The sequence below is a fragment of the Nocardia concava NBRC 100430 genome, from assembly GCF_000308815.1.
Classification (GTDB): Bacteria; Actinomycetota; Actinomycetes; order Mycobacteriales; family Mycobacteriaceae; genus Nocardia; species Nocardia concava.
Genome location: NZ_BAFX01000107.1, coordinates 1 through 57,671, shown reverse-complemented (window position 1 = coordinate 57,671; position 57,671 = coordinate 1). Strand labels below are relative to the sequence as shown.

Below are 57,671 nucleotides of genomic sequence, written 5' to 3'. Positions count from 1 at the left end.
GAAGCCTTCGTCGCCGCGCTGTCCACGGACTCGTCCGCGGACAGCAAGAAGAAATAGAGCCCAGCTCTGAATACTCCCGTGCCCCGCTGCCTGTCGGCAGCGGGGCACGGTGCTGGATGGGGTGGGTTGCTCGGGACGAGTGGGGTGGGTGCTCGCACGCGGGGCGCAGCAACGCTCCTCACCCCTGATCTCGTGCCCCGCTGTCTATCGACAGCGGGGCATGAGTGCATCTAGAGTTCGGAAATTGTCGTCGCGCCGGTCAGGCGTGAGGTTCGGTATGCAGGCGGAAAATGGGGCTTCCGTCCAGGTATGCAGGGTGACAAGCTATGTGACGCACCGCTGTGCACACCGCTGCCGACCTGGTGGATGTGACAGACCGGTTATCCGGAAATAGGGTGTGGAACGAGTTCGGTTCGGTGGTCCCCCGCGCGGCGGATCGCCGGAGCCCTGAGAGCGGAGCCCAGATGACGCGTGATCTGCCCTTCGACGACGCCTCCGACGCCGATGACAACGGCGGGGACGCCGCCTACAACATTGCCAACGGTGTCGCGCGCGTGGCCAGGGCAGGCGCCTACGTCACCGGCGGCGCGCTGATCGCCGCGGGCGGCAGCCGCGGCGGCACCCCGGCCATCGACCACGACTCCAAGAATGTGGGCTGGTCCGAGGTCAACGACCCGCAGCCCGAGCTGCCCAGCCCGACCATCACCTTCCCGGATCTGACTCCGGATTCGCTGCCCCCGCACCACGGCCCGGCCCCCGTCTCGCCGGTGCACGCGCCCTTCGCGCACCTCGACGAGGTTCATCGCGGCACCGACGCCGGGTTCTCGCCGATGTCGTTCGAGTCGATCCCGCAGCAGCCCGAGTCCTCGAACTCCGGTTTCCACGGCCTCGGTCTGCCCGAGGCCGGGACCGGTGTGAGCGGTCTGCCCACCTACGGCCCGCACCCCGGGTTCGGTCTGCCGCTGGAGGAGAACAACCGGCCCGCCGAGGAGACCCCGGCCGAGCCGCATCTGCCCGCCTCCGATCAGCAGCCGACCTTCGGCCTGCCCGGTCTCGGCGGCACCGACGGCTTCCACCTACCCGGCGCCGCCAACGGTTTTCAGCTACCCGGCGCGTCCAACGGTTTCCACCTGCCCGATATGACCGGCGCGCACATCGCGCCCGCCCCGGGCCCCGTGCCCGACCACCACGGCGGCGCCTTCGACGGCGTCGGCGGTGCGGGCGGGCAGGGCACCGGCCTGTTCATCGGCACCGATTGGTCCGTCGACGCGCACGTCGGCCTGGACGGCGCGTGGTTCCACTCGAATCTGAAGGTCGACGTCGGCGTCGGCCAGGTCGGGCATCAGCTCGACGCCTTCGGTCAGCAACTGGGACAGGGCATTTCGCACATTCCCACGAACACCTCGCTGCCCAACGGCGGCGGCCAGCCCAGTCTGCCGGGCGCCTCGACGCCCAACAACATGGGCACACCGTTCAAGGGACAGAACACTTCCGGCGCTCCCGCCGCCAGTCCGACTGTGCCGGGCGCGAATTCGCCGCTGGCCTCGTCCGTCGCGCCGAGTCCGGTTGCCGCGCAACCCGCTCCGCTGTCGCTCGGCACTCCCGCGCCGACGGCTCCGGCCGCACCCGCGGCCTTCACCCCCGCGCCGACGCCCGTTGCCGCACCCGCGCCGGTCGCCCCCGTGGCCCCGGTCGCCGTCGCCCCCGTGGCCCCGGTCGCGGTCGCGCCGGTGGCCGTCGCCCAGCCGGTGACGGTCACGCCGCTGCAGACCACCATTCAGCCCGATGCCGCCAGCCAGCCGATCGCGAATCTGCTCTCGACCCACGCCGGCCCGTCGCCGCTGACCGCGCCCGCCGCCGTCGCGCCCGCCCTGTTCGACCACGGCAAGCAGCCGGTGCTGGCCAGCGGTGAGCCGACCGCGCCCCACCATCCGACCACCGTGGTGGACAAGTCCGTGCCGGTCACCCCCGCGCCGACGCCCGCGCCGCACGTGAGCACCCCGGCCAAGATCGATCCGGTGCCCGGGCTCACCACCGCGCCCACCATCCCGACCAAGATCCCCGGCCTGGACACCGATATCACCAAGCCGGGCAGCACCGCGCTGACCACGCCCGCCACGCCGCCGTCCAACACCGGCAAGGACGACGTCACCACCAAGCCGGCCAAGCCGAGTGACGACACCGGAACCCACGGCGGCACAACGACTCCGGTCACCGTGCCGAGCGACGACGTGCTGCCGACCCATCAGCCGACCGTCACCACTCCGGCGCATCCGACCCCGGACGTGTCCGTCCCGACGACGGTGCCGACCGTTCCGGATGCGACCACGCACCAGCCCACCGTGTCGGTCGCGCCCGCGCCGACCACCACCCAGGCCCCGGCCCCGACCGTGCATCCGCTCACCACGCCGCCACACGTCGACGTGCAGACGCCGGTGAAACCCATAGCGGACCAATACGATTCGGGTGACCTCTACGCGCAGCCGGTCGTGGCCGACTCCGGTGCGCACGCGCTGGGCCTGCACGATTCGGGCCTGGTGCACGATTCGGGCCTGTACACCGGCCTGGTGCCCGATGCCACGTTCACCGACGCCGCCCTCGTCGACCACCACCACTCCCCGGCGCAGGATCCGGGCTATCCCATGCTGCTGCTGTGAGCGCCGCTGATCATCAGGTTGCGGTGAAGAATCCCGATGCGCTGGGCCCGCTGGTCGAGCTGGTCGATCGACTGCTCGAACTGACGCACGCCTCCGGCCGGGTGGATCTGTCCGGACGCCTCGGCATCGCCCGGGCGCGCCTGACCGATCCCCGGGTGCGGCTGGTCGTGGTCGGCGAGTCCAAGAGCGGCATGAGCACGCTGGTCAACAGCCTGGTCGGGGCCGAGGTGAGCGCCACCGAGGGCCGCCCGGGCGTGCCGGTGATCGCCGAGTACGGGCCGCAGGCCAGTGCCACGCTGGTATCGATGGGTCCGGGCGGCAGCGCCAAGCGCACCGCCGTGGATCCGCGTGCGGCACTGGCGGAATTGGCCTCCGGCGAGGTGATCCGCGCCGAGTTCTCGCAGCCCAGTCCCTTGCTGGCGGAGGGCTTCGTGGTGCTCGACGCGCCCGGCTCGCCCGCCGACACCCCGTCCACCTGGTCGCTCATCGCCGCCGCGGACGCGGTGCTCTACGTCGCCGACGCGCGGGCCCCGTTCACCCCGGCGCAGATCGAGCAGCTGCAGCGCATCCACCAGGTGTGCCCGACGGTGGTCTGCGTACTCAACAAGATCGACCAGTATCCGCAGTGGCCGGAGGTGCAGCAGCACGACCGCAAGCTGCTCGACGACGCCGGGCTGGCCTTCGCCGTCGCCCCGGCCTCGGCCCGGTTGCACGGGCACGCCGCACAGTCCGGGGATCAGCAGCTGGATCTGGAATCCGGTGTGCCGCAACTGCTCGACCACCTGCGCTCGCATGTGCTGGGCCGCGCCGACGCGGTGGCCGTGGAGGCCGCGGTGCGCGATATCCGGCTCATCACCGACCATCTCGCGCTGGCGCTGCGCAGTGAGGCCGAGACGCTGCGGGATCCGCGCCGCCTCACCGTCATCACCGAACAGCTGCGCCGCACCCGCGAGGAGGCCGAGCAGCTGCGCCAGCGCACCGCCAACTGGCAGGTGACCCTGGCCGACGGCGCGGGCGAACTGATGGCCGATACCGAACACGATCTGCGGCACCGGCTGCGCAGCCTCATCCGCGACGCCGAGACCGACATCATGAAGGGCGATCCGGCCAAGGGCTGGGCCGACTTCGGCGCGGACCTGGACGCCAAGATCTGCGAGGCGGTCGAGGAGAACTTCGTCATCGCGCACTACCGCTCGGTGGAACTGGCCGAGCAGGTGGCGGCGAAATTCCCCGAGAGCGGCATTCCCACACCGGATCTCAAGCTCGACAACCCCGGCGATGTCGGCGCGGTGCTGGAACCGGTGGCCGCGCTGGACAAGTTGGACAGCGCCAAACACGGTGTCACCCAGCAGATCCTGACCGCCCTGCGTGGCTCCTACGGCGGCCTGCTCATGGTCGGCTTGATCACCAGCCTGCTGCACATGTCGCTGGTGAACTGGTATTCCGGTGGTGCGGCCGTGCTGCTGGGTGTGAACGCACTGTGGGACGACCGCAAGGCCCGCCGCCAGCGCCGCCAGGCCGAGGCCAAGGTCGCCGTGGCCCGGCTCATGGACGATGTGATCTTCCAGGTGAGCAAGGAGTCCCGCTACCGCCTGCGCGCGGTGCAGCGCAGCCTGCGCGATCACTTCACCGAGATCGCCACGGCCACACTGCGTTCGGTGGACGCCTCGCTGCGGGCCGCCGAGGAGGCGGCGACCGTGCACTCGGGTGCGGGCCGCGAGGCGCGGCTCACCGAGATCGAGCGCTCGCTGGTGCGGTTGCGCGAGATCCGCGAGCACGCCGACGCGATCGGCGAAAACCCCTCGTACTGACCGCCCCCGTCATTCCGGCGCGTTTTTGGCCGGAATCCACGCTGTTGCTGTGGATCCCGGCCAAAAGCATGCCGGGATGACGGGGTTGGTGTGCGGGATGACGGGGTCAGCGTCCCGGGTGGGCCGGATGGAAGGTGCCGGTATTGCGCGATTCCTCGGCCCTGATCACGTGCATGACGGCATTGATCAACGCCAGGTGGGTGAACGCCTGCGGGAAGTTGCCCAGGTGCCGTCCGGTCCGCGAGTCGATCTCCTCCGCGTACAGCTTGAGCGGGCTGGCATATCCGAGCAGCCGCTCGCACAGCTGCCGGGCGCGTTGCAGCTCACCGATTTCCACCAGTGCCGACACCAGCCAGAACGAGCAGATGGTGAACGAGCCCTCCTCGCCCATCAGGCCGTCGTCGGTGGTGTCGGTGCGGTAGCGCAGGACCAGGCCGTTCTCGGTGAGGTCGTCGGCGATGGCCAGAACCGTGGCCCGCACCCGGTGATCGGTGGGCGGCAGGAAGCGGGTCAGCACCACCAGCAACAGTGAGGCATCCAGGGTGTCGCTGCCGTAGCTCTGCGTGAACACGCCCTCGGAGTTGACACCGTTGTCCAGGATGTCGGCGCGGATCTCGTCGGCGATGTCGTGCCACTTCTTGGCGTAGTCGAGTTCCCCGTGCAGCTCGGCCAATTTCGCGCCGCGATCCAGCGCCACCCAGCACATGACCTTGGACGAGGTGAAGTGCTGCGGCTCGCCGCGCACCTCCCAGATGCCGCGATCCGGGTTGCGCCAGTTCTCGATCGCCGCCTCCACCTGCCGTTCCAGCATGGGCCACAACGTCTCCGGCACCTGCTGACGCGACTTCACGTGCAGGTAAACCGAATCCAGGATGGTGCCCCAGATGTCGTGCTGCTCCTGGTTGTAAGCGCCGTTGCCGATGCGCACCGGCTGCGCGCCGTCGTAGCCGTAGAGGTGAGTGAGCTCGGATTCGGTGATCTCACGTTCGCCGCCGATGCCGTAGAGGACCTGCAGCGAAACGGGAGTCCCGTTGTCATCGGTGGCGACATCGTGCAGGAAGGCGAAGAAGTCGTCGGCCTCACGGTCCAGCCCGAGGGTATAGAGGCCCCACAGCGCGAAGCTGGAGTCGCGCACCCAGGTGTAGCGGTAGTCCCAGTTGCGTTCGCCGCCGGGGGTTTCCGGCAGTGAGGTGGTGGCCGCGGCCAGCAGCGCGCCGGTGGGCGCGTAGGTGAGGCCCTTCAACGTCAAGGCGCTGCGCTGCAGATACCCGCGCCACGGATGATCCGGGAAGCGCCCCAGCGTGACCCACTGCCGCCAGCACTCGGTGGTCTGCCACATCTTCTCCGCCGCCTCGTCGAAGGTGCGCGGCGGCGGCAGATCCGACCAGGACAGCGCGACGAAGACCTCGTCGCCCTCCTTCATGCGGGTGCGGGCGCGCGCCTCCCGGCCCTCCAGGCCCAGTCGCAGATTGGTGGTGAGGGTCAGCGGCGGGCAGCCCTCGATATCGCAAGTGGCACTGGCCTGTTCGTACACATCGCCGCTGTAGGTCCAGCTGGCCGGGCCGCGGTGGTAGTCGAAGGCGGGCTCGCAGCTCATCTCCAGCTCGACCACACCGTTCACGCACTTCACCGTGCGCAGCAGGATGTGCTCGGCGTCCCAGTCCATCGGGGTGCGCTTGTGGGTGCGGCTGCGGGATCGGTTGTTGTGCCACGGCCCCAGCACCAGGGCGTCGCGCACGATGAGCCACCCGGTCTCGGTCTGCCAGGTGGTCTCCACGATCAGCCCGCCGGGCAGATACCGGCGCGCGGCGGGCACATTGCGGCCGTAGGGGCCGATGCGGAAGTGCCCGGCGCTGCGGTCCAGCATGGCCCCGAAGATGCTGGCGGAGTCCGGGCGCGGGACGCACATCCACTCCACCGAGCCGTTGCGGGCGATGAGGCAGTTGGTCTCGCAGTCGGACAGGAAGGCGTAGTCGTCGATGGGGGGAAACACCGAGTGATGCATGCCACCCGTCGCGGAGGGCAGGAAGTTGTCGGCCATCGAGGGGTCCGAGGGCAACAGCGGGTCGCGCGGGGCGTCCACCTGGGAAGGATCATTGAAATCGGCGGCGGGCGTGACGCCGAGCTCACTGCCTAGCGGCCGGTCCGAGGATTCCGGTTCGTCGTACGACTCCATTCACACATGATCGGCCCGGATAGCCCGAATCGTCCACCACCGCTACGTCGGCATAGGCTGGGGGCGTGCATGCGATCGCAGGATGGTGGGACGGCGTCGAACTGTGGGTGGCGGGTCTGCCCTTCGTGCCCCAGTTCGCGGTGGTGCTGGCCGCGATGATCCCGGTCTGCCTGGCCATCGCCTATGTGCTCGACCGGGTGCTGCGGACGGTGCTGCGGGTCGCCGGCCGCGACCGCGTCGCCGCCCGCGAGGCCGCGATCCCCGCCACGTCGCCGCGACCCATGCGGAAGGAAGCCGCCTGAGATGCCCCGCTCCCGTGTCCAGCTTGCCCTGATCGCACTTCTTGTTCTCGTAGTCGTCGCCTGGTTGTTCACTCGCTGAGCGGCTTTCGGTACCGCTGCGGCGAATTCTCCGCGTACTGTGCAGACCCATGTCAACAACCGATGAAGGTCTGGAAGTGGAGACGCTGTTGTCCGACGAGGACTTCGACGACGAGCCCCGTCTGATCGCCACCCACTACTGCGGGCCCGACGAGGCCATCGAGATGGTGAAGGCCGCCCAGCTGCTGGGTCTGGGCGTCAAATTGAGCAACCGAATTCGCCCGGACGAGGAAGACGCCGAGAGCGCCACCGAAGAGTGGCTCCTCGACATCTTCGAGACCCCGCCCGTTGTGGAGGCGGACGAGTAACCCTTCGGGTTACAGAGAAGGGGATACGGGGGCTAAGCCCCCGGACCCCATTACCCCGCCTCCTCAGTCGTCGGATCCGCGAATTCGTTTGCCCAGCTTCGAGAGTGTTTCGCTGACTTCCTGGCCCACCGTGCCGACCGTTTCGCCGAAGTCTCGGCCCAGGTTGCGCACGGTGCGGATCAGGGGGTCTTCGGACTGTTCGAAGTTCTGCTTGTACGACCGCGCCGCGTGCTTGATCTCCTCGGAAATGCGGGCGTTCTTGTCCTGATCGCGGCGCGGGTACTGGCCGTCGAGCATGCGGTCGTAGTCGCCGCTGGCGATCCAGCGCCGCAGTTCCGCCGCCCGCAGCACCGAGAACGGGTGGGTCTGCAATTCCAGGTTCAGCAGTTTGAGCACGCCGTCGCGCAGGTCGCCCGCGCGGTCGTAGGCGTCGGCCTGTTCCAGGAACGACGCGTGGCTCATCTGGTCGACCCGGGACCCGCCCGCGAGTTTCATGTGGACCCGCACCGACGCCTCGACGTCCTGTCCGACCAGCAGTCCGGCCCGGTCGCCGGAGAGTTCGGACTTGCGACTCCACTCCATCAGCGCCGCGATGATGGCGCGAACGGCCCAGCCGCCCACCGGCATCCAGCCGATGCTGTCGGCGATCCGCATGAGATGCATGAGCATGGTCCGGTAGACCGCGTGCCCGGAGAGCGCGTGCCCGAGCTCGTGACCGACCACGAACCGCAGCTCCTCATGGTCGAGCAGATCCAGCAGCCCGGTGGTGAGCACGATGAAGGGCCGGTCCATGCCGATGGTGAAGGCATTGGCCTCGGGCTGCTGCAGCACGAACATCTCCGGCGTGCGATCCGCGTCCAGGATTCGCACCGCGTCCGCGCGCAGCTGGTGAATGTTCTTGAACTGCCGCTCGTCCACCCGCACCGCGGTCGCCAGGTACATGAGCCGGTGCTGGCGTTCCTGCAACAGCCCCGAGAGCGTGCGCAGCAGGGTGTCGAAGCCGCTGAGCTGCCGCAGCCCGACCAGTGCGGTGCGGTCGGCGGGATGCTCCCAGGCGCGGGTGGAAATACCGGGAAACTCCCGGCGGAGTCGAGCGGGTGTGGTCATGGAATTTTTCCCCCGTGTGGTTCGGCAGGCAGGCGCGGCGGTGGCCGCACGGACCAGTCTGCCGAATTCTCGCCGGAGTTGCGCCCGAGATTCCGGCCAGGGTTGCGCTCGAGCCGATTCCAAACCCCGCCGGGGATTAGCGGCCTGACGTGGAGCTCTGCTAAAGTCGCCGCGTGTCGTCGAGTGTTCTGCCCCGGGTCCGCCATGAATTGGCGTTGATCGCTGTGGGCTGCCTCGCGGTTGCCGACATTCACTGTCGCTGACGGCCGATAGGGCACTGCTGCACGTCTGAGTAGACTTGGCGCGCATTCTTTTCGCAGTTCGTGTCCGTCCCCGGCGGCCTTCGGGCCGAGCGCCACCGTCACGACTGTGTTCGCGACGGGTCTACGGCAGTACGTCATTCTCCGCCGGCAACAGAGTCCCCCGGCGGTTCGCTCGAAAGGTCCACGCCGATGTCCCGCAATATCCGTCTCTCCCGCCGATCTACCTTCGCCGTCGCACTCACCGCGGTCGCGGCCACCGTGCTCACCGCGTGCAGCGGCGGCGCGAGCGACACCAAGGACGCCGGCCCGGCCGCGAGCGGCGGCGGCACCGTCAACCTGTACGCCTACTCGGTGGCCAAGGCCGCCTACGACAAGGTGACCCCGGTCTTCAACAAGACCGATGCCGGTAAGGGCGTGCAGTTCCAGGCCTCCTACGGCGCCTCCGGCGACCAGTCCCGCAAGGTCAAGGACGGCGCGGAGGCCGACTTCGTGAGCTTCTCCGTCGAGCCCGACATCACCCGCCTGGTGGACTCCGGCCAGGTGGACGCGAGCTGGAACGCCGACGCCAACAAGGGTGTCCCGTTCGGCTCGGTGGTGGTCATCGCGGTCCGCAAGGGCAACCCGAAGGGCATCAAGAACTGGGACGACCTGCTCAAGCCGGGCATCGAGGTGGTCACCCCCAACCCGTTCAGCTCGGGCTCGGCCAAGTGGAACCTGTTGGCCCCCTACGCCGCCAAGAGCGAGGGCGGCAAGAACCCGCAGGCCGGTCTGGACTACCTGAGCCAGCTGATCGGTCACGTGCACGTGCAGCCCAAGTCGGGTCGCGAGGCCACCGACACCTTCCTGCAGGGCACCGGTGACGTGCTGCTCAGCTACGAGAACGAGGCCATCTTCTCCGAGTCCAAGGGCGATCCGATCGAGCACGTCGTGCCCGACACCACCTTCCGCATCGACAACCCGGTCGCGGTGCTGAAGAACGCCAAGAACCTCAAGCAGGCCACCGCGTTCCGCGACTTCCTGTACACCGCCGACGCGCAGAAGGCGTTCGCCGAGGCCGGCTTCCGTCCGGTCGACCCGAAGGTGGCCGCCGACAACGCCAAGAGCTTCCCGACCCCGCAGAAGCTGTACACCATCGCGGACCTGGGTGGCTGGAAGGCCGTCGACAAGGAGCTGTTCACCCCGAACACCGGTTCCGTCGCCCAGATCTACGACAAGGCCACCAAGTAGTCGAGTGACCTGCGACACAAGCGATACTCGAAACCGTGAGTGACAGCAGTTCGAACGCCGGGGTCGTGCGCGACCCCGGCGTTTCGGTAGACGACAACCCGCCCCGGCCCGCGCGTCGGGGCGGGTTCCGGTCCTGGCTGAAGGTGAGCGGATCGGTGGGTCCGCTCGGCATCGGCACCTCCGTGCTGTGGCTCAGCATCATCGTGCTGCTGCCGCTGGCCGCGCTGACCGTCAAGTCCTTCGACGACGGCTGGTCCGGCTTCTGGGACGCGGTCACCGCGCCCGCCGCGCTGGACGCCCTGAAGGTGACCGTCCTGGTGTCGGTCGTCGTGACGCTGATCAATGTGGTGATGGGCACGCTCATCGCCTGGGTGCTGGTGCGGGACGAGTTCCCGGGCAAGGGCTTCGTGAACGGCCTCATCGACCTGCCCTTCGCGCTGCCCACCATCGTGGCCAGCATCGTGCTGCTCGCCCTGTACGGGCCGCAGTCGCCGTTCGACATCCACCTCAATGCCACCCAGCCCGGTCTGGTGGTGGCGCTGGCGTTCGTGACGCTGCCGTTCGTGGTGCGCTCGGTGCAGCCGGTGCTCATCGAGGCCGACCGGGATGTGGAGCAGGCGGCCGCGTCGCTGGGCGCGGACAACTGGACCACCTTCCGGACCATCGTGCTGCCGACGCTGGCCCCGGCCATCGTGAGCGGTTCGGGCCTGGCCTTCGCCCGCGCCATCGGTGAATACGGGTCGGTGGTGCTGATCGGCGGCGGCATCCCGAAGAAGACGCAGATGGCCTCGCAGTACATCCAGCAGCAGATCGAGGTGGACCGCCCGGTGAACGCCGCCGCGGTCTCGGTGGCGCTGCTGGCGATCTCGCTGGTCACCCTGTTCGTACTGCGCGTCACGGCCGACCGTCTGGCGCGCAAGGAACGGGAGGCCGTCTGATGAAACTCAGTTCCTGGGCGAGGATTTCGCTGCGCACGGTCGCGCTGGCGTATCTGTTCGTGCTGCTGGTGGTGCCGCTGGGCATCATCCTGTGGCGCACCTTCGAAAACGGGATCGGCGCGTTCATCGACTCGATCTCGACCCCCGCGGCGGTGTCCGCGTTCAACCTGACCCTGACGATCGTGGCCATCACGGTGCCGGTGAACGTGATCTTCGGTGTGATCATCGCGCTGGCGCTGGTGCGCGGGCGGTTCCCCGGCCGCAACCTGCTGCAGGCCGTGGTGGATCTGCCTATGGCGACTTCGCCTGTGGTGGTTGGTGTTTCGCTGATTCTGCTGTGGGGCGCCAACGGCTGGTTCGGCGGGCTGGAGAGTCACGGGCTGAAGATCATCTTCAATCTGCCGGGCATGGTCATCGCGACCATCTTCGTGACGCTGCCGTTCGTGGTGCGCGAGGTGGAGCCGGTGCTGCACGAGATCGGCGACGATCAGGAGCAGGCCGCGGCCACCCTGGGCGCCTCGGGCTGGCAGACGTTCTGGCGCATCACGCTCCCGGCCATCCGCTGGGGTCTGACCTACGGCATCGTGCTGACCGTGGCCCGCGCGCTCGGTGAGTTCGGCGCGGTGATCATGGTGTCCACCGGCCTGCCCGGCAAGTCCCAGACGCTGACGCTGCTGGTGAACGGCCGATACGTGAACGACCACAACACCTTCGGCGCGTACTGCGCGGCGACCCTGCTCATGGGCATCGCCCTCGTTGTTCTTCTGCTCATGACCCTCCTCGAACGCAAGCGGGGCACTGCCAAATGATCACCGTGACCAATGCGAACAAGCGCTACGGCACCTTCGCCGCCCTCGACAATGTCAGCATCGACATCCCCTCGGGCGAGCTGACCGCGCTGCTGGGACCGTCCGGATCGGGCAAGTCGACGCTGCTGCGCTCGATCGCGGGCCTGGAGAACCTGGACAACGGGCTCGTCACCATCGCCGGACGCGACGTCACCAATGTGCCGCCGCAGAAGCGCGATATCGGCTTCGTGTTCCAGCACTACGCCGCGTTCAAGCACATGACCGTGCGCGACAATGTGGCCTTCGGGCTCAAGATCCGCAAGCGGCCCAAGGGCGAGATCAAGAAGAAGGTCGACGACCTGCTCGAGATCGTCGGCCTGGACGGCTTCCAGCACCGGTATCCCGCACAGCTTTCCGGCGGCCAGCGTCAGCGCATGGCCCTGGCCCGCGCGCTAGCGGTGGATCCGCAGGTGCTGCTGCTGGACGAGCCGTTCGGCGCGCTGGACGCCAAAGTCCGTGCGGACCTGCGCACCTGGCTGCGCCGGCTGCACGAGGAGGTGCACGTCACCACCGTCCTGGTCACCCACGACCAGGAGGAGGCCCTCGACGTGGCCGACCGGATCGCGGTCATGAACAAGGGGCGCATCGAGCAGGTGGGCAGCCCGGAGGACGTGTACGACAAGCCCGCCAATGAATTCGTCATGTCGTTCCTGGGCGCGGTGGCCAAGCTGAACGGGCATCTGGTGCGGCCGCACGACATTCGCGTCGGGCGGGATCCGAGCATGGCGCTCGCCGCGCACGAGGGGACCGCGCAGTCCGCGGGCGTCACCCGGGCGACGGTGGAGCGGGTTGTGCACCTGGGCTTCGAGGTTCGCGTGGAACTGCGCAACGCGGCCACCGGTGACCTGTTCACCGCGCAGGTGACGCGCGGTGACGCCGAGGCGCTGCACCTGGCCGAGGGCGAGACCGTGTACGCCCGCGCCACCCGCATCCCGGAGCTGCCGGTCCAGGCGGAGCCGGTTGTGAGCCTGGTCGAGCAGTCGTAAGTTCGTCCCGTTTAAGCGATTTCGGCGAGAAATCACGACACGCCCATACTGATCGCCATTTGGCGAGTCGCTCTGAGCCGTGTACGTCGGGCCCCGCGCTGCCGTAGCGTGTGGCCCGAAACGTGCAGGTCCAGAGGGGAAAAACGGACGTGACGAGTGCGGTGGGAAAGCGCGTCGGAATCATCGGCGCGGGTATCGCGGGGTTGGTGACCGCGAAGGTCATGCGGGACGACGGATTCGAGGTCGTCGTCTTCGACAAGGAGGACGCGGTCGGCGGCGTCTGGATCGAGGCGCGCACCTATCCGGGGTTGCGCACCAACAACTCCCGGGACACCTACGCGTACTCCGATCATCCGTATCCGGAGTCGGCCGATGTGTTCCCCAGTGCCGCGCAGGTGCGCGAGTACCTCGCCTCGTACGTGGAGCGCTTCGGGCTGACGGCCTACCTGCGCCTGTCCACCGAGGTGATCCGGGTGTCCGAAGTGGCCGACGGGTTCGAGCTGAAGGTCGTCGGCCCGGACGGCGTCGAGGATCTGCGCTTCGATTTCGTGGTGGTCTGCGCCGGCGTGTTCTCCACCCCGCAGATCCCGGATATCGAGGGCGGCGGCGAGTTCGGGGGAGTGCTGCTGCATTCGAGCCAGGCCATCGACCCGTCGCTGGTCGAGGGCCGCCGGGTGATCGTGGTCGGGGCCGGGAAGTCGGCGCTCGACTGCGCGGCGTTCGCGGGAGAGCACGCGCGGGAATGCACGCTGGTGTTCCGCAAGCCGCATCCCATGCTGCCGCGGTTCCTGCCGGGCGGGACGCCCTCGGACCGGATCATCCTGAACCGCTTCAGCGAATCGTTCTTTCGCTATCACCGGCAGAGCCGGATCGAACGGTTCCTGCACGGGCCGGGCAAGAAGATGACCGACCGGTATTGGCGGGCGGTGTCGGCCTACATGCGATTCCAGCTGCGCTCACCGAAGGCCATGCGGCCCGACGCGCCGCTGCCGTCCGGCATCGAGAACCTCGGTGTCAGCGACGAATTCTTTCGGATGGCCCGGCGCGGGCGAATCACCATGCGGCGGGACAGTATCGCGGCGTTCCCCGGCGGGACCACGGTCGAACTGACGGGCGGCAAGCGGCTCGACGCCGACGTCGTCATCTTCGCCACGGGCTGGCGGCAGGAGCTGGAATTCCTTGCGCCCGAACTGGAGAAGACGGTCCGGGTCGAAGGCCGCTTCCAGCTCTACCGGCATATCCTGCCGCCGACCCTGCCACGACTCGGCTTCGTCGGCTACGGCTCCTCCGACGCCTGCCAACTGAGCGCGGAGATCTCGGCGCACTGGCTGTCCCAGCACTTCCTCGGCGAGCTGACGCTGCCGAAGGTCGACGACATGCATGCCGAGATCACGCGGGTCGGCAAGTGGCTGGGCGAGGTAATGCCCGCGCGGCCGGAGGGCTACTACCTCGGCCCGTACCTGTCCCATCACATCGATGAGCTCATGCGGGACATGGGATTACCGGTGCGGCGCACGGACAACTTCGTCTCCGAATACTTCGACACCTTCCTGCCGAGCCGCTACGCCGACCTCACCGAGGAACGGTTGCAGGTCCGCGCGCGAGGATCGCGTCGCCGCCGGTATGTGAGCGCCGGTCGTTCGCTGGGCGGCGTCGCGGCGCTGACCCTGGCCTACGCGTGCTACCGGCGCATGCGCGGGCCGTCGCGTTAGGCGTCAGGTGTGGCGCCCGTCATTCCGGCGCGCTTTTGGCCGGAATCCACAGCTGCGGGTGTGGATCCCGGCCAAAAGCATGCCGGGATGACGAGTAGCTGTTCTCAGTCCGGGATGACGGGCGGCAGTTCTCAACGCAGAGTTCGGATCCATTTGCGGGTGTCGGCGGGGTCGATGACGTCGTCGAGTTCGAGAACCGTTGCGGCCGTGAGGGCTTTGCCCGCGTCGTAGGCGGCCTTGACCAGGGCGTCGAAGGCGGCTTGGCGCTGGGTTGGGTCCTCAATGGCGGCGAGTTCCTTGGCGAAGCCGAGTCGTACCGCGCCTTCCAAGCCCATGCCGCCGATTTCACCTGTGGGCCAGGCGATCACGAAGCGGGGTGCGCGGAAGGAGCCCGCCGCCATGGCCTGTGCGCCCAGGCCGTAGCCCTTGCGGAGGATGACGGTGCCGAAGGGGACCTCGAGGGCGGCGGCGTCGATGAACAGGCGGCTGAACTTGGTGACGGTGGCGTGCTCCTCGGCTTCGGGGCCGACCATGAATCCCGGTGTGTCGCAGAGGGAGACGATGGGCAGGCCGTGTGCGCCGCACAGTTGGAGGAAGGCCGAGAGCTTGTCGGCGGCCGGTGCGTCGATCGCGCCGCCGAGGTGGTGGCAGTCATTGGCGATCAGGCCGAAGGGGCGGCCCTCGACGCGGACCAGGCCGGTGACGATGCCGACGCCCCAGTCGCGGCGCAGTTCCAGGAACGAGCCCACATCGACGATCGATTCGATGGCGGCGCGAATGTCGAAGGCGTGCAGCCGGTTCTCGGGCACCACGTGCCGGGCCAGCCGCGGGTCCGGGGCCTCCCAATCCGTCTCCGCGCCTTGGAAATACGACAGGTACCGGCGGGCGACCGCGACCGCCTCGGCCTCGTCGGCGGCGACCACGTGGATCACGCCATTGCGCCGCTGCACCTCGACGGGCCCGATGTCCTCCGGCGCGTACACGCCCAGTCCGCCGCCCTCGATCATGGCCGGTCCACCCATGCCGATATTGGCGTCCGGGGTCGCGATCACGACATCGCACATGCCCAGCAGCGCCGCGTTTCCGGCGAAGCATCGGCCCGAGACGATGCCGATCAGCGGCACCTTCCCCGACAGCGCGCCCATGGCGCGGAAGGTGGTGACGTCGAGCCCGGAGATGCCGCCGTGATCGGTGTCGCCGGGTCGTCCCCCGCCGCCCTCGGTGAAGAACACCACCGGAAGCCGTTGCTCGCGAGCCAGTTCCAGCATGCGGTCGGTCTTGGCGTGATTGCGCATGCCCTGGGTCCCGGCCAGCACCATATAGTCGTAGGACATGACCAGCGCGCGGGTGCGGTCCGGTCCGAATCGATCGGCATTGATGGTCGCGACGCCCGCGATCAGGCCGTCGGCGGGAGTGTTGGCGATCAGGTCCTCGAGGCTGCGGCGGCTGCGTTGCGCGGCGACCGCCAGCGCGCCGTACTCCACGAAGCTGTCCGGATCGACGAGGTCGGTGATGTTCTCGCGGGCCGTGCGCCGCCCCAGCCGATGCCGCTTGGCGACGGCCGTCGCGCGCTGGGCGTCCAGTGTGGTCTCGTGCCGCGTCCGCACCTCGGCGAGGTCGGCGCGCACCGAATCCAGGTCCACCACGGTCGATTCCGCCGCCGCGCCGTCGTGATCCGCGGCCGCCCAGGTGACCAGCACCGCGTGCGGATCGACCACGTCGCCGGGCGCGACCGCGTGCCGCAGTACCCGCAGCGGTTCCGTCGCGCGCAGCACGTGCTGCATCTTCATGGCCTCCAGCACCGCGACCTCGGCACCGGCGGCGAGAATGCTGCCGGGCTCGGCCAGGGAGACGACCGTCGCGCCCATGGGGGAGCGCAGAGCCTGTTCGTCTTCCGACAGCTCGACTGCCGGGGCGGTGGCATGCTCGACCGGCTGAGGCGGGGCCGGATCCTCGAAACCCTCGGCTCGCGAACGCAATTCGTTCAGATGGTCTTCGAACCAATCGGTGGTCACGGGTGCGCCGTCGCTCAATTCGGCCAGCACGGCGCGCAGCAGGTGCAGGTTGGTGTCGACACCGCCGATGACGGTCTCGGCCAGCGCGTCCGAACACCGTTGCAGCGCAGCAGGATACGACGGTGCGTGCGCGATGATCTTCGCCAGCAGTGAATCGAACCGCACTCCTTGCCGCATGCCCACCTGCGCGGCCGTATCGACCCGCACACCCATTCCGGTCGGCGCGTCGAATCGATCGATCACTCCCGTGCTCGGCAGCACCGAGCCATCGGCCGCCAGCAGTTCGGCATTCACCCGCGCCTGCACGGCGTAACCGCGCGGCTCGCTCTTCGGCAACTCCAGCTCCGCCAGCGACTTGCCCCGCGCCAGGGCCAACTGCAGCGCGACCAGATCCACTCCGGTCACCGCCTCGGTCACCGTGTGCTCCACCTGCAGTCGCGGATTCACTTCCAGGAACCACACATCCGTGCCGTCGACCAGGAATTCCACGGTGATCACACCCCGGCAGCCGACGGCCTCGGCGATCAGCACCGCCTCCCGCTGCACCCGATCCCGCACGCCCGCGGCCAAATCCGGAGCGGGCGCGACCTCGATGAGCTTCTGCCGCCGCCGCTGCACACTGCAGTCGCGATCACCCAGGGCCACCGCGCTCACACCGTCGGCCACCACCTGCACCTCGATGTGCCGCGCCCGTGTCACCAACGTCTCGGCATAGACGGTGTCATCCCCGAACCCGGCCAGCGCCTCGGCCCGGCAGCGCTCCACGACCTCCGCCACCTGCGCCGCCTCGAACACGGTCCGCATGCCGCGGCCACCGCCCCCGGCCGCCGCCTTCACCATGACGCCGGTCGGATGGTCGGCGAGGAATGCCGCGATCTCATCGGCCGATACCCCCGCCTTGGTCGCGGGCAACACCGTCGCCCCCGCCCGCTCGGCGGCCTCCCGCGCCGCGACCTTGTCCCCGAAGATCCGCAGCACCTCCGGCGACGGCCCGACGAAGGTCAGCCCGGCGTCCGCGCAAGCAGCCGCGAATTCCGCGCTCTCACTGAGGAACCCATAGCCGGGATGCACCAATGCGCCCGGCCCGCAGGCGCCCGCGGCGATGGCCACCGCCGCCACGTCCAGATATCCGGCGGCCCCATCCCCCGGCAGCACGTACGCCGCATCCGCGAGCCGCACCGCCAAACTCCCGTAATCCTCCGCGGTGTGGAGCACCGCCGTCTCGTACCCGAGCTCCCGCGCCGTCCGCACCACCCGGACCGCGACCTCACCACGATTCGCAACCACTACTCGCACGCCCGCCAGGCTATGGCACGGATCACCCGAGGCGTAAGGCGCGAATCATTCGCCTAGGTCAGAACTTCGTGACGTAGCAGTCGTAATTGCGCTGGGACAGAATCACTCCGTCGCGAATGGTGAGGAAGGTGGCGATCTCCGCCCGCATCTCGTCCCCGGCCGCCAGCGCGCCCAGCGGAATCGCCAGCACCCCGGTCCAGGTGACTTCCAAGGCCACCTGGTCACCGGTGGCCGCGGCATTGTGAATATCGAACCGCTGCTCCCGGATCACCTGCTGCCCCCGCTCGGCGGCGTCGAGGATCTCGGCGAGATTCCGGGTCGCCCCGTTCGGCAGCAGGGCGTTCGGCAGCTCGTGGTGGACGGCATCGGGATGGAAGAAACGGGCCAGGTCGGGGCCGGTGGCTCCGGCGGCGACGGCTTCGTGATAGCGGACGGCGAGTTCGATGTTCGGATGATTCGGTAGCGCGGTCACTCGGCCAGTCAATCACGGCGGCGCGGGGCGGTGGGGATATGTTCGGGGCATGCATTGGGATCAGATGACGGCTACGCCCGGGGCGCTGCGGACGGCTGCGGCGCGGTTGCGGCGCGGTGTGGGGCAGTTGGAGATTCTGGCGGCGATCATCGAGGCGGCCGAGGGGCCGTGGCTGGGGGCCATGGATTCCGACGGGCGCGGCAATGCCGAGCTACGCATGCATCTGGCCGGGAAGTACCGGTTCATGGCGGTGGTGACCAGTGCGGGGAAGTTGACGCTGGCGGAGATGAATTCGCCGGGGCGGGGCAAGCGGTCGGAACTGGTGCTGTCCACCAAGGCCGCGCAGCGCAAGGGGTTCGATTCGCCCAAGGACGTGCCCAAGCAGCAGGAGTGGGTCGACTACGTGGTCGGGTGGGTGCGCTACGCGAGCGCGGAGGTGGGCCGCCGGGACGTGGTGGAGTGGCAGCTCAAGGGCGCGGATCAGCGGCTGGCCGCCATGAACGAGAGCGTGGAGACCATGCGGGCCGCGCTGGTCGAGCGCGAGCAGATGCGCGATGAGCTGGCCGCCGAGGTGGCGGAGCTGCGCGCGGAGTTCGAGGCCGAATCAGCCCTCGCCGACAAGCGCGTCGTCGTCGGTGGCGACCCCGTCGTCGGTCAGGACATAACGCCAGATGGGGAGCAGGGCGTGGTCGTCGAGGATGTCGTCGGCACGGTGGACGGTGGCCTCGAGCCGGTCGAGGACGAGGTCGCGGTCGAGACCGGAGCCGATGAGGACCAGGCTGCTGACCCGGGGCTCGTGACGGGACCACTGAGTGGGCTCGATGGTGATGTGGCGGCCGACCATGTGCAGGACGAACTTTCGCGGGTCATCGGCGACGGCGAAGGCGAGCACGCCCTTGGCACGGAACAGGCCGACGGGCGGGTCCTCCAGTAGCGCAATGAGTTCGCGCGGATTGAGATCCGTGTCGGAAGTGAACGAGACACTGTCGTAGGCGTCGTGCAGATGCCGATGGTCGTGGCAGTCACCATCGTGGCAGTGCTCATGCTCGTGGTCGTCGTCCAGCAGTAGCTCGTCGAAGCTGAGCTGGTCACCGACGCGCGGGGCATGCGCCTCCCGATTCGGCACATCGAACAGCAATCCCGGGTCGATGCGCCCGTGGCTGGTCGGATACACCGGAACCTGGCCGACCGACTCGGCGATCTCGGCCCGCAGCCGCTCCAGCGCGGCGGGTTCGACCCGATCGGACTTGTTCAGCACCACCAGATCCGCCATGCGCAGATGCGTCCCGAGCTCCGGATGCAGCGCGCGGCTGTCGCGGAAGTGCTCGGCATCGACCACCTCGACCAGCCCGCCGTACCGGATGCGCGGATTGTCGCTGTTCACGACCATGCGAATGAGATTGCGCGGCTCGGCCAGTCCGCTGGCCTCCACCACGATGACGTCGATCTTCTGCTTGGGATGCGCCAGCCGGTCGAACAGATCGTCCAGTTCGCTGACGTCCACGGCACAGCACACGCACCCGTTGCCGAGCGAGACCATGGCGTCGACCTGACCAGCGACCAGCATGGCGTCGATATTGACCGCCCCGAAGTCGTTGACCACCACCCCGATCCGGGTGTTCCGGGTGCGCAGCAGGCGGTTGAGCAGGGTCGTCTTCCCGGCACCGAGGAATCCGGCCACGATCAGGACAGGAATGCGCCGACTCACGGCGACCACCTTACTGATCGGTGTGAGGCCGCCGCAGCATGCTTGAAACCGAGTGGAAATAACCCGGTTCTACCGTGACGGACTATTCGACCGACCACGGGAGGTGCGCCGTGCGGGTGCGGGATCTACTCGATGCGCCGCAATTGCGCATGCGGTTGCTGCACGGAGACGCGGGGGAGTTGGATCGTCCGGTCTCCAGGGTTTGCGCGACCGATATGCCCGATCCGCGACCCTTCGTGACAGCGGGAGCGCTGGTGTGTACGGGATTGGTGTGGCGGCAAGAGGCCGCCGACTCCGATCGCTACGTGGGATTGCTCGCGGGCGCGGGAGTCGCCGGTGTGGTTGCCGGGCAGGCTCTGCACGGCCACGTCCCCGATGATGTGGTCGTGGCGTGCGAACGTCACGGCCTGCCGCTGCTGTCCGCCCCGCAGAGCGTCCCGTTCAGCCGGATCATCGAATACCTGGCCGAGCAGGCGGCCGAGGTGCGCTGGCGGCGTGTGCAATCGCGGGCCGACCGGCAGCGCCGGCTGCTGGCCGCGGTCGCCGCCGGGGCCGATATCGAGACGCTGCTCGCGGATTTCGCGGCGGAACAGCAGGTTTCGGCCTGGCTGCTGACCGCGACGGGCACGGTCGTCGCGGGCACCGCCGACCTGGCCGAGGACGAGATCGACCGGATCATCGCCACCGCCCTGACCGCGCCCCGCCTGCCCGCCGTGACCACCGGCGCGATGCGGGTGCTCCAAGTCGGCGCGGGTGATCGAATCACCGCCTGGTACCTGGTGATCCGCCCCTCGGTCCCCGAACTCGACCCCTTCGGCACGGACCTGGCCGCCGTCGCCGAACTGTACCGCCAGCGCCGCTCCGACCGGAGGCACCTGGATTGGGAACTCGCCGACCGCTTCCCGACGCCGTTCGCCGAACGGCCCGGCACCTCGGAGGTCGCCGTCGTATGTGAAATCCACGCCACCGACAGTGCTCCCCGTCATTCCGGCGTGCTTTTGGCCGGAATCCAACGCCGCAGAGTGGATCCCGGCCAAAAGCACGCCGGGATGACGACGGGGACTCACGCCGGGATGACGACCGGGACTTCTGTCGATCCGGGCAGGGTCGAAATTGAACCGCAGCAGCCTGATTCGAGCTGGACGGATTCGGCGGCCGGGCTGCTGGCGGTGCGGTCCGCCTTGCACGACGTGCTGCCCGACCTGGCCACCTCGATAGATCGCGAGGGGCGGCTGATCGGCGTGACCGTGGGCACCCAGGACGGGATCGCCGCCGAGGTGAACCGGCGTTTCGGGCGAATCGCCGCCGGGCTCACCGACATCCGGCTCGCCATCGGCGTGAGCGCCCGGCAGCGGGACGAGTCGCTCGCGGGCGCGATCGGTGCCGCGGCGGCCGCCTCCACCGCGGCACGGGACGACACCGCGCCCGTGAGCCTGCGGGTGGCCGATATCGATTCTGCGGTCGGGCTTTTCACCGCCGTGCCCGGTGGACTGCAACGGCGTTTCGCCGAACGGGTGCTGGGACCGGTACTGGACTACGACCGGCGGCACCGGGCCGGGCTGCTCGACACACTGGCGGTGTTCCTCGGCTGCGAGGGTTCGTGGCGGCAGGCGGCGGATCGAATGCATCTGCACCTCAATACCGTTCGCTATCGGATCGGCCGGATCGAGGAGCTCACCGGGCGCGATCTGGGGCGGCTCGACGATCGGCTGGACCTGTACCTGGCGGTACGGACCTTGGACCAGGGGCCGACGCTGGATCAGACCGCTCCGGTGTAAGGGTCCCAGGCGATTCCGGCATCGGGCGCGCCCTCGCGCAGCACGCTCGCGTGGATCAGGCCGTAGGGGCGGTCGTCGGCGTGGAAGACCTCGCCCTTGTTGGGGACGCCGAATCGTTCGATGTCGTAGGAGAAGTGGTGTTTGTTGGGAGCGGCCAGCCGGACCTCCGCCAGGCACGGGTACGCCTCCAGCGCGGCCCGGCCCATCTCGAACAGCGTCTGCTGCAGGGCCTTCGAGTGCAAGGTCGCGAAGGTCTCGACCATGGCGGCCCGAATCCCGTGGTAGGCGGCGTCCCAGTCCTCGGGCGGGGTCGCGAAGCGCCAGCGGGCGATCAGGCTGGTGGCCAGGATGCGGTCGTAGGCGGGTTCGAGGACGGTGAACGGGTCGGTCAGGAAGCCCGCGAACTCCGATCCGGTGGATTTGAGGATCACCAGATCCTTGACGCCGCCGATCACCCACTCCCGGCGGTCCGCGCCCTCGCCTTCGACGGTGATCGCCGCGATCCGCACCTCGGGCCCGATCCGCGTCCAGGTGTGGTCGTGCTCGCTGCCGCGCACCGGAACCCGCTGCCACGCATACTCTTCGATCTCGATGCGCGCCGACTCCACCGGCGCGATATCCGCGACGAAATGCCGGGCCAGCGCCAGCCCGTAGTCCTCGATGCTCCCGTCGCCGTGGCTCTTGGCGTAGGTGTAGATGGTCTGCTTCTGCGAATCCGTGGGCAGCACCGCGCCCTGGTCGCCCACCGTATGCGCCTCGTCGAATCCGCCGCGCAGGCACGAGGAGACATTGAGATCGCGAATCTCGTGCCGGTCGGTATCGCGGTAGATGCGCACCACCCGGTTCTCGGCCTTCCCGTACTGGTGCGGGCCGAGCACGATCCGGCCAACGGATTCAGCAGTCATGGCATCACTGTCGCGCATCGCCGGCGCGGCACCGACTGGTTTCGGAGACAAAACGCCGTACCCGATTCCGGCGGCGTTTGGGCGAATTGGACAAAGCCGCGCGCGCAACCGGCCGCTTAGCCTGACCAGCAACTGACCCGGAAGGAAGACAGGGCCAATGACTTCGCCTCACCCCGTCGACACGCGGCTGCCGTGGCATCGGCTGCTGGTGTTCGGCATCCAGCACGTGCTGATCATGTACACCGGATGCGTCACCGTGCCGCTGGTATTCGGCGCGGCCGCGGGCCTGGACAAGTCCACCGTGGCCCTGCTGATCAGCGCCGACCTGCTGGTGGCGGGCATCATCACCATGGTGCAGAGCCTCGGGCTGGGGAAGTTCGCGGGCGCACGGCTGCCGATCATCACCGGCGCCACCTTCGTGGCCATGAGCCCGATGATCCTGATCACCAAGGACTACGGGATCCAGGCCATGTACGGATCGCTGCTGCTGGGCGGCGTGATCGGGATCGCGCTGGCGTGGCCGTTCGCCTCGCTGGTGCGGTTCTTCCCGCCGCTGGTCAGCGGGACCGTGCTGACGGTGGTCGGCATCTCGCTGATCGGGGTGGCGGGCGGCCTGGTCGTCGGCAGCGATCCCAAGGCGGCGACCTTCGCCTCGCCGTCCCGGATCGCGCTGGCCGCAGCGGTATTGGTCGTCGCGCTGGTGTGCACGGTGCTCGGCCGGGGCGTGTGGTCTCAGCTGGGCGTGCTGATCGCGCTCATCGTCGGCATCGTCATCTCCATCCCCATGGGCCTGATCAAGCTCGACGGTGTCTCGAAGGCGTCCTGGCTGGGCGTGCCCCACCCGTTCCATTTCGGCGCACCGCATTTCCCGGTGACCGCGGTGGTGGCCATGACCATCGCCATGGCCGTCATCTTCGCCGAGTCCACCGCCAGCATGCTGGCCATCGGCGAGATCACCGGAAAGCCGGTCAGCCGTGGCGATCTGGCGCGCGGCCTCATCGGCGACGGCCTCTCCGCCGTCCTGGCCGGGGTGCTGAACTCGTTCGCGGACACCATCTTCAACCAGAATGTCGGCGCGCTCGCCAACACCCGCGTGTTCAGCCGCTACGTGACCGCGGTGAGCGGCGCGATCCTGGTGCTGCTGGGCCTGGTGCCGCGCTTCGGCGCACTGGTCGCGGCCGTGCCCCAGCCGGTGGTCGGCGGCGTCGGCCTGGTGCTGTTCGCGACCATCGCGGTCATCGGCGTCGACACCCTGCGCAAGGCCGACCTCTCCGATCGGGTGAACCTCAGCATCATCGCCGTCTCGATCGGCGTCGGCCTGGTGCCGGTGCTGACCAAGGGCATGTTCGAGAAGTTCCCGTCCTCGGCCCAGATCATCCTCAACAGCGGCATCAGCCTCGCCGCCATCACGGCCTTCACCCTCAACCTGGTGTTCAACCACACCAAACTCGGCGAATACGCCCGCGGCACAGCCACTCCCGCCGCCCCCGAGCCGGACACCCCCGACGCGGTCGCCGCCACCTGATCCCCCCTCCTCATCGGGGAAGCCGAAGCCGTGGATTCCGTACGGATCCACGGCTTCGGTTTGTCCGCGGCATCATCCGCAGGCGTTGACCCATTCGGAGAGGCCGTCGGCGAACATCTGACGCTTCCAGATCGGGACCTCGTGCTTGATGCGGTCCACCAGTTCGGCGCAGGTCTGGAAGGCCTCCGCGCGGTGCGGGGCGGCGACGGCCACGACGATCGCGAGATCACCGATGGTCAGTGAGCCGATGCGGTGGACCGCGGCGACCGGCAGGCCCGAGGAGGCGGCGACCTCTTCGCACACCTTGCGCAGGAACTGTTCGGCCTGCGGGTGCGCGGAGTACTCCAGCGACGAGACCGATTGGCCGCCATCGTGATCGCGCACCTTGCCGGTGAAGACCACGATGCCGCCGTGGTCGGGGCCGCTCACGGCCTTCTCCACCTCGGCCGGGTCCAGCGGGTGATCGCTGATGCGAGCGAGCAGCTCACTCATGGTTGCCTCCTCCGGCCACCTGGGCCAGCAGATGTTCGAGAATCGGGGTGAGCACGGCAATGCCGTCCTTCACCCCGCCCGGCGAACCGGGCAGATTGACGATCACGGTGCGCCCGGCCAGGCCCGCCACGCCGCGGCTCAGGGCGGCCAGGGGGAACTTCGCGGTGCCCGCCTGGCGGATGGCGTCGGCGACGCCGGGGAGCTCCCGATCGATAAGGGCCAGAGTGGCTTCCGGGGTGGCGTCGGTGGGGGAGGCCCCGGTGCCGCCGGTGCTGATCACCAGATCGGGTTCGCTCGCCAGGGCGTCGGAGAGGCCGAAGGAGATGTCGGCGTCGGCGAATACCAGCGGGCCGCGCACCGAGAAACCCTGCTCGGCAAGCCATTTCGCGAGGACCGGGCCGGTGGTGTCGGTGCGGGTGCCCGCGGCGACACCGGTCGAGGCCACCACGACCGCGGCCGTGCGGCCCGCACCCGCGAGGGAAGCCGGTGCGGCGGCGGGGGTTTCATGCTTCTCGTGGTGGTGCTTCCGGTGCTGCTCGGCCTCGGGTCGCACCCAATGTCCGTGCTTGCCACCCTCTTTGGTGACCAGTCGCACCCCGTTCAGCGTGGCCGCCGGATCCACGGCCTTCACCATGTCGTGCAGCGTGAGCCCCGCGACCGCGACCGCCGTCAGCGCCTCCATCTCGACGCCGGTCGGCCCCTTGGTCTTCGCCGTCGCCTCGATGGTTATGGAGTCCTCGGTGAACCCGAACGACACGTTCACCGACGACAACGCCAGCTGATGGCACAGCGGAATCAGCTCGGAGGTCTTCTTCGCGCCATTGATCCCGGCGATGCGGGCGGTGCTCAGCACATCGGCCTTGGGCATATCGTCGGCCCGGACCAGCCGGATGACCTCGGGGGTGGTCCGCAGTTCGCCCGCGGCGACCGCGATGCGGGCGGTGTCGGCCTTCGCGCTCACGTCGACCATGCGGGCGCGACCTTCACGGTCGACATGCGACAACTCACTCATCACAACAGCCTTTCACAGGGGCCGGACGGCGACGATCGTGCCCGCGGACACCTCGGTGGCGGCGGCCGGGATATCGATGAGCACATCGGCCTGGGCCATGGACGCGATCAGATGCGAGCCCTGACCCGACACCAGCGCGACCCCGTCCTCGGCGAGCTTGCCGCGCAGGAACTGTCGCTTCCCGGCGGGGGAGCGGACCGAATCCAGCAGCGGCAGTTCGGAAATCGGCAGCGCGGGCAGCCCGGCCAGCTCGCGCAGGATGGGGCGCGCGAAGACCTCGAAGGACACCATGGTGCTCACCGGGTTGCCGGGGAAGCTCAGCACGGGCACGCCGTCCACCAGGCTCAGGCCCTGCGGCCCGCCGGGTTGCATTGCCACCGAACCGAATTCGCCGCCCTGCGTGCCCAGCACCTCCTTGACCACCTCGAAGTCGCCCATGGAGACGCCGCCGGAGGTGAACACCACATCGGCCTGCGCGACCGCCTCGGCCAGCCGGATACGGAACTCGGCGTGATCGTCGGTGGAATGCGCGACCGACACCACCTCGACGCCGTTGTCGGCCAGCGCCGCCGCCAGCGCGATGCCATTGGAATTGAAGATCTGCCCGGGCAGCAGCACGGCTCCGGCGGGCCGCAATTCGTCGCCGGTGGTGAGGACCGCGGCGCGCACCCGGCGCAGCACCGACAGCTCACCCAGCCCGACCGCGGCCAGTGCCGCGATGTGGCGGGGCCGCAGCAGCTTGCCCGCGGCGGCCAGCAGCTGTCCGGCCCGCACGTCGGTGCCCGGCTCGCGCACGAAATCGCCACTCGCCCTGCTGGTTCGGATCGTCACCGTGACGCCGTCGGAGTCGGTGTGCTCCACCGGCACCACGCAGTCCGCGCCCGGCGGCACCGGCGCGCCGGTCATCACCTTCACGGCCGCGCCCGCGGGTAGCGTCACCGCCTCGGTGTTCCCGGCCGCCACCACGCCGATCAGCGGCAGCGTGGCGGGCACGATGGCCACCGATTCGGCCGCCACCGCGTACCCGTCCATTGCCGAATTCCGGAATACCGGCAGGTCCAGGGGCGAATACACATCCACGGCCAGCCGCCGGCCCAGCGCCTGATCCATCGGAACCGGCTCGGCGATCCGGTCGGCCAGCGGCCGCAGCGCATCCTCGATGCGCCGGCGGTGGTCGTCGACTGGTCGGGCCGGGGCGAGCGCGTGCCGGGAACTCATGCTGGTGAGCCTATACGCGGGTGGAACCTCCGATTCGTGACCGGCCGATCGGCGGGCCCGGCTCGTGCGAATCTACAAAGGCTTGCGCACCCGGCAATAATGGTCGAATGACCGTGGTCGCGATGGGCATGCCCGCTGTGCGAACCGGGCGGCCCGCTATGGACGGCCGCCCGGACACGCCATTCCTGCTGGACCGGTTCGGCCGGGTCGCGCGGGATCTGCGGGTGTCCATCACCGAGAAGTGCTCGCTGCGCTGCACGTACTGCATGCCCGAGGAGGGCCTGCCGGCCATTCCGGCCGATGAGCTGCTCTCCACCGACGAGATCGTCCGCCTGGTCACCCTCGCGGTGCGCGAACTCGGCGTTCACGAGGTGCGATTCACCGGCGGCGAACCGCTCATGCGCCGCGATCTGGAGCAGATCATCGCCGGGTGCCATGCCGCGCTGCCGGATACGCCGCTGGCTATGACCAGCAATGGCGTCGGGCTCGAGCACCGCGCCCGCAAGCTCGCCGAGGCCGGGCTGAGCCGCATCAATGTCTCGCTCGACACCGTGGACCGCGATGGCTTCCACCGCCTGACCCGCCGCGACCGCCTGGATTCGGTGCTCGCCGGGATCCGCGCCGCCATCGCGGCCGGGCTCACCCCGCTCAAGGTGAATGCCGTGCTCATGCGCGAAACCCTGGACGGCGCAGCCGATCTGCTGCAGTGGTGTCTGGACGAGGGCGCGGAACTGCGCTTCATCGAGGAGATGCCGCTCGACGCCGACCACGAGTGGGCGCGCGCCAACATGATCACCGCCGAGGAACTGCTCGAGGTGCTCGGCAAGCGATTCAGCCTGACCGAGGTCGGCCGCGAGGATCCTTCCGCCCCCGCCGAGCGCTGGCAGGTCGACGGCGGCCCGGGCACCGTCGGCATCATCGCCTCGGTGACCCGCCAGTTCTGCGGCGACTGCGACCGCACCCGCCTGACTGCCGACGGCCGGATCCGCTCCTGCCTGTTCAGCGATCAGGAGTACGACATTCGCGCCGCCCTGCGCTCCGGCGCGACCGACGCCGATATCGCCGGACTCTGGCGCGGCGCCATGTGGAACAAATCGGCCGGGCACGGCATCGACGCCGCCGGCTTCGTCCCGCCCGAACGAACGATGGGAGCCATCGGTGGTTGAGGTCCGCTATTTCGCCGCGATCGCGGACGCGGTCGGCAAGGACAAGGAGACCCTGGACCTCCCGTCCGGGGCCACCGTCGGCGACCTGCGCACCACCCTCGCTGCCACCTACGGGCCCAAACTCGACCCGATGCTGAAGGTCTGCGCCTACCTCATCGGTGACGAACTCACCCGCGACGCCACCGCGACGCTGTCCCCGCGGGTAGACGTGCTCCCGCCCTTCGCGGGCGGCTAGCGTCCTGGCGCGCCGCGTCGAATCCGATTTTCACTGCCGCGCGCTAACATTCGGCCGGTCCCCGCACGCCTCAGCCAGGAGACCGCCCCGCAATGACGCAACCGACCGACCCGACCCCTACGCCGACCCCGGGCCATCCCGCCTTCGTCGAGGTTCAGCAACAGCGCGCCGCCAGCATGCAGCTGCGGGTCGCGGACTGGATCACCAAGTTCGCGGGCTCGATGCACTTCGTCTACATCCACGCGGTCGGCTTCGCGCTGTGGATGATCTTCTTCGAGGACAGCCCGTGGCCGACGCTGACCCTCGTCGTCTCGCTCGAGGCGATCTTCCTGTCCACCTTCGTCATGATCGGCCAGAACCGCCAGGCCGACTTCCAGCAGGCCAAGGCCGATCACGACTTCCAGGAACAGGAACTCGAACTCAAGACCAACACCGAACTCACCCGAGCCATCCACATGATGACGGCCGAACTCCACCGCCGCCTCATCGAGGAGCCGGATCAGCACAAGAACTAACGGGCCGATCAGCTGCCGAGATTCGCGATGAACGTCCACCACCGCACAGACAAGCTCAGTGATGACAGGCCGCGCGGAGTCGCTCGACCACTCCGGCGACGCCGCTGCGCACCATGCCGGGTTCGTCGACATCGAACCCGCGCAGCACCTCGAACCAGGGCCCGAGCGCATGCCAGTTCTCGGCGCGGGCGCGCAATTCCGGTGTGACGCCGTAGGTCTCGGCGACGGCCCCGGCGAATTCCGGCGAGGTGCCGAACAGCGACCAGGCCAGGTCGATCGCGCGGTCGCCGAGATGGGCGTCGCCGAAGTCGATGATTCCGCTCACCCGTCCGGCCACGGCGAGCACATGGTCGGGGCCCAGATCGGCGTGGACCACGGTGTCGGCGGGGGACTCCAGGATCCGGTCCAGTAGCGCGGTGGCGGCCGCGGTCAGCGAATCCGGAAGCAGCGGAAGAACTTCCCGGCGGCAGCGGGTGTCGGCCCAGGCCCGTTCGCGGTGGGTGTGGTCGGCCGCGGGCAGGCCCAGAGCCACCGCCTCGGCGGGCGGGACGTCGTGCAGGGCGCGGACGAAGCGGCCGATGGCCTCCCCATTTTCCGGGGTGTACGCGTCGATGGGCTCGCCGGGAATCAGCGCGTGCCGGACCACCAGCGGTGATTCGGAGACCACGGTCGGAATCGGCACGGGCAGCGGGAGCCGCGGTGCGAGCCAGGGCAGCAGCCGCGTCTCCCGCAGCAGTTGGGCGTCGATCTCCGGCCGCCGCGGCCGTCGCTCCACCCAGCGGTCGTCCACCAGGGTGGCCGAACTGTCCCATCCGTTATCGCCGTCGAAGTTCACGCGTCGACCGTAGAAACCGTGACACGGCGACAGCAAACGCTTTTCGCGTCCGTGCGCCGACCAGCCGCCGACGCTGAGCCGGTATGGCGGGCCGTCGTGACCGCTGCCGGGCCTACTTCCACCAGGTGTCGAGCGGGGTCACCGGGACGGTCCGCTTGTGGCGGGTATTGCGGAAGATCGTCTCGAGCTTCTCGGCGACCTCCGGGGCGACGGGCTTGCCCTCGAGGTAGTCGTCGATCTGGGAGTACTTGAGCCCCAAGGCTTCCTCGTCGGGCAGCGACGGGCGGTCATCCTCTAGGTCGGCGGTCGGCACCTTCTGCCACACGCTCGGCGGCGCGCCGAGTTCCTGGAGCAGGGCCGCGCCCTGGCGCTTGGTGAGACCGGTCAGCGGGGTGATGTCCACGCCACCGTCGCCGAACTTGGTGAAGAAGCCGGTGACCGCCTCGGCGGCATGGTCGGTGCCGACGACGAGGTGGTTGAGCTGTCCGGCGATGGCGTACTGCAGGACCATGCGCTCGCGGGCTTTGATATTGCCGCGCACGAAGTCTCGCAGCTGCGGCTCCTGATGCAGTTCCAGGATGCCGGTGGCGGCCTCGCCCGCGGCCGCGTCGGCGCTGGGCTTGACGTTCACCACGACGGAGCGGTCGGGCTGGATGAACCGCAGGGCGATCTGCGCGTCCTCCTCGTCGAACTGCACGCCGTAGGGGAGGCGCACGGCCACGAAGGTGGCGTCATGGCCCTCGGCGCGCAACTCCTCGGCGGCCAGCTGGCACAGGCGACCGGTGAGCGTCGAGTCCTGGCCGCCGCTGATGCCGAGCACGAAGCCCTTGGCGGGCGTGGAGCGCAGATAGTCCTTGAGGAAGTCGATGCGCCGCCGCACTTCGATTTTCGGTTCGATGGTCGGCAGCACGCCCAGTTCGGCGATGATCTCTTCGCGCAGGTTCCCCATGGCCACACTGTACTTGGCGGCCACCACGCGCCCTCGGCGGCTGTTCGGGGACCGGGACTATTCGGGAGCCGGGGCGGTCACCTGCCGGACCAGCATCGCCCAGTGATCGCCGATCTGATCCAGCGTGTAGCGCAGCACGCGGATCTGGTGCAGCACCAGCGCGGCGTCCAGCGTGGCCATCAGCGAATCCGCGGTCAGCGAGATGTCGCCGGGCGCCCCGGCCTGCCGGAGCAGCAGCGACACATGGGTTTTCGCGACGTTGTAGGGCGGCCCCGCGTACTGCCCGCCGATATCGGCATTGCGGCGGACATCGCCCTCCACCTCGACCAGCGCCAGCCGCGCCCGGCCGAAGGCGATGAGCCGTTCCACCGGCGGTCCGCCCGGCCCCAGCGGCGGCGGCCCGAACATATAGGCCCACTGCAGCTTCTGATCGGACTGATCCAGCAGCGCCAGCATCAACCCCGCCCGATTGCCGAAGCGGCGGAACACCGTACCCTTGCCCACGCCCGCCAGCTTGGCGACCGCGTCCATGGTGACCGCGTCCGCGCCCTGCTCGCGCACCAGTGTCTCGGCGGCGTCGAGCAGCAGCTGCCGGTTGCGGGCGGCGTCGCTGCGCTCGTGCGAGCTGCCGGGCATGAGCAGCGGCACCGAATGCGGCGGCGGCTGCTGATTGCCGACGGGCTCGATGGACAGGGAGATATTGGGCAGGTCGACGGCGTCGCCCTTCGAGGTGTCGCGTGGCCTCGCTGGGGTTTCGCGGGGGGTGTCGCGTGTCACAGCCGTTGTGCTCCTACCCGGGAATGTAAGCGGACTGGGGTCCGGTTACAGTCTATCGAAAGTTCCGCCGCTGAATCAGTAACCCACTGGAGTGATCATCATGTCGCAGACCCGCATTCTCGTCCTGGTCGGCAGCCTCCGCGCCGCGTCGATCAACCGCCGTCTGGCCGAGGCCGCCGTCAAGACCGCTCCGGAGGGCGTGGAGCTGGCCATCTACGAGGGCCTCGGGGACATCCCGTTCTACAACGAGGACATCGACGCCGAGGGCAAGGTCCCGGCCGCCGCGCAGGCGCTGCGTGACGCCGTCGCCGCCTCCGACGCCGTCCTCTTCGTCACCCCCGAATACAACGGCACGCTGCCGGCCGTGCTGAAGAACGGCATCGACTGGGCCTCCCGCCCCTACGGCGCGGGCGCGCTCAAGGACCGTCCGGCCGCCGTCATCTCGGCCTCCATCTCCGCGAACGCCGCCAAGTGGTCGCACGACGACGCCGTCAAGGCGCTGGGTGTGGCCGGTGCGAACGTGGTCAAGGAGGCGTCGCTGCACTTCGGCACCATCGGTTCGCGCTTCGTCGAGACCCACCCGGCCGACGACGCCGAGGCCATCACCCAGCTGGCCGCCACCGTGCGCCTGCTGGCGGAGACCGCCGCCGCTCGGGCGAACGTGTAACAAACCCCAGCGATCACACGCTGAATTCAGCGCAAGGCCACGGCTTTTCGGCCGTGGCCTGCCGCATTTCCGGACCGTTCGGGACTACCGTCGAGCCATGAAGCTACCAACGGGCAACTCTGCGTGGAGCCGTTGTTTCATGGCGGTCACCCTGGCCGTCTCCGCCGCCTCGGTGGTGGTGAACGCGGCCGACGCGGCGGCCGAAGCGAGCACCTCCGATATCTCCGGGGCGAGTGCCGCCAATGTCCGCCTCTACCTGGGCAACTGGGCCGGGTACGTGGTGCGGGGTGATTTCCGGGAGGTCAGCGCCACCTGGGTGCAGCCCGAGGTCGACTGCCTCGACCCCGGCGTACTGCAGCGCGTGGTGCCGTGGGTGGGCCTGAACGGCGCGCAGGGCCTCAACGGCCAGGTCGCGCTGCCGCTCATGCAGACCGGCGTCGAATCCCTGTGCGCCAGTGACGCGGCCGTGTATGCGGCGCTGCCCGGACTTCAGGTCGAGACGCTCGCCGCCGGGATGGCCTACGCCGATCCGCGGCTGGCCGGGACGGTCATGAACGCCGGGGCCAAGGTCTCGAATGCCCTGGGGGCGGCCGCGAACGGGCTCTGTTCGCTCGGCATGTTCCGCGGCCTCTGCACGCCGGACAAGGAAGTCGACGGATGGTGGGAGGGCTATCCCGACCCGCCCGTGAGCTATGACGACGTCGAGGTCCACCCCGGCGACACCATGCATTCCGCGGTCACCTGGGACGGCGCGAACTACGTCATGACCCTGGAGAACCGCACCGCGCACTGGACGCGCACCACGGTCGCGCCCTCGACGGTCCCAGCCCGGACCGCGGAGATCGTGGTGGAGGGTCACCTCGACGCTGCGCTGCCGGGCTTCCAGCCGATCACCTTCACCGAGATCAGCATCGACGGCCGCCCGCTGTCGGACTACGACGCTCAGGTCTACGGCATTCCGGCCACCAATCGATTGCTGGCGCCCGGTCCGGTCGACGGCGCGTCGTTCACGATCGGCTAGACGGCTGGAACACGCCGCGACACGCCGAGCCGAGCGGGGCCCCTGAAATTGGGGGCGGGGCTCGGCGGCCCGGCAAACCGGGTGGTCGCTCGAGCCTGCTGTGACTCGTGAGAAGCCTGTTGATCAGCGGTGATGGTGTGTTTGCTGGAAATGAACTGTAGGTCCAAATTGTGATGTGCGTCGCAGTCGTGTCGAGTTGCGAATCGAGTGTCCAGGTACTTACGGCACCGGAATTTCACCTTTGTGAGTCGCAACATGTCGTGTTGTATGAATCTGTCGGCCACTAGGTGTAGTGTCTTGGGAGCTGGAAGGCCACTAGGCGAACACCTCGAAGTTCACCGAGTGAGCTGGGGCTTCGGTTCCGCTTCCAGGGGTTTGCGCACTTACTACAGGGATCTTGTTTCAGCCGTGCACTGCCGACGGACCGAAGGCAAGGAGAAGGGGATACCAATGACCATCACCGTTTACACCAAGCCCGCTTGTGTCCAGTGCAACGCGACCTACCGCGCCCTCGACAAGGCCGGTGTCGACTACGACGTCATCGACATCTCCGAGAACCCCGAAGCCCGCGACTACGTCATGGCCCTGGGCTACCTGCAGGCCCCCGTCGTCGTCGCCGGTGACGACCACTGGTCCGGCTTCCGCCCGGACCGCATCAAGTCTCTGGCCGACGCGGTCGCGGTGGCATAACCCGCCACCTCCTGCAGGTTCGTCCGAATCGAAAGGAGGGAAGATGGCCGAGATCTCCGGTGAGACACCGAATCTGGTCTACTTCTCGAGCGCTTCGGAGAACACGCACCGCTTCGTCGAGCGGTTGGGTATCCCCGCCGTTCGCATACCGCTTCATACCGCCGACTCGCTTCGCGTCGAAGATCCCTACGTGCTGATCGTCCCCACCTACGGGGGAGGTCGGCACGTTTTGGGTGGACAGCGATCCGACAAGGAATTCGTCCCCCGTCAGGTGGCCAAGTTCCTCAACGATCCGCACAACCGCGCCCTGCTGCGCGGCGTGATCGCGAGCGGCAACACGAACTTCGGCGATACGTACTGCTATGCGGGAGAAGTGATCTCACGTAAGGCAGGGGTCCCGTACCTGTATCGCTTCGAACTCATGGGAACTGCCGAGGACGTCGCGCGCGTCCGAGAGGGATTGGACTTGTTTTGGCAACGACAACAGCACCGGTCGGAAAGACTGCCCGCGTAGAGCGTCCCGTCAGCGGCGACTCCGCGACCACCGAGGGCATGGACTACCACGCCCTCAACGCGATGCTGAATCTGTACGGCCCCAACGGCGAGATCCAGTTCGACAAGGATCGTGAGGCCGCGCACCAGTACTTCCTGCAGCACGTCAACCAGAACACGGTGTTCTTCCACAACCTGCGGGAGAAGCTGGACTACCTGGTCAAGGAGAACTACTACGAGGTCGAGGTGCTCGACCAGTACAGCTTCGACTTCACCAAGCGGCTGTTCAAGCAGGCGTACGCCAAGAAGTTCCGCTTCCCGACCTTCCTCGGCGCGTTCAAGTACTACACGAGCTACACGCTCAAGACCTTCGACGGCAAGCGCTACCTGGAGCGTTTCGAGGACCGGGTGTGTCTGGTCGCCATGACCCTGGCCGCCGGTGACGAGAAGCTGGCGTCGGAACTGGTGGACGAGATCATGGACGGCCGTTTCCAGCCGGCCACCCCGACCTTCCTCAACTCGGGCAAGAAGCAGCGCGGCGAGCCGGTGTCCTGCTTCCTGTTGCGCATCGAGGACAACATGGAGTCCATCGGCCGCTCCATCAACTCCGCCCTGCAGCTGTCCAAGCGCGGCGGCGGTGTGGCCTTGCTGCTCAGCAATATTCGTGAGCACGGCGCGCCGATCAAGAAGATCGAGAACCAGTCCTCGGGCGTCATCCCGATCATGAAGCTGCTGGAGGACTCGTTCTCCTACGCCAACCAGCTGGGCGCGCGCCAGGGCGCGGGCGCGGTGTACCTGCACGCGCACCACCCCGACATCTACCGGTTCCTCGACACCAAGCGCGAGAACGCGGACGAGAAGATCCGCATCAAGACGCTCTCGCTGGGTGTGGTGATCCCGGACATCACCTTCGAGCTGGCGAAGAAGAACGAGGACATGTACCTCTTCTCGCCGTACGACGTCGAGCGCATCTACGGGGTGCCGTTCGCCGACATCAACGTGACCGAGAAGTACTACGAGATGGTCGACGACAAGCGGATTCGCAAGTCCAAGATCAAGGCTCGCGAGTTCTTCCAGACCCTCGCCGAGCTGCAGTTCGAGTCGGGCTACCCGTACATCATGTACGAGGACACCGTGAACCGGGCCAACCCGATCGCGGGCAAGATCACCCACTCCAACCTGTGCTCGGAGATCCTGCAGGTCTCCACCGCCTCGGAGTTCAACGACGATCTGTCCTACGCCAAGGTGGGCAAGGACATCTCGTGCAACCTGGGTTCGCTCAACATCGCGAAGACCATGGACTCGCCGGATCTGGGCAAGACGGTGGAGACCGCGATCCGCGCCCTGACCGCGGTGTCGGATCAGACCCACATCTACTCGGTGCCCTCGATCGAGCAGGGCAACAACGAGTCCCACGCCATCGGCCTGGGCCAGATGAACCTGCACGGCTACCTGGCGCGTGAGCACGTCCACTACGGCTCCGAAGAGGGCATCGACTTCACCAACATCTACTTCTACACGATCGCCTACCACGCGATTCGCGCCTCGAATCTGCTCGCGCAGGAGCGGGGTTCGTACTTCGGCGGCTTCCCCGAGTCGAAGTACGCGTCGGGCGAGTTCTTCGACAAGTACACCGAGCAGGTGTGGGAGCCCAAGACCGAGCGGGTGCGGCAGATCTTCGCCGACGCGAACGTCCACATCCCCACCCAGGACGACTGGCGCGAGCTCAAGGCCCTGGTCATGAAGCACGGCATCTACAACCAGAACCTGCAGGCCGTGCCCCCGACCGGTTCGATCTCCTACATCAACCACTCGACCAGTTCGATTCACCCGATCGCGTCGAAGATCGAGATCCGCAAGGAAGGCAAGATCGGCCGCGTCTACTACCCGGCCCCTTACCTGACCAATGAGAACCTCGAATACTTCGAGGACGCCTACGACATCGGCTACGAGAAGGTCATCGACACCTACGCGGCGGCCACCCAGCACGTCGACCAAGGCCTGTCGCTGACCCTGTTCTTCAAGGACAGCGCCACCACCCGCGATGTCAACCGCGCCCAGATCTACGCCTGGCGCAAGGGCATCAAGACGCTGTACTACATCCGCATCCGCCAGATGGCTTTGGAGGGAACCGAAGTCGAGGGCTGCGTGAGCTGCATGCTCTGACGAGTGGTATCGATAAAGGGCGTCCCGGCTACCCGCCGCGGGCGCCCTTTCTCGTCGAGTGCCGGGAGCCGCCATGGAAACCGCCGACCGCTACCGCAACTTCGCCGAACGCGAGGTCCGGGGCTACTCACCGTGCTACGAAGCCTGGACACTCGGAATCGCCGAGGACACAGAACTTCTCACCCTGATCGACGCCCTCCCCGTCTACAAGCGCCAGCCCAACCTGATCCTCGGCGCGGCGCGTTTCCTCGGGGTGACGCCCGGTCCGTTCGAGGAGTTCAAGGACTTCCTGATCACCAACTGGGCCGAGGTGCAGGACGTCGCCATGACCCGCCGAACCCAAACCAACGAGGTCGGGCGAACCGCGGCCCTGCTCCCGCTGCTAGCGAAATACGGCCCGAACCCGGTGGCGCTCATCGAATTCGGCACCTCCGCCGGGTTGTGCCTCTACCCCGACCGCTACAGCTACCGCTACGACGAGGGCCCGATCCTCGACCCTCACGACGGCCGGTCGACCGTCGTCCTCGACTGCACCACCACCGGCAACCCACCCATCCCCACCGAACTCCCGAACGTCGTCTACCGCGCAGGCATCGACCTCAACCCCCTCGACGTATCCGACCCAGAGGACGTCCGCTGGCTCGAATCCCTGGTCTGGCCCGAACAGCGAAACCGCTTGGAGCGCCTGCACAATGCCGCCGAAATCGCCCGCAAGGACCCACCCCGCTTGCTCCGCGGCGACCTACTGACCGGCCTCCCCGCCTTCATTCTGGAAGCGCCCCCGGACATTCCGGTCATAGTCTTCGGTAGCGCTGTCCTGCTGTACCTTTCGCGCTCCGACCGCCAGGCCGTTCCCGAGATGATGCGTAGCCTCGGCTGTGACTGGATCACCAATGAGTCTCCGGGTGTAGTGGATTTCGGTGGGCTGGAGACTCCGCCCGGGGTAGCGGACGTCCATCTCGTGGTCGCGTCGAACGGTGTGCCGGTGGCCTTCGCGCGCCCGCATGGGCAGACCCTCGATTGGTTCGGGAAGAGATAGAAGAGCCAAAGACGAAGAGACAAAGAAGAAAAAGACAAAAGACGCCAGGAGGAGGGGTGGGGAGGGGGCTGGGTTGGGCACCTCGGTGGCGGGACCAGCCTCCTCGAGGCTCGGGCGCGCAGCGGCCCGGGGAAGAACACTCAAAGACGCCCGTCGCGTGTCCGATTCGCCCGGTTGCTGTCGTCGAGAGGCACATCCTGGAGGCGGGATTAGGGAGGAACCGGACAAAGGCCCTCCAGGATGTGCCGCTCGGCGAACAGGCGGGCGGGGAGGGACTGGGCGGGGAGCTTGGCACCCTGTGGAGTTGTCAATGAGCGTTGGTGCTGGGGGTTTTGGTTCTTGTTGTGTTGTTTCGAGTAGGTGATGCGTGCAGTCCGTGGGCTGGGATCGGCGGGTGGCGGCTCCCGGCCCGGCGTCAGCCCCGGTCCGGTAGGGCAGGCGAGGTGACCACGCTTCCCCGTGCTTTGCGCACGCCAGCGAGACACGAGCAGCCGGTTTCGGAAGCAGCCCACGGGGCCCCACCTGTTGGTGAGGCTGCCACGGGAATTAGGGACGTAACCCGCACCGGACCGCCGGGCGCTTCCGCGTCCGCTTGGGAATCCCGGTGAGGGAGGCGGCTTTCAACTCCCCGGCATGGTGACGGTCATTCACCTGCGGAGTCTGGGAGGGGTCGATCGAGGCAGGCGCGATCCAGCCGATGCGCCCGGCATGCTCGGATTCCGGTGGCATCACCACCGTCTTCCACTTGTCCGGGCCTTCCCCGATCAACGAGTGGCAGGAATCGCAAGCCAGAGTCAAGTTTTCGATGTCGGTAGGGCCGCCCTTGGCCCACTCGGTGACGTGATGGACCGCGCACAGGGTGGCGGGGGCGTCGCAGCCGGGGCGGGTGCAGCCGCGCTCGGCGGCGATGAGCGCGCGGCGCTGGTCGGCGTTGGCGAGACGGTGGGCCTTGGAGTGACCGAAATGCAAAGGGCGACCGGCGTGGTCGAAGATCGCCAGGAATGGGCGCGACTGCTCGGCGAGGCGCAGCGCCTCTTCCATCGGGACCGTGCCACCGGAGGCGGTGGTCGCGACACCGGCAGCGGCCTCCACTTCAGCGAGCGACATGGTGATGATCGTGGAGACGGGCAGGCCGCGGTGTTGGCCGAGGTTGGCCGGACCCATCTCCGGGCGCAGCAGCGCGATCAGCGCATCGTGCTGGCGCTGGGCGGTGGTGCGGGTGTCACGGCGGGCGGCGGCCTGCAAGACATCGGCACCGATTCCCTTGGCGCGCTGCGGGCTTTGCGGGTCGTCGGGGTTGCACATGCCGGGTTGGGCCAGGTCGGCGAAGACGGCATCCAGCAGCGCCCGCGCGGCCGGGGTCAGCTGGCCGGAGACATCGCTCATCCCGTCCACGCCCTGCTTACCGAGCACGAAGCCACGCCGGGCTTGGCGGTCGTCCTCGCTGACGAGGCGGCCGTCGGGGTCGAGGAACCCCAGGATGCGGTCCCCGAGCTTCGGGAGGTCGTCGGGGGTGGAGCGGGTGGCGAAGTGTGCCAACTCCATTTCCGCCTTGCCCACGAGTTCCGGGTGGGTCTTTCCGGGGATGCGGCCCATGATCTTCACGATCCGACGCGCGTGATCCGGCGACAGCAGACCCTGCTCCTGAGCGGCCGCGACCCACGCCAGGGTCGGCTCCAGCACCTGCCCGGTGACCTGGCGTTCGCCGAGGTATTCCGCAGCGTTCACGCGGGCACCGGCCTCGGCATGCCCCAAACGCAATACCTGCTCGAGGTACTTGCCGGTGCGCTTCTTCCACCCGGCCTTCTCCGGCAGATTGCGGTTCCGCACTTCCCCCACGATGCGGTGGTCGATGGCGGCCATGGCACGCTTGCGGGTCTCGTATTCCTGCATGAACTCGACGAATTCGTCATCGGAGAACCCACCGAACGAATTGGTGAGCAGGATGTCGGTGGCGGCGGCGAGCATTGCGATCGCGTCGGCGATCGTGCTGCTACCGGAAACACCTCCACCCGTGGTCATGCCTCCATTTTACTGCAGCGCAAACAGCCAGGGAACCCGAATTGTCCTGTATTGCAGACTATTTGAGAAGCATAATCACGAATTCGTCACGCGGGCAATCCGATTACGATTGTCCCGGTGAGAACACTGGCTATTCCACAAGCCCCCTGACGTGAAATCCGTTCGTTCAGAAGCAGTCTGCTCATCAATGCCCCGATGACGATGCTGGATTCGCGGACGCTGGCCACGACGGCGAGGGGCAGTTGGGTCATGGCGATCAGGGTCAGCCCGAATGCGCCGAGCATCGCGGTGCCACCTGCGGCGGTCAAGGGGAGCGCGCGGAGGGTGAGGGTGTTGGGAGTGCCTCGGGCGAGGTCGCGGGTTTTGAGGACCAGGCCGGAGCCGCCCATGACGGTGATCAAGTAGGCGATGGGGGAGGCGTGTTGGACTCCGACGCCGTCGAACATGGTGTAGCTGGCGACGCACATGCCGATTGTGAGGCCCCACAAAACCGAGCGGCGGCCGCCGGTGATGCCCGGGGCCGAGGGCTGGGCGCGGGAGAGGGCGATCATGAGGACGCCGGAGGTGATGAAGGCGACGCCCAGCCAGCGGGTCCAGCCGATGGTGGTGCCGAGGATGGCCGAGGCGGTGATGACCAGGACGGGGGAGCTGCCTCGGACGATGGGGTAGACCTCGCCGACCGGGGCCGTGGCATAAGCCTTTTCGAGCAGCGCGAAGTAGATGGTGCTGAAGCAGATCGAGGCGGCGGCGAAGGGGAGGGCGTAGAGCTCGAAATGCCAGGTGGCCACGGCGATCGGGAGGAAGAGGAGGCCGCCCGCGATGAGCATGTCGGCGGTGGAGGAGACCGGGCGGTCGCTGCGGCGGATCCAGCCGAGGGTGACATTCCAGCCGGCGTGCATGAAGACGGAGATCGCCAGGGCCAGATATCCCATCGACTGCACGCGCGCATCCTCTCGGTTGGTCTAGACCAAACTCTCGGACGCAAACCTAGTCGGTCCTCAACGTGCAGGTCAACGGGTTTGTCGCGAGAAAACGCTTGGTTGATGGCATGTTTCGGGGGATTGACGACCAGGGGAACGGGGTGGAGGCATCCGCTGCTGTGGTCAATCCCACGTGTAGATCGGCCGCGATTGTGAACTCTCCAGAAGGTGCTTCCGGATCTGCCGTGTGATGCCCGCCGCTGGTTACGCTCGTGATGGTTCCGAGATTGGATCGAAACACGGTATTGGACCGAAAAGAATGCGCGGTCAATTTCGGAATCGGAAACCGCACTGGGACACGCGTTTTGGAGGTGAGTCCGAGTCCTCGCCTGCCCCCGCACATCGAGGACTGTCTGCTCTTTTCGCACTGTTGAATGAAGACCACCCACCGAGCGGATTTCCTCGCAGCCGCTCGGTGGGTTCTTCGGATATGAAGCCCGCTTCAGGAGTTGCTTTGTCGGACAGCAGAATATGGCGTACGGCGGTGGTCGCGGCCGCACTGCTGATGGTCGCGAGCATGCCGGTGACCGCGACGGCGGACCGAAATGCCTTGCGCACGAGCGTTATCAATTCCGATCGGATCGGGCCGCGCTGGGAGCGGGTCGAGGTCGAGTCGGAGGCCATGGGCCGCACTGTCACCCTCGATGTGCTGCACGGCTCCGGCGACGGACCCCGCCCGACCCTCTACCTCCTCGACGGCGTCGATGCCGAAGGCGTCTCGGACTGGCTCACCAAGGGCCACGCCGCTGACTTCTTCGCCGACAAACCGGTCGATGTGGTCTTCCCCGCCGGCGCCACCGGCAGCATGTACACCGACTGGCAGCGCCCCGACGTCGCCCTGGGCTGGAACCGCTGGGAAACCTTCCTCACCGGCGAATTGCCCGGAGCCATCGAGCCGTATCTGCATTCGGACGGCCGCCGCGCCATCGCGGGCGTCTCCATGGGCGCGCAGGGCGCGATGATGCTGGCCCACCGCCACCCCGGCTTCTACCGTGCCGTGGCCGGATTGAGCGGCTGCTACTCCACCATCGACGGACCCGGCAGCGCGGTCACCGCGCTCACGGTGGCCTCGCGCGGCGGCAATGTCGTGAAGATGTGGGGACCGCTGGGCACCTTCGACTGGGTGACCCACGACAGCACGCTGGGCGCGGAAGCCTTGCGCGGCACCGTCATCTATCTCTCGGCCGCCACCGGCGTCCCCGGGATGCTCGACCTGGCCGAGGTGCTGAGAGCATCGGACACGATGGCCGCCCTGCAAACCGCGGGCGGCGGTGTGGCATTGGAGGCGGGTGCCCGGATCTGCACCGAGACCTTCGCGAAACGCCTGAGCGACTTGCGAATTCCCGCCACCGTGCATTACGAGCCGACCGGCATTCACGCCTGGGAGGATTTCTCCACGCAGCTGGGCCCGGCCTGGGATACCCTCGCGACCGCCTTCGGGCGGTGATGGAGCCGCCCGAATCGGTTGTGGTTCGGGCTATTTCAATGCCGGAAACCGTAACGCGGTAGTCGGCGCAGACCCGGCCGGATGCGTCCGTCGACTGTCACGGCCAGTCCGGCATGTACCGCCGCCACCGTGAAATCGGACGCCTCTCTCCAGGTGGCCGCGTATTCCATGGTGAGTTCGGCACCGTCCTCCGGCCCGCCGAGGTACACGGTGACTCGGTGGGTGAGCGCCTCCCCCACGCTGTCGAACAAGACCTTGCCTTCGGTGGTGCCGGTCATGTGCTACTCCTCAGTAGTATCTCTGTGACCGAACGTAACCGGAATATCCTGGCTGAGAAGGTGTTACGAATCGCGCTTGGATATGTCACAAGCGCCGACCGAGTTTAGTTGTTACTCAGTGGAACAGAAACGACTGTGCCCCAAATGTAATGTCCAAATACCTTGCCCCCGAATGAGATCCCCGCCCGTCTGCCACCGCTCACAATCGTCCCCGCGCGGCGATTGTGACTGTTCGGAAGGTTGGCGTGTCCCTCTCGACCACCCGCGCGGACCTTCCTACGCTGCCCGGCATGAGGATACGCGTGCCGATCGCGGTCATCGGCGCTCTGCTGTTCACGATCGCCTCCGGGCTCGTCGCATCGGGTTCCGCGGCCGCGCAACCCCTGCTTCCCACCCCGGATCCGGACCCCTTCTACGCCGCCCCCGCCGATCTCGCCGATCACCAGCCCGGTGACGTGCTGGCCGTGCGCGCCATGCCCGCGCTGGCCATCTTCCCCGACACCGAGATCACGCTGATCAAGTTCCGCTCCACCAGTTCCGAGGGCAAGCCGATCGCGGCCACCACCACCGTGCTGTCCCCGCGCAATCGCCGCCCGGATGCCCCGCTGCTGTCGCTGCAGCAGATCATCAACGGCCTGGGCGCGCAGTGCGCGGTGTCCCGGGTGCTCTACACCACCGACCCCAATCTCATGGTCCGTGAGGCCCCGGCCTGGAACATCCTGCTACAGCGCGGCTGGACCGTGGCCCTGCCCGACCATCTCGGCCCCCGATTCGCCTACGGCGCGGCCAAACTCGGCGGGCAGATCACCCTGGACGGGATTCGTGCGGCGCAGCACGTGTCCGCGTTGCAGGTCGAGCACAGCCCGGTCGCCATGACCGGTTATTCGGGCGGCGGCATGGCCACGGCCTGGGCCGCGGCGCTGGCCGCGTCGTACGCCCCCGACCTGCACATCGCGGGCGCGGCCATGGGCGGCGTCCCGATGAACCTGGTCTCCATGCTGGAAACCCTCGGCCTGAACCGGCATCCGGTCTTCGGCCTGGCCCTCGCGGCGGGCCTGGGCCTGGAACGCGAGTACCCCGACCGCTTTCCGCTCACCGACCAGCTCAACGACCGCGGCCTGGCGATTCGCGACAAGCTGCTCAACAGCTGCACCAATGACATCCTGACCGCGGGCGCGGGGCAGGGCGCACTCGATATCGCCAAGACGACGGTCATGACCGGCGATCAGACGGCCCGTTCGGTGGTCGAGGAGAACAGCCTCGAACTGTTCAAGGGCGTCCCGAACATGCCTGTCTTCGAATGGCATTCACCGATCGACGGCTTGATCCCGGTCGATGCGATCGTCGATACCATTCACCGCTACTGCGCGGCGGGCGCGCAGGTCTGGTCCGAGCAGGAACCGGTCCCCGACCATCTGACCGCCGCCGTCCTGGGTCTCCCGGCCGCACTCACCTGGCTCGACGCCCGCTTCCGCGGCGACCCCGCGCCCTCCAACTGCTGACGTGCTATCCGGCCTGATAGGTCCGCGCCACCAGCGCGGACCGCAGGTACCACAGCCCCGACGCCTGGGTCGGGTCGAAGCCGGTCAGCTGCCCGATTCGCTTGAGGCGGTAGTCGACGGTGTTGGTGTGCACGTGCAGCATTCGCGCGGTGCGCTGACGGTTGAGGTTGTTGCTGATGTGGGATTGCAGGGTTTCCAGCAGTTCCGCGTGCTCGTCGAGCGGGTCCAGCAGCGAGCCCAGGTGGTCGCGGCCGGGACCGGGTCTGGTCAGCTGGTATTCCAAAGCCAGTTCGTCGAATCGGAACAGTCCGCGCACCAGCCGTAGTCGGTGCACGATGTCCAGCAGTTCGTGCGCCTGATCGGCGGCGTCCGGAATCTGTTGCGGCGTAGCGGAAACCATGGTCGCCGTGATCGGCACCCGCGCGGCCCGCGACAGCTGTTCGACCAGCTCGTCGAGCTGCTCCTCGGCGAGCGCGGTCGCCGGGACCAGCAGCGTCCCGCCGTCCACGCTCAGCAGCGACAGCACCTTGTCGGTATACCGCGTGGCCAGCTCCGCCTGCACCCGCCGCAGCTTGCGCCGCGCCACCACCGCGCCGTCCACGGTGGGGGAGTGCTCCTCCGGATGATCCGGAATGGCCAGCGCCAGCACGTGATACGTCTCGGCGATCTCGATGCCGCACTCGCGCGCCATGGTCGAGGTGCTGTGCCCGCCCAGCAGCGCGGAGGTCAGAGTGTGCACGGCCGTGTGGTGTTCGCTCACCACCGACCGCAGTTCCCGCACGTACGCCATGGCCACCGCGGAGGTCATCCGGTCCAGCAGCTCCACGACCAGTTTCGCGCCGTCCATGATGTTGTCCATATCGGCGGCCGCGATCACCAGCGTCGCGTCGCCGTCGGCGGTCTCCTGGCGGAGGTGGCGCGACATGGCATTGGCCATCACCAGTTCGGAGCCGATCTTGAAGCCCTCGTGGATGGCGTGATGGATGGTGTCGATCGGAATGCCCTCGCGCGCCCATTGCGCGGCGGCCTCCTCCAGACGCTTGGTCTTCTCCGGAATATCTCGCCCGTCCAGCATGCCGACCGCCAGTTCCAGGCAGATCCGGGTGATGGCGGTGACGTCGCCGTGAATCGCGTCCCCGGGCAGCGTCCCGCACGGCGCGACCGTCTCGACGAAATGCCCGACCATGTGCCGCGCGAGCCCGCGCACATCCTTGAGCGGCGACGATATCGGACTGCCGGACACGGTGAGCCCAGCCCGGGCCGGAATCTCCACGGACATCCGTGCTCCCTTCGACCCCCGGGGTGGTGCCCCTTCCGGGACATGAAACGCTAACGCATGCCGCATATTCGAGCGGCCGGTTCGATTCCTCCTGTGAAGCACAGTAATGCCCTTCCGGCCGACTTGTGACTTCTCACATGTGCCAGGTGGACCCCGCATGACAAACGATCGCTGCCGGATGGAAGCATCGGGGCATGGCCGAAGCGACGCGCAGGATCGGGATTCTGTTGTTCGACGGCGTCGAGGAACTCGACTTCGCCGGGCCCTGGGAAGTGCTGGCGTTCTGGACGCGCATGGTGCCCGAGGACGGCTGGGAGGTGTTCACCTTCTCGCACACCGGTGCGATCGTGCGGTGTGCCAAGGGCTTGAAAGTGACACCGGACCACTCGTTCGAGACCGCGCCCGCCATGGATGTTCTTGTATTCCCCGGTGGACAGGGCACCCGGCCGATGGTGCACGACCGCGAGGTCCTGGATTGGGTTCGGACCCAACGCGATCGGGTGCCGCTGATCACCAGCGTGTGCACCGGCTCGCTGGTCCTGGCCGCCGCCGGGCTGCTGAAGGACCGCCCGGCCACCACCCACTGGCGCTCCCTCGACGTGCTCGCCGAACTCGACCCGACCATCCGGGTGCGCCCCGACGCCCGCTACGTCGACTCCGGCGACATCGTCACCTCCTCGGGCGTCTCCGCCGGAACCGACATGGCCCTGTACCTGGTCCAGCGCCTCGCCGGTGACGAGCGCGCCCGCTGGGTCCGCCGCGGCATCCAATACGACCCGGAACCGCCGCGCGGCACCGACTGGCCCGAGGGCGCGGAGTGGGCGTTGGGCTCGGTGGATCCGACGCGGCCGAAGTAGCGTCTAGTCCAGGTGCGAGGCGTCGTTGTACACGGTCAGCCGCATCGCATCGCCGGAGTCCATTCGCTCCCATCGGGTTATCGACGCATTGCGCACCTGCGCCGTGGTCTGCGCGCTCAACTGCGCCTCCGCCAGCTCCCCGAACAGATAGCGGGTCAACACAATCGCGATATCGTGCGTGAAAACCAGCACGTGCCCGTGCATTTCCCGCAGCACCGCCCGCAGCCGCAGCGCCACGTCCGGCCACGACTCCCCGCCCGGCGGCCGGTAGTAGAACCCGCCGAGCCTCCCCATCTCCCGATACTCCCGCGGATACCGCAGCATGATCCCGGACCTGGTGAGCCCGAACAGAATTCCGTTCTCCCGATCCCGCAGCCGCTCATCGAACCGCGGCGTCGGCGCATCCACCGCCTCGAGCGCGATCCGCGCGGTCTCCCGAGTCCGAACATACGGCGAGCACAGCACCAGATCGAACCCCGGCGCGATCTCGGCCAGCCGCTTCCCCACGGCAGCCGCCTGCCCGGCCCCCTTCTCCGTCAACGGCACATCGGCATCCCTTGTGCCGCTGATGAATTCCGCCGCCCCCGTATAAGGAGCGGCATTGGCCGTACTCTCCCCGTGCCGCACCATCGTCAACGATTCGAGCCCGGTCCCCACGACATCCACTCCTCTATGGTGATCACAACCATGGCTCGCTGTCCGGCGAAAGTGCTATGTGTGTCCGATGACCACATACGGTGACTCTCGCGACACGCGATCCACCCCCTCCCTGCGGCTGGACGAACAGCCGCTGGGCCCGGTGCATTACAAGCTGGTCGCCCTGGTGGGCATGGGATTGTTCTTCGACCTGTACGAATTGTTCCTGGCGGGCACCGTCACCGGCGTCCTCAAGCAGCAGCTGCACCTGTCGACCTATCAGCTCAGCGGGATTCTCGCCTCGGCGTTCGCGGGCCAGTTCCTGGGCGCGCTGGTGATCGGACGGCTCTCCGACGTCTTCGGCCGCCGCCGCATGTTCATGGTGAACATCGGCCTGTACGCGGGCTTCACCCTGCTGGGCGCGTTCAGCCCGAACGTCTGGTTCCTCATGGCGACCCGGGCGCTGGCGGGATTGGGCATCGGCGCGGAGATGACGGTGTCGGACACCTACCTCTCCGAGACCATGCCCGCGCGGGTGCGCGGCCGCATGATCGCCACCGCCTACACGATCGGCTTCCTGGCGGTCCCGTCCGTCGGCTTCCTGGCCCGCTGGCTGGTTCCATTGCACCCCTTCGGCATCGACGGCTGGCGCTGGCTGTTCGTGCTCGGCGGTCTCGGCGCGGGACTGGTGTTCGTGGCGCGCCGCCACATGCCGGAGTCGCCGCACTGGGAGGCGGGGCAGACCCGGGAGCGGGTGCCGTTCACCGAGATTCTGCGCAAGCCCTTCCGCGGCCGCACCGCGCTGTTCTCCGGGGTGATGATCCTGCAGGTGTTCGGCTACTACGGTTTCGGCACGCTGGCCGTTCTGGTGTTGCAGCACAAGGGATTCACCGTCGTGAACTCCCTCGGGTACCTCGCGATCACCTACCTCGGTTATCCGCTCGGCTCCCTGCTCGCCATTCCGCTGATCGAGCGCATCGAACGGAAATACCTGGTGATGGCCAGCGCCGCGTTGATGGCGGTCTTCGGCCTGGTCTTCGGTTTCGCCACCGCGGTGCCGCTGATCCTGTTGTCGGGCGGCCTGTTCACGCTGGCCAGCAATGTGTTCTCCGACGCGATTCACACCTATCTGCCGGAGTCGTTCCCGACCAGCGTGCGCGGTACGGCGTCGGGGGCGACCTACTCGCTGTCCAAGCTGTCCACGGCGATTCAGCCGTTCCTGCTGCTGCCGCTGCTGGACCACCGCGGTCCGGGCACGGTGTTCACCGTCATCACCGTCGCGCTGCTGGTGATGGTCGCGCTCATCGGCGTGTGGGGGCCGATCACCGGCCGGCGGGAACTCCTGTCGTGATGTCGGCGGGCGGGAGCCAGAGGGTGGCGATGGTGCCGCCGCCGGCCGCGGGTTCGATGGAGGCGTTGCCGCCGTGGGCCTCGGCGACCCAGGCGACCAGGGCCAGGCCGATGCCGTTGCGGCCGGTTCGGCCGGCGGCGCCGCGGTTGAAGGGGCTGGCGGACATGACCGGGTCGACGCCCGGGCCGTGGTCGCGGATGCTGACGCGGCCCTCGGCGACGTGCACCTCGACGGGGGCGGCACGGTTGACCGCGCCGTGGGTGAGGCCGTTTTCCAACATGTTCCGGATGGCGAGGCCGAGCAGCTGCGGGTCGCCGACCACGACGCTGGGGTGCGCGGTGACCACGATGCGCGGGTCTCCGGCTTCCTCGGCCACGGCCTCGGCGAGCTGATCCAGGCGCAGCATGGTGCGCTCGGGTTCGGCGATGCCGGACTGCATGCGCGCACGGGCGAGCAGCCCGGTCACCAAGCGCGCCATGCGATCCGCGAGGCGGCGGGCCTCGGCGAGGGTCTGCTGCACCTCGTCGGGCTTCGGCTTGGATTCGGTGAGCAGCTTCAAAGTGGTGAGCGGCGTACGCAATTCGTGCGCGGCGTCGCCCAGGAACTGCTCGTGCTCGTCGAGCAGCCGCAGTGCCTGGCGCTGGCTGCGGCTGGACAGCAGATAGGTCGCGGCCGCGGACAGCAGCACCAGCAGGCTGCCGCCGATCAGCAACTCCCACACCAGGTTCTGATGCTGCCCGGCGTCGGCCATGGCCTCGGTCCCGGCCAGGATGACGACGATATTGTCCCAGTCGTTCCAGAACACCGGGCTGCCCGCCACCGTGACCGCGCGGCCGGTGATATCGGTGCCGGTGTAGCGGTTGCCCTGATAGATCAGCCCGTCCGCGTGATCCTCGATCTGCGTTGCGAGCGTGGCGATCTGGGCGTCGTCGGGCATGAGCGAGCGCTGATAGGTGTGGGCCTGCTTCCACGGCTCACCCGGTTTGCGCACCGCCACCACGACCGCCACCGAGCCCTTGGCCAGGGGATCGTCGATGACCGTCGACAGGTCCAGCGACTGCTTCTCGTCGTGCTGGATGGCGCGCGCCAGTCCGTCCGACACCCGCTCGACCTGATCGTTGGCGCGGGTCTCGCGCGCGTGTGCGTCGATGGTGGCGGCCACGAAGCCGAAGATCAGCACGGCGGCCGCGGTGATCACGGTGACCAGCGCGGTCATGACCCAGCTGGCCCGCCGCAGCCGGGCCACGGCGGGGGAGCGATGCGCGCTCACGAGATCCCGCCGGCGATCAGGAATCCGGTCCCGCGCACGGTCTCGATCACATTCGGCTCCCCGAGCTTGCGCCGCAGCTTGGCGACCACCGCGTCCACCACATTCGAAGCGGGCTCGGCCATTTCGTCCCAGCAGCATTCGATGAGATCGGTGCGGGTGACCACGCTGCCGCGCCGGGTGGCCATGAGTTCCAGGACCGCGAACTCCTTCGGGGTGAGCATGAGCATGACCCCGCCGCGGGTGACCCGGCGGCGCATGAGGTCGATATCGATGTCCGCCACCACGATTCGCGAGGCGGTGGGCTGTTCGCGGCGGCGGCACAGCGCGCGCACCCGCATCACCAGCTCCGGCAGGGCGAAGGGCTTGGTGAGGTAATCGTCTGCGCCGGACTCGAATCCGGCCAGCCGGTCGTCGAGGCCGTCGCGGCCGGTGAGCATGAGCGCGGGCACCGTGTGCCCGGCACTGCGGGCGCCGGAGACCAGGTCCAGGCCGTCGCCGTCGGGCAGGCCGCGGTCCACCACCAGGCAGTCGTAACGATTGATGGCGATCTTGAAATCCGCGTCGGCGATGCTCTGGGCGTGGTCGACGGCGAACCCGGCCGAGCGCAACCCATCGGTTACCTCACGGCAGAGCTGGTGATCGTCCTCTAACACCAAAACACGCACAGAGGCAGAGACTAGGGCATTCCGGACGACTGCCCAACGGCTGTGGCGTGCGGCTGAGCCGAAAATGATCGAAAAATGATTCGGCGGCAAACTGTCCCGTTGACCGAGCCTGATCGACCTTCTCACGGATCAGACCGTCCAGTCGAGTGCATTCGCGCAGGTGTCACCCACACGCCACCGGTTAGTACCGGTTAGTACCGGCCAGCTAGAGCGCGTTTAGGGCAGCCTATGTATGCTGTATGAGGTTGTTCTGTCGACGGCGGCTTTCGGAGGGGGTGAGGTCCATGCGTGGTGAACCTCCCAGTCGAAGGCCGCGTGGCATCGCCCTTTTGTTCCGTCGATAGATCTTTTCGTGGCGGCGGTGGAGCGATGCCCGCGGTGTGATCCTGTGCATCCATCCGCCTTCTCACTCGCCATCCGGCCGAGGTCCCGCCATGACGCAGACAGATCTGCCCCCTGTTGCTCCTGTACTCGACGTGCCCTGCGCCGAAGGGAATTCGCTGCGCGACATCGCCCACGGTGATTCGCTGCGCGACATCGTCGACTGCCATCACCTGACCCCCACCATGCGGTGGCTCGACGACCACGCACCCCACGTCATCGCCGATGAGCTGGCCCGCATGGACTCCGTCACCGCGGTCATGGCCTTCCGGCTGCTCGACAAGGACCGCGCGCTGGACGTGTTCGAGGAACTCGAACCCGTCGACCAGCAGCGCATTTTGAGCGGACTGCGCGATCACAGCTTCCGGGAACTGGTCGAGGAGATGGATCCCGACGACCGCGCGCGCATGCTGCGCGAGGCTCCGGCCAAGGTCGCCAAGAAGGTGTTGGCCGGGCTCAGCCCACACGAGCGGCGCATGACCGCCACCCTGCTCGGCTATCCCGAGGGGTCGGTCGGTTTCTATATGACGCCGGAAGTCGTTGCGCTGCCGCGGAATCTGCCCGTCGCCCAGGCGCTGCAGACGGTGCGCGCCAAGGGCTCGAACGCCGAGACCGTCTACACGCTGCCGGTCGTCGACGCGGGCCGCCGCCTCATCGGCGTGGTCGAGCTGCGCGATCTCGTGCTCTCCTCGCCCGACACCATGATCGCGGAACTGGTTGCGGCCGAACCGGTCTCGGTGCGCGCCACCGATTCGGCGGAGAAGGCGGCGCGACTCATGCAGGGCGCCAACCTGATCAACCTGCCGGTGGTGGACAGCGAGGACCGACTGGTCGGGCTGCTCACCATCGACGACGCGGTCGAGGTCATCGAGGCCGCCGACTCCGAGGATATGGCGCGCCAGGCCGGTACCGCCCCCTGGCAGGGGCACTACATGGCCGCGGGCGTGTTCCAGCTGGCGCGCTACCGCGCGCTGTGGCTGCTGCTCCTGCTGGTCGCGGCGACGCTGACGGTCACGGTCACCAACTTCTTCGAGCCCACCCTGGAACAGGCCGCGCATCTGGCGCTGTTCATTCCGCTGCTCATCGGCTCCGGCGGCAATGTGGGCGCCCAGGCCGCGACCACCTGCGTGCGCGCGCTCGCGGTCGGCGAGGTGCGGGTCTCGGATCTGTTCAAGGTGATCTGGCGCGAATGCCGGGTCGGCCTGCTGCTCGGCTGCATGCTGGCCGTGGTCGGCATGGTGATCGGCTCGCTGTTCGTCGGCGCGAAAATCGCTGTGGTGGTGGGTGTCGCGCTCATCATCATCTGCGGGTGGGCGGCGACCATCGGCGGCACCATGCCGCTGATGGCGAAGAAGCTGCGCATCGATCCGGCGGTCATCTCCGCGCCCATGGTGACCACGCTGGTCGACGCGACCGGTCTGATCATCTACTTCACCACCGCGAAGCTCGTCCTCGGCATCTGATCGGCAAATCGGGGTGTGCGCGACACGCGTGCACCCCGGCTCGCTGTGACGGATCCCATCGCTGTAATTTTCAGCAGTCGGCGGCGTGCTTGCCCACATCCCTTCCGCGTTGTCCCAGGACAACGCGAAGACACGTGAAGACACAACTTCTTGTGCTGCACAAGGATGTCACCTACCAGTAGTAGTGTTCAGGGCAATGAGACTCCGCAGGGTCCGGTGAGCTGAGAAGGGTGTGTGAACGGGCGTGAAGCTGATCGATCGAGTAACCGCGATCAACTGGAACCGTGTGCAGGACGAGAAGGACTCGGAGGTCTGGGATCGGCTCACCGGCAACTTCTGGTTGCCGGAAAAGGTGCCGGTCTCCAATGACATCCCGTCCTGGAACACGTTGACCGCCAATGAGAAGCAACTCACGATGCGGGTCTTCACCGGTCTCACCCTGCTGGACACCATCCAGGGCACGGTCGGCGCGGTCAGCCTGATCCCGGACGCGATCACCCCGCACGAGGAGGCGGTGCTCACCAATATCGCCTTCATGGAGTCGGTGCACGCCAAGAGCTACAGCTCGATCTTCTCGACCCTGTGCTCCACCCGTGAGATCGACGAGGCCTTCCGCTGGTCCGAGGAGAACCGGAACCTGCAGCGCAAGGCCGAGATCGTGCTCGAGTACTACAACGGCGACGACCCGCTCAAGCGCAAGGTCGCCTCCACCCTGCTCGAGTCGTTCCTCTTCTACTCCGGCTTCTACCTGCCCATGCACTGGTCCTCGCGGGCCAAGCTCACCAACACCGCCGACATGATCCGCCTGATCATTCGCGACGAGGCCGTGCACGGCTACTACATCGGCTACAAGTACCAGAAGGGCCTCGAGCGCCTCTCCGAAGCCGAACGCGACGAGCTCAAGTCCTACACCTTCGAGCTCCTCTTCGAGCTCTACGAGAACGAGGTCGAATACACCCAGGACCTCTACGACGAGGTGGGCCTCACCGAGGACGTCAAGAAGTTCCTCCGCTACAACGCCAACAAGGCCCTGATGAACCTCGGCTACGAGGGCCTGTTCCCCAAGGACGAGTGCGACGTGAACCCCGCCATCCTCTCGGCCCTTTCCCCCAACGCAGACGAGAACCACGACTTCTTCTCCGGCTCCGGCTCCAGCTACGTCATCGGCAAGGCCGTCAACACCGAAGACGAAGACTGGGAGTTCTGAGCTCCCCCGCCTCTCCGGGCCTTCAGCGGACGGCTCGGGTGCCGTAAACATTCGTGCACCCGTGCCGGCGGTCGAATGCCGAAACTATTTTGGACGTACCCGGTGAGTTACCCCGACCGTTGCGAAATCAGTTGCTGCGGTTGACATACGGCCCCGAGCGAATCTCGCTCGGGGCCGTATGTTTCCGGGGATCATTGTCAATCGCCGACGTAGCCGTTGAGGTTGAGGCGCATGTCGTCGAGGAGGGCTCGGGCGGCGGTGATGCCGCTGCCGTGCCAGATGGCGTCTTCGACGGCGAATTCGCGGCGGTCGGTGACCGCGCCGAGCTTTTTCCAGTCGTCGCTGTTCATGACGGACTTGCCGTACTTCAGGCCGTCGGGGCCGTCGAACATGAGGAAGATGAGGTCGCCCTCGATCTTGTTGCGGTCGTTCTGAGTCGACAGGCTGGTCACCGCGAAGGAGTCGCCGCGTTGGGGCTGGGGGCGTTGGACGCCCGCGTCGCCGAGGACCTGGGCGGCGAAGGTGTTGCCGCCCTGGACCTGAATGCTGTTGGGGTCGAAGCGGATTACCGACGCCTGGGTGAGGGAGGAGTTGGCGGCGATGCCCGCGTCCTTGGCGGCGGTGCGGTAGTCGTCGAGCGCCTTGGCGCCCGCGGTCTTGCGGTCCATGGCCTCGGCGAAGCCGGAGAAGGTGGCCTGCCAGCCGTTCTCGTCGCCGACCAGGACGGTGGGGGCGATGGCCTTCAACGCGTCGTAGCGGTTGCCGTCGGCGGCGGGGCCGATGATCAGATCCGGTTTCAGCTCCGCGATTTTCGCGGGATCCGGATTCTCGTTCAGGCCGACCGCGGGAATGGTGACCACGCCGGTGCCGAGGTACCCGGGCTGCGGGACCGGTCCGGCGAGGGTGGTCGCGCCGACCACGCGCTCCCACAGGCCCAGCGCGCAGGTGGCGTCCAGCGCGGCGGTGGACAGCACCACGATGCGCTTGGGATCGGCGGGGACCTCGGAGGTGCCGGCGGCGTGGTTGACAGTCTTTGTGCCGGAAGCCGAATCCGGGTTGCTCGGCAGCGGGCAGGCCTTGGAGGTGTCGCGCTCGATGCCGACGACGCCCGCGCCCGCGATATTGGTGGTCGTGCGGATGATGTTCGCCGAGTTGTCATCGGTCTTGGCGCACCCCGCGGCTAGGCCCACCGTGAGCAGCGTCGCGGCCGAGACCAATCCCACACTGCGCAAATGACGCAAAGGGGAAAAGGTGGAGGCGAACGTGTTTCGGGTGGAAGCGGACTCGCGCACCGGCATGCGGGGCAGCCTACAGCCGTGCCCGGCGACTCCCAATTACGACACAGAGTAGGACCCGTGGCGAGCGCCGTCGGAACACGGTTTACGATCTGTCACAGCGCAAGCCAACCGTCGTTCGTCATAAGCCGAACCGGACGCCGGAAGCAGCGTACGAACGATGGCATACCTGTGGAGGTTTCGTGACAGCCGTAGAACCGCGGCCGGCCAGCCTTGTGGAGGCGGCTCGGCCCTATCCGCAAAGGACGGGTCCGAAGGGTTCGTTCATCTACAAGATGGTCACCACGACGGACCCGAAGGTTCTCGGCGTCATGTACCTGGTGACCGCGATGTCCTTCTTCCTCGTGGGCGGCATCATGGCGCTGCTCATGCGCGCCGAGCTGGCTCGCCCGGGTATGCAGTTCCTCTCGCCCGAGCAGTTCAACCAGCTGTTCACCATGCACGGCACGATCATGCTGCTGTTCTACGCGACCGCGATCGTGTTCGGCTTCGCCAACATCATCCTGCCGCTGCAGATCGGCGCCCCTGACGTCGCCTTCCCGCGTCTGAACGCGTTCAGCTACTGGCTGTACCTGTTCGGCGGCACCATGGCGACCGCGGGCTTCATCACCCCCGGCGGCGCGGCCGACTTCGGCTGGACCGCCTACACCCCGCTCTCGGACATCGTGCACTCGCCGGGTGTCGGCGCCGACCTGTGGATCCTGGGTCTGGCCGTCTCCGGTCTGGGCACCATCCTCGGTGGCGTCAACATGCTCACCACCGTGGTCTGCCTGCGCTGCCCGGGTATGACCATGTTCCGGATGCCGATCTTCACCTGGAACATCGCCGTCACCTCGGTGCTGGTGCTGCTGGCCTTCCCGCTGCTGACCGCGGCGCTGTTCGGCCTGGCCTACGACCGCCACCTCGGCGGCCACATCTACGACCCGGCCAATGGCGGTGTCCTGCTCTACCAGCACCTGTTCTGGTACTTCGGCCACCCCGAGGTGTACATCATCGCGCTGCCGTTCTTCGGCATCGTCTCGGAGATCTTCCCGGTCTTCAGCCGCAAGCCGATCTTCGGTTACACCACCCTGGTCTACGCGACGCTCGGCATCGCGGCCCTCTCGATCGCGGTGTGGGCGCACCACATGTACGCGACCGGCGCCGTTCTGCTGCCGTACTTCTCGTTCATGACCTTCCTCATCGCGGTCCCGACCGGTGTGAAGTTCTTCAACTGGATCGGCACCATGTGGCGCGGTCAGCTCACCTTCGAGACGCCGATGCTCTGGTCGGTCGGCTTCCTGGTGACCTTCCTCTTCGGTGGTCTGTCGGGCGTCATCCTGGCCGCCCCGCCGATCGACTTCCACGTGTCCGACACCTACTTCGTGGTGGCGCACTTCCACTACGTGCTCTTCGGCACCATCGTGTTCGCCACCTTCGCGGGCATCTACTTCTGGTTCCCGAAGATGACCGGCCGCATGATGGACGAGCGTCTGGGCAAGTGGCACTTCTGGGCCACCTTCGTCGGCTTCCACACCACGTTCCTGGTGCAGCACTGGCTGGGCAACATGGGTATGCCGCGTCGGTACGCCGACTACCTGCCGAGCGACGGCTTCACCACCCTGAACACCATCTCCACGATCGGTGCCTTCATCCTGGGTTCGTCGATGCTGCCGTTCATCTGGAACGTCTTCAAGTCCTACCGCTACGGCGAGGTCGTGACCGTCGACGATCCGTGGGGCTACGGCAACTCGCTGGAATGGGCCACCTCGTGCCCGCCGCCGCGGCACAACTTCTACGAGCTGCCCCGCATCCGTTCGGAGCGTCCGGCGTTCGAGCTGCACTACCCGCACATGGTCGAGCGCATGCGCGCCGAGGCCCATGTGGGCTGGGGCTCCAAGTCCCACCACGTGGCCGAGCTGGAGAAGGTTTCCGGCTAGTACGCGTGATCTACCTGGCAATGGCGGCCGTCGAAAGACGGCCGCCATTGTCGTTCTGACAGAATGAGCAGCGCATCGCAGGCATGGACGATGCGTTTCGCGAGATGGGAGTTATCGATTGAGTTCGTCTGACACGACGGTTCTGGTCACGGTTACCGGGCCCGACAAGCCGGGCGTCACGTCGGTACTTCTCGCCGCGCTGGCCAATAACGCGGTCAGCCTGCTGGACGTGGAACAGGTCGTCATCCGGGGACGGCTCACCCTCGGCGTGCTGGTGTCGTGTCCCAGCGATCCCGAGGCGCTGCAAGATCAGCTCGAGGACGCCATGGCCTCCATCGGTATGGAGGTCGACGTGGCGATCGGCGCGAGCGCGGTCTCGGGCGCGAAGCTCTCGACCCACGCGGTCGTGGTGCTCGGTTCGCCGGTCACCGCACGCGCCTTCAGCGCCATCGCGCGCAAGCTTGCCGCGCAGCGGGTGAACATCGACTCCATTCGCGGCATCGCGGACTACCCGGTGACCGGCCTCGAGCTCATGGTCACCGTGCCGTCGGGCGACGCCGAGGTCGAAACCGAACTGCGCACCGCTCTGTCCGCCGTCGCGGCCAAGGAGAGCGTGGACGTGGCGGTCGAGCGCGCGGGTCTCGCGCGACGTTCCAAGCGGCTCATCGTGTTCGACGTGGACTCCACCCTCATCCAGGGCGAGGTCATCGAGATGCTGGCCGCGCACGCCGGTGTCGAGGACGAGGTCCGCAAGGTCACCGAGGCCGCCATGCGCGGGGAGCTCGACTTCTCCGAATCGCTGCGCCAGCGCGTGGCCACCCTCGCGGGGCTGGACGCCTCGGTCATCGACGAGGTCGCCGAGCGCATCGAACTCACCCCCGGCGCACGCACCACCATTCGCACCCTGCGCCGCCTGGGTTTCCGCTGCGGCGTCGTCTCCGGCGGTTTCCGCCAGGTCATCGAACCCCTGGCCCACGAGCTGGAACTGGACTTCGTGCAGGCCAACACCCTCGAGATCCGCGACGGCAAGCTGACCGGCGCGGTCGTGGGCGAGATCGTGGACCGGGCCGCGAAAGCCGTTGCGCTGCGCCGCTTCGCGGCCGAGACCGGCGTGGCCATGGAGCAGACCGTCGCGGTCGGTGACGGCGCGAACGATATCGACATGCTCAATGCGGCCGGGCTCGGCATCGCCTTCAACGCCAAGCCGGCGCTGCGCGAGGTCGCCGATGCCGCACTCTCGCATCCGTTCCTGGACGCGGTGCTGTTCATCCTGGGCGTTACCCGCGACGAGGTCGAGGCGGCCGACGCCCGCGACGGCGGCATCCGTCGCGTGCCGTTGCCCTCGTAGCGGACCCGCCGTCGGTAGCGTGGTCGGCACGTCGTTCCCCGACGAGGGGACGGTCCGGCCACGATCCGAAGGAGTATCCGTGCGCGTGCGTCTGCCGCTGATGGTGTTGCTGGCCGGGCTGGCGGTGACCGCCTGCGGCCACTCCAATCCGAATGAGGCGCAACCGGTATCGGCCACCAGCGTCGCGGTCACCACCGCGGTGCAGGCCACCTCCGGCGCGCATCCGGCCCTGGCCGTCGGCGCGGACTCCGACGGCAAGGACCTCATGCTGGCCGGCGGGCAGGGCCTGATCGTCACCCTCGAGGCCAACCCGACCACCGGATACGCCTGGGTGGTGGGCAGTCTGGACCAGACCATCGTGAAGCAGAACGGGTCACCCGAGTAC

The 57,671-nt window shown here is 67.7% G+C and carries 51 protein-coding genes (1 of these 51 running past the window's edge); 31 read left to right on the top strand and 20 right to left on the bottom strand.

The window, feature by feature from the left end:
* The 3 genes from lepA to ON43_RS25410 all read left to right on the top strand — a co-directional run.
* On the top strand, nt 1–57 hold the 3' portion of the coding sequence (gene lepA, locus ON43_RS25420; protein ID WP_040811388.1) for a translation elongation factor 4. 1,794 nt of this gene lie to the left of the window's left edge; only the last 57 of its 1,851 coding nucleotides appear in the window; its start codon lies beyond the left edge, outside the window; its stop codon occupies nt 55–57.
* A 407-nt stretch (nt 58–464) separates the two neighbouring features.
* Nucleotides 465–2,657 (top strand): hypothetical protein, encoded by a 2,193-nt coding sequence (locus ON43_RS42785; RefSeq protein WP_157514184.1) that lies wholly within the window; start codon nt 465–467, stop codon nt 2,655–2,657.
* On the top strand, nt 2,654–4,468 hold the full coding sequence (locus tag ON43_RS25410) for a P-loop NTPase family protein (RefSeq protein ID WP_051179181.1): 1,815 nt from the start codon (nt 2,654–2,656) through the stop codon (nt 4,466–4,468). Before ON43_RS42785 ends, ON43_RS25410 begins: the two co-directional genes overlap by 4 nt.
* Before the next feature lie 106 nt (nt 4,469–4,574).
* Here the strand turns inward: ON43_RS25410 and ON43_RS25405 are convergent, their stop codons facing one another.
* Nucleotides 4,575–6,509, bottom strand: a complete 1,935-nt coding sequence (locus tag ON43_RS25405) for a glycoside hydrolase family 15 protein (RefSeq protein ID WP_040811441.1) — start codon at nt 6,507–6,509, stop codon at nt 4,575–4,577.
* 200 nt (nt 6,510–6,709) lie between these two features.
* Here ON43_RS25405 and ON43_RS25400 point away from each other — a divergent pair, with 200 nt between their 5' ends.
* Both ON43_RS25400 and ON43_RS25395 read left to right on the top strand, forming a co-directional pair.
* Entirely contained in the window at nt 6,710–6,946 is a 237-nt protein-coding gene (locus ON43_RS25400) for a hypothetical protein (RefSeq protein ID WP_063712619.1), read from the top strand.
* A 128-nt stretch (nt 6,947–7,074) separates the two neighbouring features.
* Nucleotides 7,075–7,332: a hypothetical protein gene (locus ON43_RS25395; protein ID WP_157514183.1), complete on the top strand. Its 258-nt coding sequence runs from the start codon at nt 7,075–7,077 to the stop codon at nt 7,330–7,332.
* A gap of 63 nt (nt 7,333–7,395) precedes the next feature.
* Here the strand turns inward: ON43_RS25395 and ON43_RS25390 are convergent, their stop codons facing one another.
* Nucleotides 7,396–8,439: a M48 family metallopeptidase gene (locus tag ON43_RS25390; protein ID WP_040811386.1), complete on the bottom strand. Its 1,044-nt coding sequence runs from the start codon at nt 8,437–8,439 to the stop codon at nt 7,396–7,398.
* 173 nt (nt 8,440–8,612) lie between these two features.
* Between ON43_RS25390 and ON43_RS47205 the strand changes: the two genes are divergently transcribed.
* The 6 genes from ON43_RS47205 (at nt 8,613) to ON43_RS25365 (ending at nt 14,413) form a co-directional block, all read left to right on the top strand.
* The gene (locus ON43_RS47205) at nt 8,613–8,702 is read left to right on the top strand and encodes an Ms4533A family Cys-rich leader peptide (protein WP_310736047.1); all 90 of its coding nucleotides are present in this window, start codon (nt 8,613–8,615) and stop codon (nt 8,700–8,702) included.
* A gap of 189 nt (nt 8,703–8,891) precedes the next feature.
* The gene (locus ON43_RS25385) at nt 8,892–9,929 is read left to right on the top strand and encodes a sulfate ABC transporter substrate-binding protein (protein WP_040811384.1); all 1,038 of its coding nucleotides are present in this window, start codon (nt 8,892–8,894) and stop codon (nt 9,927–9,929) included.
* A gap of 137 nt (nt 9,930–10,066) precedes the next feature.
* A complete protein-coding gene (gene cysT / locus ON43_RS25380; protein ID WP_245568739.1) occupies nt 10,067–10,867 on the top strand; it encodes a sulfate ABC transporter permease subunit CysT in 801 nt (266 codons plus the stop codon).
* Nucleotides 10,867–11,676 (top strand): sulfate ABC transporter permease subunit CysW, encoded by an 810-nt coding sequence (gene cysW / locus ON43_RS25375; RefSeq protein ID WP_040811381.1) that lies wholly within the window; start codon nt 10,867–10,869, stop codon nt 11,674–11,676. Before cysT ends, cysW begins: the two co-directional genes overlap by 1 nt.
* A complete protein-coding gene (locus tag ON43_RS25370; RefSeq protein ID WP_040811379.1) occupies nt 11,673–12,701 on the top strand; it encodes a sulfate/molybdate ABC transporter ATP-binding protein in 1,029 nt (342 codons plus the stop codon). The genes cysW and ON43_RS25370 overlap by 4 nt, the downstream gene beginning before the upstream one ends.
* Nucleotides 12,702–12,850: 149 nt before the next feature.
* On the top strand, nt 12,851–14,413 hold the full coding sequence (locus ON43_RS25365) for a flavin-containing monooxygenase (protein ID WP_157514182.1): 1,563 nt from the start codon (nt 12,851–12,853) through the stop codon (nt 14,411–14,413).
* Nucleotides 14,414–14,544: 131 nt separating this feature from the next.
* Here the strand turns inward: ON43_RS25365 and ON43_RS25360 are convergent, their stop codons facing one another.
* From ON43_RS25360 to ON43_RS25345, 3 genes are all read right to left on the bottom strand, one after another.
* Entirely contained in the window at nt 14,545–17,724 is a 3,180-nt protein-coding gene (locus ON43_RS25360) for an acetyl-CoA carboxylase family protein (protein ID WP_040811377.1), read from the bottom strand.
* A gap of 58 nt (nt 17,725–17,782) precedes the next feature.
* The gene (locus tag ON43_RS25355) at nt 17,783–18,196 is read right to left on the bottom strand and encodes a nuclear transport factor 2 family protein (protein ID WP_040811376.1); all 414 of its coding nucleotides are present in this window, start codon (nt 18,194–18,196) and stop codon (nt 17,783–17,785) included.
* Nucleotides 18,197–18,800: 604 nt separating this feature from the next.
* Nucleotides 18,801–19,904, bottom strand: a complete 1,104-nt coding sequence (locus tag ON43_RS25345) for a CobW family GTP-binding protein (RefSeq protein WP_051179195.1) — start codon at nt 19,902–19,904, stop codon at nt 18,801–18,803.
* A 74-nt stretch (nt 19,905–19,978) separates the two neighbouring features.
* Here ON43_RS25345 and ON43_RS25340 point away from each other — a divergent pair, with 74 nt between their 5' ends.
* The gene (locus ON43_RS25340) at nt 19,979–21,682 is read left to right on the top strand and encodes a PucR family transcriptional regulator (protein ID WP_157514181.1); all 1,704 of its coding nucleotides are present in this window, start codon (nt 19,979–19,981) and stop codon (nt 21,680–21,682) included.
* Here ON43_RS25340 and pucL read toward each other — a convergent pair.
* On the bottom strand, nt 21,664–22,587 hold the full coding sequence (gene pucL / locus ON43_RS25335; protein ID WP_040811431.1) for a factor-independent urate hydroxylase: 924 nt from the start codon (nt 22,585–22,587) through the stop codon (nt 21,664–21,666). The two genes, ON43_RS25340 and pucL, sit on opposite strands and share 19 nt — an antisense overlap.
* 157 nt (nt 22,588–22,744) lie before the next feature.
* On the opposite strand from pucL, the gene ON43_RS25330 reads away from it, so the two are divergent.
* Entirely contained in the window at nt 22,745–24,112 is a 1,368-nt protein-coding gene (locus tag ON43_RS25330; protein WP_051179173.1) for a uracil-xanthine permease family protein, read from the top strand.
* A gap of 72 nt (nt 24,113–24,184) precedes the next feature.
* Here the strand turns inward: ON43_RS25330 and ON43_RS25325 are convergent, their stop codons facing one another.
* Genes ON43_RS25325 through ON43_RS25315 form a run of 3 tightly spaced genes read right to left on the bottom strand, consistent with a single transcriptional unit; the run spans nt 24,185 to nt 26,834 of the window.
* Nucleotides 24,185–24,604: a molybdenum cofactor biosynthesis protein MoaE gene (locus tag ON43_RS25325; RefSeq protein WP_040811370.1), complete on the bottom strand. Its 420-nt coding sequence runs from the start codon at nt 24,602–24,604 to the stop codon at nt 24,185–24,187.
* A complete protein-coding gene (gene moaCB / locus ON43_RS25320; RefSeq protein ID WP_040811369.1) occupies nt 24,597–25,616 on the bottom strand; it encodes a bifunctional molybdenum cofactor biosynthesis protein MoaC/MoaB in 1,020 nt (339 codons plus the stop codon). Before moaCB ends, ON43_RS25325 begins: the two co-directional genes overlap by 8 nt.
* A 12-nt stretch (nt 25,617–25,628) precedes the next feature.
* On the bottom strand, nt 25,629–26,834 hold the full coding sequence (locus tag ON43_RS25315; protein ID WP_040811367.1) for a molybdopterin molybdotransferase MoeA: 1,206 nt from the start codon (nt 26,832–26,834) through the stop codon (nt 25,629–25,631).
* Nucleotides 26,835–26,941: 107 nt separating this feature from the next.
* On the opposite strand from ON43_RS25315, the gene moaA reads away from it, so the two are divergent.
* The 3 genes from moaA to ON43_RS25300 all read left to right on the top strand — a co-directional run bounded on the left by moaA (nt 26,942) and on the right by ON43_RS25300 (nt 28,750).
* Nucleotides 26,942–28,000 (top strand): GTP 3',8-cyclase MoaA, encoded by a 1,059-nt coding sequence (gene moaA, locus ON43_RS25310; RefSeq protein WP_040811366.1) that lies wholly within the window; start codon nt 26,942–26,944, stop codon nt 27,998–28,000.
* Nucleotides 27,993–28,235: a MoaD/ThiS family protein gene (locus tag ON43_RS25305; RefSeq protein WP_040811364.1), complete on the top strand. Its 243-nt coding sequence runs from the start codon at nt 27,993–27,995 to the stop codon at nt 28,233–28,235. Before moaA ends, ON43_RS25305 begins: the two co-directional genes overlap by 8 nt.
* Before the next feature lie 92 nt (nt 28,236–28,327).
* The gene (locus tag ON43_RS25300; protein WP_040811362.1) at nt 28,328–28,750 is read left to right on the top strand and encodes a DUF1003 domain-containing protein; all 423 of its coding nucleotides are present in this window, start codon (nt 28,328–28,330) and stop codon (nt 28,748–28,750) included.
* A gap of 55 nt (nt 28,751–28,805) precedes the next feature.
* Here the strand turns inward: ON43_RS25300 and ON43_RS25295 are convergent, their stop codons facing one another.
* From ON43_RS25295 to ON43_RS25285, 3 genes are all read right to left on the bottom strand, one after another.
* On the bottom strand, nt 28,806–29,585 hold the full coding sequence (locus tag ON43_RS25295; RefSeq protein ID WP_040811360.1) for a phosphotransferase: 780 nt from the start codon (nt 29,583–29,585) through the stop codon (nt 28,806–28,808).
* 112 nt (nt 29,586–29,697) lie between these two features.
* A complete protein-coding gene (gene nadE / locus ON43_RS25290) occupies nt 29,698–30,534 on the bottom strand; it encodes an NAD(+) synthase (protein ID WP_040811427.1) in 837 nt (278 codons plus the stop codon).
* Nucleotides 30,535–30,591: 57 nt separating this feature from the next.
* Nucleotides 30,592–31,170: a TetR/AcrR family transcriptional regulator gene (locus ON43_RS25285; RefSeq protein ID WP_040811425.1), complete on the bottom strand. Its 579-nt coding sequence runs from the start codon at nt 31,168–31,170 to the stop codon at nt 30,592–30,594.
* A 241-nt stretch (nt 31,171–31,411) separates the two neighbouring features.
* Here ON43_RS25285 and ON43_RS25280 point away from each other — a divergent pair, with 241 nt between their 5' ends.
* The 6 genes from ON43_RS25280 (at nt 31,412) to ON43_RS25255 (ending at nt 37,386) form a co-directional block, all read left to right on the top strand.
* Nucleotides 31,412–31,978 (top strand): NAD(P)H-dependent oxidoreductase, encoded by a 567-nt coding sequence (locus tag ON43_RS25280; protein WP_040811423.1) that lies wholly within the window; start codon nt 31,412–31,414, stop codon nt 31,976–31,978.
* Nucleotides 31,979–32,075: 97 nt separating this feature from the next.
* Complete coding sequence (locus ON43_RS25275; RefSeq protein WP_083913708.1) at nt 32,076–32,999, top strand: G1 family glutamic endopeptidase; 924 nt, start codon at nt 32,076–32,078, stop codon at nt 32,997–32,999.
* Between the two features lie 450 nt (nt 33,000–33,449).
* Nucleotides 33,450–33,689: a redoxin NrdH gene (locus ON43_RS25270; protein WP_040811357.1), complete on the top strand. Its 240-nt coding sequence runs from the start codon at nt 33,450–33,452 to the stop codon at nt 33,687–33,689.
* A gap of 43 nt (nt 33,690–33,732) precedes the next feature.
* A complete protein-coding gene (gene nrdI / locus ON43_RS25265; RefSeq protein ID WP_040811355.1) occupies nt 33,733–34,203 on the top strand; it encodes a class Ib ribonucleoside-diphosphate reductase assembly flavoprotein NrdI in 471 nt (156 codons plus the stop codon).
* Nucleotides 34,204–34,241: 38 nt separating this feature from the next.
* Entirely contained in the window at nt 34,242–36,347 is a 2,106-nt protein-coding gene (gene nrdE / locus ON43_RS25260; RefSeq protein WP_040811354.1) for a class 1b ribonucleoside-diphosphate reductase subunit alpha, read from the top strand.
* A gap of 73 nt (nt 36,348–36,420) precedes the next feature.
* Entirely contained in the window at nt 36,421–37,386 is a 966-nt protein-coding gene (locus tag ON43_RS25255) for a DUF2332 domain-containing protein (protein ID WP_040811352.1), read from the top strand.
* 546 nt (nt 37,387–37,932) lie between these two features.
* Here the strand turns inward: ON43_RS25255 and ON43_RS25250 are convergent.
* Nucleotides 37,933–39,408, bottom strand: a complete 1,476-nt coding sequence (locus tag ON43_RS25250; protein ID WP_245568738.1) for an HNH endonuclease signature motif containing protein — start codon at nt 39,406–39,408, stop codon at nt 37,933–37,935.
* A gap of 86 nt (nt 39,409–39,494) precedes the next feature.
* Nucleotides 39,495–40,340, bottom strand: a complete 846-nt coding sequence (locus ON43_RS25245; protein WP_040811350.1) for an EamA family transporter — start codon at nt 40,338–40,340, stop codon at nt 39,495–39,497.
* Nucleotides 40,341–40,842: 502 nt separating this feature from the next.
* Between ON43_RS25245 and ON43_RS25240 the strand changes: the two genes are divergently transcribed.
* Entirely contained in the window at nt 40,843–41,835 is a 993-nt protein-coding gene (locus ON43_RS25240; protein ID WP_245568737.1) for an alpha/beta hydrolase, read from the top strand.
* Between the two features lie 35 nt (nt 41,836–41,870).
* Here ON43_RS25240 and ON43_RS25235 read toward each other — a convergent pair whose 3' ends face one another.
* Nucleotides 41,871–42,113 (bottom strand): hypothetical protein, encoded by a 243-nt coding sequence (locus ON43_RS25235; protein WP_040811349.1) that lies wholly within the window; start codon nt 42,111–42,113, stop codon nt 41,871–41,873.
* A 290-nt stretch (nt 42,114–42,403) separates the two neighbouring features.
* Between ON43_RS25235 and ON43_RS25230 the strand changes: the two genes are divergently transcribed.
* Nucleotides 42,404–43,615: a lipase family protein gene (locus ON43_RS25230; protein ID WP_040811347.1), complete on the top strand. Its 1,212-nt coding sequence runs from the start codon at nt 42,404–42,406 to the stop codon at nt 43,613–43,615.
* A 4-nt stretch (nt 43,616–43,619) separates the two neighbouring features.
* Here the strand turns inward: ON43_RS25230 and ON43_RS25225 are convergent, their stop codons facing one another.
* Nucleotides 43,620–44,894 (bottom strand): PucR family transcriptional regulator, encoded by a 1,275-nt coding sequence (locus tag ON43_RS25225; RefSeq protein ID WP_040811346.1) that lies wholly within the window; start codon nt 44,892–44,894, stop codon nt 43,620–43,622.
* A gap of 194 nt (nt 44,895–45,088) precedes the next feature.
* Here ON43_RS25225 and ON43_RS25220 point away from each other — a divergent pair, with 194 nt between their 5' ends.
* Nucleotides 45,089–45,751: a DJ-1/PfpI family protein gene (locus ON43_RS25220; RefSeq protein ID WP_083913706.1), complete on the top strand. Its 663-nt coding sequence runs from the start codon at nt 45,089–45,091 to the stop codon at nt 45,749–45,751.
* Between the two features lie 3 nt (nt 45,752–45,754).
* Here ON43_RS25220 and ON43_RS25215 read toward each other — a convergent pair whose 3' ends face one another.
* Nucleotides 45,755–46,417, bottom strand: a complete 663-nt coding sequence (locus ON43_RS25215; RefSeq protein ID WP_218003363.1) for a histidine phosphatase family protein — start codon at nt 46,415–46,417, stop codon at nt 45,755–45,757.
* Nucleotides 46,418–46,475: 58 nt separating this feature from the next.
* On the opposite strand from ON43_RS25215, the gene ON43_RS25210 reads away from it, so the two are divergent.
* Nucleotides 46,476–47,738: an MFS transporter gene (locus ON43_RS25210; protein ID WP_051179168.1), complete on the top strand. Its 1,263-nt coding sequence runs from the start codon at nt 46,476–46,478 to the stop codon at nt 47,736–47,738.
* On the opposite strand, the gene ON43_RS25205 is transcribed toward ON43_RS25210, so the two are convergent.
* Together ON43_RS25205 and ON43_RS25200 are read right to left on the bottom strand one after the other, a co-directional pair.
* Entirely contained in the window at nt 47,710–49,008 is a 1,299-nt protein-coding gene (locus tag ON43_RS25205) for a sensor histidine kinase (protein ID WP_051179166.1), read from the bottom strand. The two genes, ON43_RS25210 and ON43_RS25205, sit on opposite strands and share 29 nt — an antisense overlap.
* Nucleotides 49,005–49,673, bottom strand: coding sequence for a response regulator transcription factor (locus ON43_RS25200; RefSeq protein ID WP_040811344.1), 669 nt, complete (start codon nt 49,671–49,673; stop codon nt 49,005–49,007). Before ON43_RS25200 ends, ON43_RS25205 begins: the two co-directional genes overlap by 4 nt.
* Before the next feature lie 434 nt (nt 49,674–50,107).
* Between ON43_RS25200 and mgtE the strand changes: the two genes are divergently transcribed.
* Both mgtE and nrdF read left to right on the top strand, forming a co-directional pair.
* Nucleotides 50,108–51,517, top strand: a complete 1,410-nt coding sequence (gene mgtE, locus ON43_RS25195; RefSeq protein WP_083913705.1) for a magnesium transporter — start codon at nt 50,108–50,110, stop codon at nt 51,515–51,517.
* Between the two features lie 244 nt (nt 51,518–51,761).
* Nucleotides 51,762–52,724: a class 1b ribonucleoside-diphosphate reductase subunit beta gene (gene nrdF / locus ON43_RS25190; RefSeq protein ID WP_040811342.1), complete on the top strand. Its 963-nt coding sequence runs from the start codon at nt 51,762–51,764 to the stop codon at nt 52,722–52,724.
* A 197-nt stretch (nt 52,725–52,921) separates the two neighbouring features.
* Here the strand turns inward: nrdF and ON43_RS25185 are convergent, their stop codons facing one another.
* Nucleotides 52,922–54,022 (bottom strand): ABC transporter substrate-binding protein, encoded by a 1,101-nt coding sequence (locus ON43_RS25185; RefSeq protein ID WP_083913704.1) that lies wholly within the window; start codon nt 54,020–54,022, stop codon nt 52,922–52,924.
* Between the two features lie 179 nt (nt 54,023–54,201).
* Between ON43_RS25185 and ctaD the strand changes: the two genes are divergently transcribed.
* The 3 genes from ctaD to ON43_RS25170 form a co-directional block, all read left to right on the top strand.
* The gene (gene ctaD / locus ON43_RS25180) at nt 54,202–55,938 is read left to right on the top strand and encodes an aa3-type cytochrome oxidase subunit I (protein ID WP_083913703.1); all 1,737 of its coding nucleotides are present in this window, start codon (nt 54,202–54,204) and stop codon (nt 55,936–55,938) included.
* 118 nt (nt 55,939–56,056) lie between these two features.
* On the top strand, nt 56,057–57,286 hold the full coding sequence (serB, locus tag ON43_RS25175) for a phosphoserine phosphatase SerB (RefSeq protein ID WP_040811339.1): 1,230 nt from the start codon (nt 56,057–56,059) through the stop codon (nt 57,284–57,286).
* A 79-nt stretch (nt 57,287–57,365) separates the two neighbouring features.
* Nucleotides 57,366–57,671: protease inhibitor I42 family protein (locus ON43_RS25170; RefSeq protein ID WP_040811337.1), on the top strand; the 306-nt coding region annotated here is incomplete at its 3' end.

Coding starts and splice junctions, on each gene's coding strand:
- ON43_RS42785 (WP_157514184.1), top strand. CDS start 465: ATGACGCGTGATCTGCCCTTCGACGACGCCTCCGACGCCGATGACAAC.
- ON43_RS25405 (WP_040811441.1), bottom strand. CDS start 6,509: ATGGCCGACAACTTCCTGCCCTCCGCGACGGGTGGCATGCATCACTCG.
- ON43_RS25395 (WP_157514183.1), top strand. CDS start 7,075: ATGTCAACAACCGATGAAGGTCTGGAAGTGGAGACGCTGTTGTCCGAC.
- ON43_RS25390 (WP_040811386.1), bottom strand. CDS start 8,439: ATGACCACACCCGCTCGACTCCGCCGGGAGTTTCCCGGTATTTCCACC.
- ON43_RS25385 (WP_040811384.1), top strand. CDS start 8,892: ATGTCCCGCAATATCCGTCTCTCCCGCCGATCTACCTTCGCCGTCGCA.
- cysW (WP_040811381.1), top strand. CDS start 10,867: ATGAAACTCAGTTCCTGGGCGAGGATTTCGCTGCGCACGGTCGCGCTG.
- ON43_RS25370 (WP_040811379.1), top strand. CDS start 11,673: ATGATCACCGTGACCAATGCGAACAAGCGCTACGGCACCTTCGCCGCC.
- pucL (WP_040811431.1), bottom strand. CDS start 22,587: ATGACTGCTGAATCCGTTGGCCGGATCGTGCTCGGCCCGCACCAGTAC.
- ON43_RS25330 (WP_051179173.1), top strand. CDS start 22,745: ATGACTTCGCCTCACCCCGTCGACACGCGGCTGCCGTGGCATCGGCTG.
- ON43_RS25325 (WP_040811370.1), bottom strand. CDS start 24,604: ATGAGTGAGCTGCTCGCTCGCATCAGCGATCACCCGCTGGACCCGGCC.
- moaCB (WP_040811369.1), bottom strand. CDS start 25,616: ATGAGTGAGTTGTCGCATGTCGACCGTGAAGGTCGCGCCCGCATGGTC.
- ON43_RS25315 (WP_040811367.1), bottom strand. CDS start 26,834: ATGAGTTCCCGGCACGCGCTCGCCCCGGCCCGACCAGTCGACGACCAC.
- moaA (WP_040811366.1), top strand. CDS start 26,942: ATGACCGTGGTCGCGATGGGCATGCCCGCTGTGCGAACCGGGCGGCCC.
- ON43_RS25300 (WP_040811362.1), top strand. CDS start 28,328: ATGACGCAACCGACCGACCCGACCCCTACGCCGACCCCGGGCCATCCC.
- nadE (WP_040811427.1), bottom strand. CDS start 30,534: ATGGGGAACCTGCGCGAAGAGATCATCGCCGAACTGGGCGTGCTGCCG.
- ON43_RS25285 (WP_040811425.1), bottom strand. CDS start 31,170: ATGCCCGGCAGCTCGCACGAGCGCAGCGACGCCGCCCGCAACCGGCAG.
- ON43_RS25280 (WP_040811423.1), top strand. CDS start 31,412: ATGTCGCAGACCCGCATTCTCGTCCTGGTCGGCAGCCTCCGCGCCGCG.
- ON43_RS25275 (WP_083913708.1), top strand. CDS start 32,076: ATGAAGCTACCAACGGGCAACTCTGCGTGGAGCCGTTGTTTCATGGCG.
- ON43_RS25270 (WP_040811357.1), top strand. CDS start 33,450: ATGACCATCACCGTTTACACCAAGCCCGCTTGTGTCCAGTGCAACGCG.
- nrdI (WP_040811355.1), top strand. CDS start 33,733: ATGGCCGAGATCTCCGGTGAGACACCGAATCTGGTCTACTTCTCGAGC.
- nrdE (WP_040811354.1), top strand. CDS start 34,242: ATGGACTACCACGCCCTCAACGCGATGCTGAATCTGTACGGCCCCAAC.
- ON43_RS25255 (WP_040811352.1), top strand. CDS start 36,421: ATGGAAACCGCCGACCGCTACCGCAACTTCGCCGAACGCGAGGTCCGG.
- ON43_RS25250 (WP_245568738.1), bottom strand. CDS start 39,408: ATGACCACGGGTGGAGGTGTTTCCGGTAGCAGCACGATCGCCGACGCG.
- ON43_RS25245 (WP_040811350.1), bottom strand. CDS start 40,340: ATGGGATATCTGGCCCTGGCGATCTCCGTCTTCATGCACGCCGGCTGG.
- ON43_RS25235 (WP_040811349.1), bottom strand. CDS start 42,113: ATGACCGGCACCACCGAAGGCAAGGTCTTGTTCGACAGCGTGGGGGAG.
- ON43_RS25230 (WP_040811347.1), top strand. CDS start 42,404: ATGAGGATACGCGTGCCGATCGCGGTCATCGGCGCTCTGCTGTTCACG.
- ON43_RS25225 (WP_040811346.1), bottom strand. CDS start 44,894: ATGTCCGTGGAGATTCCGGCCCGGGCTGGGCTCACCGTGTCCGGCAGT.
- ON43_RS25220 (WP_083913706.1), top strand. CDS start 45,089: ATGGCCGAAGCGACGCGCAGGATCGGGATTCTGTTGTTCGACGGCGTC.
- ON43_RS25210 (WP_051179168.1), top strand. CDS start 46,476: ATGACCACATACGGTGACTCTCGCGACACGCGATCCACCCCCTCCCTG.
- mgtE (WP_083913705.1), top strand. CDS start 50,108: ATGACGCAGACAGATCTGCCCCCTGTTGCTCCTGTACTCGACGTGCCC.
- ON43_RS25185 (WP_083913704.1), bottom strand. CDS start 54,022: ATGCCGGTGCGCGAGTCCGCTTCCACCCGAAACACGTTCGCCTCCACC.